The sequence below is a fragment of the Beggiatoa leptomitoformis genome (assembly GCF_001305575.3).
Lineage (GTDB): Bacteria > Pseudomonadota > Gammaproteobacteria > Beggiatoales > Beggiatoaceae > Beggiatoa > Beggiatoa leptomitoformis.
In genome coordinates this window covers 4,037,005-4,094,675 of sequence record NZ_CP012373.2, presented here as the reverse complement: position 1 = coordinate 4,094,675, position 57,671 = coordinate 4,037,005, and the positions used below count along the sequence as shown (strand labels likewise).

Annotated in this window: 40 protein-coding genes (2 of these 40 only partly in view); 18 read left to right on the top strand and 22 right to left on the bottom strand. The window is 40.1% G+C overall.

Annotated elements, in window-relative coordinates; all coding sequences use genetic code 11:
* Positions 1-473 carry the 5' portion of a type I restriction enzyme HsdR N-terminal domain-containing protein gene (locus tag AL038_RS17430; protein WP_062155003.1) on the bottom strand. 388 nt of this gene lie to the left of the window's left edge, so the window shows 473 of its 861 coding nt (coding positions 1-473); its start codon is at positions 471-473; its stop codon lies beyond the left edge, outside the window.
* A 376-nt stretch (positions 474-849) separates the two neighbouring features.
* Between AL038_RS17430 and AL038_RS17425 the strand changes: the two genes are divergently transcribed.
* Complete coding sequence (locus AL038_RS17425) at positions 850-1,317, top strand: DUF4388 domain-containing protein (protein WP_062155001.1); 468 nt, start codon at positions 850-852, stop codon at positions 1,315-1,317.
* Here AL038_RS17425 and AL038_RS17420 read toward each other — a convergent pair whose 3' ends face one another.
* On the bottom strand, positions 1,318-2,172 hold the full coding sequence (locus AL038_RS17420) for a DUF4340 domain-containing protein (RefSeq protein WP_062155000.1): 855 nt from the start codon (positions 2,170-2,172) through the stop codon (positions 1,318-1,320).
* Positions 2,172-3,515: a GldG family protein gene (locus tag AL038_RS17415; protein ID WP_062154999.1), complete on the bottom strand. Its 1,344-nt coding sequence runs from the start codon at positions 3,513-3,515 to the stop codon at positions 2,172-2,174. Before AL038_RS17415 ends, AL038_RS17420 begins: the two co-directional genes overlap by 1 nt.
* 409 nt (positions 3,516-3,924) lie before the next feature.
* On the opposite strand from AL038_RS17415, the gene AL038_RS17410 reads away from it, so the two are divergent.
* Complete coding sequence (locus AL038_RS17410; protein ID WP_062154998.1) at positions 3,925-7,674, top strand: response regulator; 3,750 nt, start codon at positions 3,925-3,927, stop codon at positions 7,672-7,674.
* 12 nt (positions 7,675-7,686) lie between these two features.
* On the opposite strand, the gene AL038_RS17405 is transcribed toward AL038_RS17410, so the two are convergent.
* The 8 genes from AL038_RS17405 to AL038_RS17370 all read right to left on the bottom strand — a co-directional run bounded on the left by AL038_RS17405 (position 7,687) and on the right by AL038_RS17370 (position 14,904).
* Positions 7,687-8,859 carry a deoxyguanosinetriphosphate triphosphohydrolase gene (locus AL038_RS17405; RefSeq protein WP_062154996.1) on the bottom strand — a complete coding sequence of 391 codons (1,173 nt, stop codon included), beginning with the start codon at positions 8,857-8,859 and terminating at the stop codon, positions 7,687-7,689.
* A complete protein-coding gene (gene aroB, locus AL038_RS17400) occupies positions 8,856-9,947 on the bottom strand; it encodes a 3-dehydroquinate synthase (RefSeq protein ID WP_062154994.1) in 1,092 nt (363 codons plus the stop codon). The genes AL038_RS17405 and aroB overlap by 4 nt, the downstream gene beginning before the upstream one ends.
* A complete protein-coding gene (gene aroK / locus AL038_RS17395; RefSeq protein WP_083991576.1) occupies positions 9,944-10,483 on the bottom strand; it encodes a shikimate kinase AroK in 540 nt (179 codons plus the stop codon). Before aroK ends, aroB begins: the two co-directional genes overlap by 4 nt.
* A gap of 215 nt (positions 10,484-10,698) precedes the next feature.
* Positions 10,699-11,703 (bottom strand): EF-P beta-lysylation protein EpmB, encoded by a 1,005-nt coding sequence (gene epmB, locus AL038_RS17390; RefSeq protein WP_083991575.1) that lies wholly within the window; start codon positions 11,701-11,703, stop codon positions 10,699-10,701.
* A gap of 51 nt (positions 11,704-11,754) precedes the next feature.
* The gene (locus AL038_RS17385; protein WP_062154992.1) at positions 11,755-12,738 is read right to left on the bottom strand and encodes an aspartate carbamoyltransferase catalytic subunit; all 984 of its coding nucleotides are present in this window, start codon (positions 12,736-12,738) and stop codon (positions 11,755-11,757) included.
* 6 nt (positions 12,739-12,744) lie between these two features.
* Complete coding sequence (gene ruvX, locus AL038_RS17380; RefSeq protein WP_062154990.1) at positions 12,745-13,188, bottom strand: Holliday junction resolvase RuvX; 444 nt, start codon at positions 13,186-13,188, stop codon at positions 12,745-12,747.
* A 12-nt stretch (positions 13,189-13,200) separates the two neighbouring features.
* Positions 13,201-13,764: a YqgE/AlgH family protein gene (locus tag AL038_RS17375; protein ID WP_062154984.1), complete on the bottom strand. Its 564-nt coding sequence runs from the start codon at positions 13,762-13,764 to the stop codon at positions 13,201-13,203.
* Positions 13,765-13,971: 207 nt separating this feature from the next.
* Complete coding sequence (locus AL038_RS17370; protein WP_062154982.1) at positions 13,972-14,904, bottom strand: energy transducer TonB; 933 nt, start codon at positions 14,902-14,904, stop codon at positions 13,972-13,974.
* 175 nt (positions 14,905-15,079) lie between these two features.
* On the opposite strand from AL038_RS17370, the gene AL038_RS17365 reads away from it, so the two are divergent.
* The 5 genes from AL038_RS17365 to leuS all read left to right on the top strand — a co-directional run bounded on the left by AL038_RS17365 (position 15,080) and on the right by leuS (position 21,584).
* Positions 15,080-15,565, top strand: coding sequence for a DUF2062 domain-containing protein (locus tag AL038_RS17365; RefSeq protein ID WP_062154980.1), 486 nt, complete (start codon positions 15,080-15,082; stop codon positions 15,563-15,565).
* Positions 15,566-15,575: 10 nt separating this feature from the next.
* On the top strand, positions 15,576-17,498 hold the full coding sequence (locus AL038_RS17360; RefSeq protein ID WP_062154978.1) for a transglycosylase SLT domain-containing protein: 1,923 nt from the start codon (positions 15,576-15,578) through the stop codon (positions 17,496-17,498).
* 163 nt (positions 17,499-17,661) lie between these two features.
* On the top strand, positions 17,662-18,603 hold the full coding sequence (locus AL038_RS17355) for an Rpn family recombination-promoting nuclease/putative transposase (RefSeq protein WP_066246161.1): 942 nt from the start codon (positions 17,662-17,664) through the stop codon (positions 18,601-18,603).
* Positions 18,604-18,613: 10 nt separating this feature from the next.
* A complete protein-coding gene (locus AL038_RS17350) occupies positions 18,614-18,862 on the top strand; it encodes a hypothetical protein (RefSeq protein ID WP_062154974.1) in 249 nt (82 codons plus the stop codon).
* A gap of 142 nt (positions 18,863-19,004) precedes the next feature.
* Positions 19,005-21,584 carry a leucine--tRNA ligase gene (gene leuS, locus AL038_RS17345; RefSeq protein WP_062154972.1) on the top strand — a complete coding sequence of 860 codons (2,580 nt, stop codon included), beginning with the start codon at positions 19,005-19,007 and terminating at the stop codon, positions 21,582-21,584.
* 197 nt (positions 21,585-21,781) lie between these two features.
* Here the strand turns inward: leuS and AL038_RS18660 are convergent, their stop codons facing one another.
* Both AL038_RS18660 and AL038_RS18655 read right to left on the bottom strand, forming a co-directional pair.
* A complete protein-coding gene (locus AL038_RS18660) occupies positions 21,782-22,252 on the bottom strand; it encodes an IS630 family transposase (protein ID WP_106405021.1) in 471 nt (156 codons plus the stop codon).
* Positions 22,239-22,604, bottom strand: coding sequence for an IS630 transposase-related protein (locus AL038_RS18655; RefSeq protein ID WP_062154969.1), 366 nt, complete (start codon positions 22,602-22,604; stop codon positions 22,239-22,241). Before AL038_RS18655 ends, AL038_RS18660 begins: the two co-directional genes overlap by 14 nt.
* A 285-nt stretch (positions 22,605-22,889) precedes the next feature.
* On the opposite strand from AL038_RS18655, the gene AL038_RS17330 reads away from it, so the two are divergent.
* Positions 22,890-24,641, top strand: coding sequence for a diflavin oxidoreductase (locus AL038_RS17330; protein ID WP_062154967.1), 1,752 nt, complete (start codon positions 22,890-22,892; stop codon positions 24,639-24,641).
* A 49-nt stretch (positions 24,642-24,690) separates the two neighbouring features.
* Positions 24,691-26,412: an NADPH-dependent assimilatory sulfite reductase hemoprotein subunit gene (locus tag AL038_RS17325; RefSeq protein WP_062154964.1), complete on the top strand. Its 1,722-nt coding sequence runs from the start codon at positions 24,691-24,693 to the stop codon at positions 26,410-26,412.
* Positions 26,413-26,532: 120 nt separating this feature from the next.
* On the opposite strand, the gene AL038_RS17320 is transcribed toward AL038_RS17325, so the two are convergent.
* From AL038_RS17320 to pepN, 6 genes are all read right to left on the bottom strand, one after another.
* Positions 26,533-30,681 (bottom strand): NACHT domain-containing protein, encoded by a 4,149-nt coding sequence (locus tag AL038_RS17320; RefSeq protein ID WP_145917130.1) that lies wholly within the window; start codon positions 30,679-30,681, stop codon positions 26,533-26,535.
* Between the two features lie 740 nt (positions 30,682-31,421).
* On the bottom strand, positions 31,422-33,020 hold the full coding sequence (locus tag AL038_RS17315) for a hybrid sensor histidine kinase/response regulator (RefSeq protein WP_062154960.1): 1,599 nt from the start codon (positions 33,018-33,020) through the stop codon (positions 31,422-31,424).
* A gap of 5 nt (positions 33,021-33,025) precedes the next feature.
* Positions 33,026-33,520, bottom strand: a complete 495-nt coding sequence (locus AL038_RS17310; protein WP_062154958.1) for a Rab family GTPase — start codon at positions 33,518-33,520, stop codon at positions 33,026-33,028.
* Positions 33,521-33,816: 296 nt separating this feature from the next.
* A complete protein-coding gene (locus AL038_RS17305) occupies positions 33,817-36,645 on the bottom strand; it encodes an OmpA family protein (protein WP_145917129.1) in 2,829 nt (942 codons plus the stop codon).
* 99 nt (positions 36,646-36,744) lie between these two features.
* Entirely contained in the window at positions 36,745-37,395 is a 651-nt protein-coding gene (locus tag AL038_RS17300; RefSeq protein WP_062154956.1) for a hypothetical protein, read from the bottom strand.
* 310 nt (positions 37,396-37,705) lie between these two features.
* Positions 37,706-40,333 (bottom strand): aminopeptidase N, encoded by a 2,628-nt coding sequence (pepN, locus tag AL038_RS17295; protein ID WP_062154955.1) that lies wholly within the window; start codon positions 40,331-40,333, stop codon positions 37,706-37,708.
* A 326-nt stretch (positions 40,334-40,659) separates the two neighbouring features.
* Between pepN and AL038_RS17290 the strand changes: the two genes are divergently transcribed.
* Positions 40,660-42,795 (top strand): FAD-dependent oxidoreductase, encoded by a 2,136-nt coding sequence (locus AL038_RS17290; protein ID WP_062154954.1) that lies wholly within the window; start codon positions 40,660-40,662, stop codon positions 42,793-42,795.
* Positions 42,796-42,881: 86 nt separating this feature from the next.
* Here AL038_RS17290 and AL038_RS17285 read toward each other — a convergent pair whose 3' ends face one another.
* Together AL038_RS17285 and AL038_RS17280 are read right to left on the bottom strand one after the other, a co-directional pair.
* Complete coding sequence (locus AL038_RS17285) at positions 42,882-43,649, bottom strand: SHOCT domain-containing protein (protein WP_062154952.1); 768 nt, start codon at positions 43,647-43,649, stop codon at positions 42,882-42,884.
* Positions 43,650-43,731: 82 nt separating this feature from the next.
* Positions 43,732-45,072, bottom strand: a complete 1,341-nt coding sequence (locus AL038_RS17280; protein ID WP_062155606.1) for a Do family serine endopeptidase — start codon at positions 45,070-45,072, stop codon at positions 43,732-43,734.
* Between the two features lie 196 nt (positions 45,073-45,268).
* Between AL038_RS17280 and AL038_RS17275 the strand changes: the two genes are divergently transcribed.
* From AL038_RS17275 to AL038_RS17240, 8 genes are all read left to right on the top strand, one after another.
* The gene (locus tag AL038_RS17275; RefSeq protein ID WP_062154950.1) at positions 45,269-46,831 is read left to right on the top strand and encodes an Rne/Rng family ribonuclease; all 1,563 of its coding nucleotides are present in this window, start codon (positions 45,269-45,271) and stop codon (positions 46,829-46,831) included.
* Between the two features lie 320 nt (positions 46,832-47,151).
* The gene (locus AL038_RS17270; RefSeq protein WP_062154948.1) at positions 47,152-52,545 is read left to right on the top strand and encodes an AAA family ATPase; all 5,394 of its coding nucleotides are present in this window, start codon (positions 47,152-47,154) and stop codon (positions 52,543-52,545) included.
* 280 nt (positions 52,546-52,825) lie between these two features.
* On the top strand, positions 52,826-53,188 hold the full coding sequence (locus tag AL038_RS17265) for a roadblock/LC7 domain-containing protein (RefSeq protein WP_002685436.1): 363 nt from the start codon (positions 52,826-52,828) through the stop codon (positions 53,186-53,188).
* A 42-nt stretch (positions 53,189-53,230) separates the two neighbouring features.
* The gene (locus tag AL038_RS17260) at positions 53,231-53,593 is read left to right on the top strand and encodes a CZB domain-containing protein (RefSeq protein ID WP_062154946.1); all 363 of its coding nucleotides are present in this window, start codon (positions 53,231-53,233) and stop codon (positions 53,591-53,593) included.
* A gap of 347 nt (positions 53,594-53,940) precedes the next feature.
* Positions 53,941-55,122 carry a hypothetical protein gene (locus tag AL038_RS17255; protein ID WP_062154944.1) on the top strand — a complete coding sequence of 394 codons (1,182 nt, stop codon included), beginning with the start codon at positions 53,941-53,943 and terminating at the stop codon, positions 55,120-55,122.
* 13 nt (positions 55,123-55,135) lie between these two features.
* On the top strand, positions 55,136-55,684 hold the full coding sequence (locus tag AL038_RS17250; protein WP_062154942.1) for a GTP-binding protein: 549 nt from the start codon (positions 55,136-55,138) through the stop codon (positions 55,682-55,684).
* A gap of 44 nt (positions 55,685-55,728) precedes the next feature.
* Positions 55,729-56,091: a CZB domain-containing protein gene (locus AL038_RS17245; protein ID WP_062154940.1), complete on the top strand. Its 363-nt coding sequence runs from the start codon at positions 55,729-55,731 to the stop codon at positions 56,089-56,091.
* 23 nt (positions 56,092-56,114) lie between these two features.
* Positions 56,115-56,897, top strand: coding sequence for an ABC transporter ATP-binding protein (locus AL038_RS17240; protein WP_062154938.1), 783 nt, complete (start codon positions 56,115-56,117; stop codon positions 56,895-56,897).
* Between the two features lie 65 nt (positions 56,898-56,962).
* On the opposite strand, the gene AL038_RS17235 is transcribed toward AL038_RS17240, so the two are convergent.
* Positions 56,963-57,671, bottom strand: the end of a protein-coding gene (locus AL038_RS17235) for a M17 family metallopeptidase (protein WP_062154936.1). The gene runs 773 nt beyond the window's last position; 709 of the gene's 1,482 nt are visible here — the last part of the coding sequence; its start codon lies off the right edge, out of view — the gene reads right to left on this strand; its stop codon occupies positions 56,963-56,965.

Sequence of the window (57,671 nt, the reverse complement as noted above, 5' to 3'; positions counted from 1 at the left end):
ACTTGCTTGTCTTTGAGGGCTAAATTGACACGTTTTGCTTCCAATACTAAAACAGGTTTTCCTTGCACAGAAAGCACATAATCCGCTTTTTTGCCTTGAATATCCTTTTCCATCAAAATATCTTTAATCTCATATCCCAAGACATCTTGTAATATACGGTCAATCACCAACTTAGTTGTACTCTCATTCTGATTACTTTGCGCAATACTTTGAATAAGTGATTGTATTGCATTAAACTTTTCGGTAATAATAGCAATGCGTTCTAGCACTTCTTTTTTTAAGACTTGTGCTTTTTGTTTTGCATCACCCTCAACTTTGGTTAATTCTTCGGCTACATTGAGTTGTGGCGGTGGTGGGTCAAATGTTAGCTCTGCCATAAATTCCTTATAACAACGCGGGCATTTAACAGGTTTATTAAACATGGCAAAATCCACTTGAAAAATGAATTTGCATCCAGCGCAAGTTGTCCACATAGCAAACCTCCTTTAGGTGTACGAAAATAATGATTATAAGACGATTCAAACCGAACAATATCATTTTTTGAATCGTTGAATAAAAACAGTATTTACTTCAGAAAATGGGAGTTTTTTCATCTCTCAGTTGCACTGTAAATAGGCGATTATACCTATAATTGCACTTTTTTCGTGCGTCTCATATCAGTTCATAGGGTTATTACCTTGATGTTTTCATTAAAAAAAATTTGTAAAAATAAATAGTTGAGAAAATTACTAGAGTATTGGGTACATTGGCATATTTTGTGCGACGCACCAAAGTCATGGGGCTTACTTGTGCTAACACAATCACCTGATGGATAGGCAAGTAAGCTATTCAGCATGGAGTGAACATATTATGGCTAACACGAAATCACTGTTAAGTTTCCATGAGTTAATGGAACAACTTGTTACCTTGTGTCGTCGTAGAAGCACGGGAACATTGTTTATTGCGTCTGAAGATAATCGAGCTGTGAGTTTTGTTTTAAAAGAAGGCGACATTATCTCTTGTTCATTTGGACATTTTAGAGGAATCAGCGCAGTAGAGCAGATTAAACAACTGGTTGCAGGTAGCTGTTCTTTTTCGGAGAAGATTTTCTTTTCTTTGATGGAAGAAACCAATTTACCCTCAACAATGGATATTCTGGAATTATTGGGGTATCCATGCCCTGATTTAGCAGAGCTTGAATCGTTATCCCATTCTCACAAGGTTGCTTCTGCTGTCTATCGAGGAGCAGTTGTTAAGGTAGAAGCCAATGGTGAATCGTCAACCGTCCCCCCCAAAAAATCACTCCGAATGTATCGCGGACAAGTTGTTGAACAATAGTTATTTTCCCGTTTCTGTTTTCCCTAAAAGGGTTTTCGCCTGAGTTGGGGGCAAATAGTAAAGTATCCCCTTTTCAGGTAGTCCTAAAATGAATTCAGGATATGTTGCCTGTAGTTCGAAATGAAAAGTATGTGTGCTGGTTATCACTTCTATGATTGCGAGTACAGGTTTTTCTTGATAACGTCCAACACTAATCGCTTGTAAATGTTGCCAGTTTTCAACTAATGCCGTTAAGTCATCCGTGCTGATTCCTACTGTATCAGTATGTTGTAATTTCCAGATTCCTTCTTGTTGCTTAAGATGCAATGTTGGCAGACGCAGTTCAATGATGTCTGCACTATCCCCCAGTGGAAATAAACTTACTGCCAGTGCTGCTTCGTCCGTTAAAAATCGATAAATCGTATCTAACAATAGATAAACCTTACCGTTGACTAATGCGTAACGTCGTCCGTCATTAAATGGTGAGACTAAACCCAATTGAATGGGAAAATCATCATAAGTCACTTTAACCAATGGTGGGTCTAGTTTTAATTCCGCAAGGTTAATGTTGTCGCTGGTTAGTAGGGAAAATTGTGTGCTATATAAAAGTGTTAGGATATTTTCAACGCGAAACCGATTGGCGGGTAATTGAAAAGGTTCTTGAACGTACCAAATTCCTTGCGTGTCTTTTGTAAAAACAACCGTTTCTTTGTTTAAGCGTTCTAAACGAATGTGTTGGACTTTTTTAGGGTCTAAAGTGGTGAGATGTTGTTTTTCATGCGTAGGTAGGTCGGTTGTCGTGGTGAAAAAGGTGATTGAACCCAAGCCCATTATGAGCGTGAATAAAGTGAGAATAAATAGCCAACGTTGACGCATTAGATTTTTCTCCGCCGTAACCAGATGAATAAGCTCATACTAAAAAAGCTGATGGGTAGCACTACTAAAAACAATCCCCCTAAAAAAATAGATTCGTATTCGCTTAAGCTTAAGCTTAAATCTTTTCGTATGGTGGTAGGAATGTTGATGAGTTTATCGTCATGACTTAGCCAGTTTATTATTCGCGAGCCTAGTTCTGCATTCCCCCCATTTTGAAGAAATGCATTAGATAAAAAATCGCCATCACCAATTACAATAATACGCTGTTCTTTCAAATTATTATCCACTGATTGTGTTCTACTTAAGGCGACAGCGATGGTGAGCGGGCCGGGAATATCCACGCCTTTATCATATTGAATAGGGGCTTGTAATTTCCCTTGTTCTAGCCATGCGTTTTCAGGGGTGAGCAATAAATCAGTAACTTGCCATTCTGCGGGTGGACTCGCGATTAAACCACAGGCACGTGGAAATAAACTGCGTAAGATAAATCCATCAATAATCGGATGATGACGATAAGGCGTTGCGGTTGTCATGCTTGGTACTTGGCTATTTGGGTCAATAATAATTCCCGGTTGCACAATAATCCCCAGTTTTTCCATTAATTTTTCTAAACCGATGGTTTCTTCGGGTTCTAGTAACCAGAGTAAATTCCCCCCTTTATCAACATAATCGATAATTTGCATCATCTCGTCAGGTAATAATGGAACTTGAGGGCTGGCAATGATTAAAACGGTTGTATCGGCTGGAATAGTATGTGTTTTATCAAACTGTAATGTTTGTATTATGAATCCTGTGTTCTGTAATTGTGTTGCCCAGTGGCTAACATCATGATTTGCATTTGTAAAAGGGCTACGCTCGCCATGCCACGTTAAAAAACGAATAATCCGTTGTGTGGGACGTAATAACGTTTGTAATGCACTACTTACATCTTGTTCAGTTAATTTCGTTGCGTGCTTTTGCACATGGGTTGTCTGTCCTTGATATTCCAGTAAAATTTCTCCATCTAACGTTACTTGCCGTTCTTTCACATCAGCGGGGGCTTTATATGGATCAATAAATTGGATTTGAATTGTAGGGTCATATCGTTGATAACGAAAAATAATATTTTCTATGGGTTCGCGCAAAGTTGGGTCATTACTGACATAAATACGAATATGTATGGGTTCAATAAACTGTGCAAGTAATTGTTGACTAACGCTTGATAAGGTGTAACGGTTATTATTAGTAAAATCAAAGACGGTGCTATAACGGACACTTAATAAGGCGGATAAAACCGCAATGATTAGGAGTAAACTTACGCCCAGTAAATAATGTAAACGGATTTTTAAGTAACGGAATTTCATTCAGTTTAGCTGTTGGTGGACGACAGAAAAGTATGGTTATTATGGGTCATGGCAAATGACTTGCAAAGCATAACAAGGGGATTAATATCTACTAATGCTTTATCATCCTTGAAAAAACGGGGGGAGCTGAACCCATAAGGATTTGTTGTTGGGGATACGATTAAATGAGGTGGTTGATAAAGTGAGATAGAACAATGTATTACTTATCTAATAAAAGAGAAATCTTTTTCATCGTTATAATTCAGACACCGTTGGTTTCTTATTAAAAAATGTTTAATTATTAAATAGTTATAACTACTTTATTAATTTTGCTTTATTAAAGACCATCCGTATGGTTTAAACAATTTTTTCCTTTCCTTAAGTGTTGTGAATCGTATGCACAGCATTATGACAACGTTAGGCATTTCTTATGAATAATATCCGTATTGCAATCAAATTTTTCTTACTCTCATTAACGACTATTAGCGCGCTTATTTTTGTAGGATTATTAGGCATTTATTATATTGATAAAACCTACGCATCATTAGGACGTATCTATAATACGGCGGATATGACCAATCAGATTATAAAAGGAATTGGCGTTCCGATTGAAAAAGTTCGTGAGCTGACTTTACAGATAGTTATGTCTCCAAGGACAGAACAACGAGTCGCTTTACAAGAGAAACATGGAATACTGGTAAATATTATTGAAAGTAAGTTACAAGATCACGAAAAAAATCTTTTAAAATACCGTAATGATGATAATGATATTGTTATATTACGCGAATTGAAAACAGCATGGCAGGACTATCTTCATGCGTCTAATCTCAGCATAGATTATGCTTTGCACAATCAACGAGAAGCTGCATTTATAAGTACAACTCAATTTGAGAATCAAGTATTTATCATGTTGCAAACAAAGCTGAGTAATTGGTTAGATGATCAAATTGAAGATGCAAATGCCTTATATGTTAGAACTTATGAACAATATCAAATAACTTATTGGATATCTTTGATTAGTATTGTATTTGCAGCCGCAATTGTATTCTTTTTTAGCTTTACTGTGGCGCGGAATATCAGTATTCCTTTGTTATCTGTCAAAAAACATTTACAAGCCATTGCACAAGGAAATCCACAAGTAACGCCATTAATCCATCAAGGAAAAGATGAAATCGCCGACATTGTAAATGCAACAGAACAATTGCGACAAACAATGGAATGGACTATTAATCAGGCAAATACTATCGCAGCAGGTAATTATTCGCAGAAAATTAATCCGTTATCCGCAGATGATAAACTCGGAACTGCGATTGCAAATATGAATCAGTCATTACGCAAGGCAACAACGCGAAATGAATTACAAGATTGGCTCAAAACAGGACAAACTGAATTAAACGACCAAATGAGTGGTGAGCAAGAATTAACCGTGTTAGCGCGAAATATCATCACCTTTTTAACCGTTTATTTGAATATGCAGGTTGGTTTATTCTATTTAGTCGTAGAACCGAATAAAAAACAAAAAATATACACACCTTATCTTAATTTATTAGCCAGTTATGCTTATCATAAACGTAAAGAATTAGCGAATAGTTTTGAGTTTGGTGAGGGGATTGTCGGACAGGTTGCCATAGAACGTGAACCACTTATTCTCACAGAAGTTCCTGAAGATTATATGTCTATACAGTCGGGATTGGGGAAATCTGTACCACGTACTATTATTGTTTATCCGCTGATTTATGAAGAAACGTTAAAAGGCGTTTTAGAATTAGGCTCTTTTAGGGCTTTGAGTGATGAACAACTGGAATTTTTAAAACAAGTTGCCCCTGCCGTCGCCATTGCGATTAATACCGCACAATCCCGTTTAGTCATGCAATCATTACTAGATGATAGTCAACGTCAAGCAGATGTTTTACAACAACAAACTGAGGAATTACAAACCCAAGCAGAAGAGTTACAAACCCAACAAGAAGAATTGCGCCAAGCCAATGAGGAGTTAGAAAACCGTACCCATGAGCTTGAATTACAAAAAGAATCTATTCATAAGCAAAATATTAGTTTAGAAAAAAGCCAAGAAGCAATTGAAAATAAAGCGCGTGAAGTAGAACAAGCCAGCCGTTATAAATCCGAATTTCTCGCCAATATGTCACACGAGTTGCGAACTCCTTTGAATAGTATGCTTATTTTGTCGCAATTATTAGCCAGTAATAAAGAAAATAATTTGACAGATAAGCAGGTGGAATATGCCCAAACTATTCGCAGTGCTGGAGCTGATTTATTAACCTTAATCAATGATATTTTGGATTTATCCAAAGTGGAGGCGGGTAAATTAGAAGTTCACGTAGAAAATATTGTCTTGGCGGACTTACTCAACGCAACACGCCTAAAGTTTCAACATGTAGCGGAACAAAAGCAGTTAGTTTTTACGGTTAAAATCGCCGAAAATGTGCCTGACATCGTATGTAGTGATGCACAACGCATTAAACAAATTATCAATAATTTATTATCTAATGCCTTCAAGTTTACTGAAAAAGGTAGCATAACGCTGTTTGTTGAACGCCCACAAATAGACGTGAGTCTTTATCAGCTTAATCCATTAAAATCTTTAGCTATCAGTGTGATTGATACAGGAATAGGGATTGCACCAGAAAAACATACATTGGTTTTTGAAGCCTTTCGCCAAGCAGATGGGACAACCAGCCGTCGTTTTGGCGGAACGGGTTTAGGGTTATCCATTTCGCGTCAATTGTCGCGTTTATTGGGTGGGGAGTTAATTTTAGACGCTACGACAAGCCTTGGTAATGGCAGTTGTTTTACTCTGTATTTACCCGAGCGTTTAGACGCAATACCCCGTGAACAATCAAATTATAATCCCCCCACTCCCGCCGTTATATTGCCTGCTCCTATGCCGTTGGTTGCGAGTAGTGACACATCATCTCCTGCATTTATTGATGCAGTCATGCCAGAAAAACAGGAAGTTACTGATGATCGTGATCACATTCAACCTAACGATAAATTTATTCTGATTATTGAAGATGACCCTACTTTTGCAAAATTATTACAAGAAATTGCTCAAGAAAAAGGATTTAAAGCATTGCTTGCGAGTGATGGCAAAGCGGGACTACAGTTAGCGCAGACATATCAACCACATGCCATTATCTTGGATGTCGGACTTCCGCTGATTGACGGTTGGACAGTGATGGAATGTTTAAAAGATAACGCAAACACACGGCACATTCCCGTACATTTCATGTCGGCAACAGATCAAGATAAGGACGCGCGACAAATGGGGGCAATTGGTTATTTATTAAAGCCCATTAGTATGGAAGAGTTAAGCGATTCGTTTAAACGGATTGAGCAGTTTATTGCCAAAACGCTAAAACATTTGCTCATTGTTGTCGATAATATGCAACATCGTCAGGCAATTAGTGAATATGTGGTGACACGTGATGTAGAAGTGAGTTACGCAGAAACCATGCTTAAAGCATTACAGAGTTTGCAAACACTGGATATTGATTGTGTTATTGTTGATATTGATGTTGCAAATGATGAGGGATTACGCTTGTTAGAGCAGTTAAACCAAGTGGAAAATATGCCTTATCCGCCTGTAATTGTCTATGCTAATCGTGAATTAACATCGAATGAAGAACAGCGTTTAGCACATTGTAGTCAGCATCTGACTATCAAATCTGTTTATTCGCCTGAGCGTTTATTGGATGAAGCCACCCTTTTTTTGCATCAGGTAGCTGCTCATCTTCCCCAAGAAAAGCAAGCTATTTTATGTCAGATTCATGATAAAGCACTTATATTAAAGGGTAAAAAAGTATTAATTGCTGATGATGATATGCGCAATACATTTGCATTAGGAACAGTATTAGAAAAAAATAATATGCTGGTTATTATTGCTAAAAATGGTAAAAAAGCCCTAGAAATTTTGCAAGAGCAACATGATATTGATATTGTATTAATGGATATTATGATGCCAGAAATGGATGGATATGAAGCAATGCGACAAATTCGTGCGCAACCCACTTTTCGCAAATTACCTATTATCGCGCTAACCGCTAAAGCGATGAAGGGCGATAGAGTAAAAGCCATTGAAGCGGGGGCTAATGATTATCTTTCTAAACCTGTTGATGTGGATAAATTAATTTCATTACTGCGTGTTTGGTTATATCGCTAAAAATCGCATATATCAGGGTAATTCTAAGGGATTATATAAGCGTTCATATTCAGCAATAGCATAACGGTCGGTCATACCCGCTATATAATCGGCTGTTGCACGCGCACGCCCTGAGTCGTTGCCTAACAGCTCTTGTAAGCGTTTGACTTCTGTTTGTGTCTCCGTCGGCAGTAAACGTGCGTCATTATTAAACGCCTCAAATAAGCCATTAATGACCCGACGCGCTTTAAATGCCATCCGTTGTACACGGTAATGTTGGTACATTTGTGTTCGTAAAAATTGCTTTAATTCTAGGTGTTTCTCATACATTGCTGCACTTAATGTCAGCATACTTTCTTCTTTGGCGCGAACATCGTCAATACTTTTCGGTTGCAATGTTTCTAACTGGGTGGAGCTGGTTTCAATTAAATTCGCAATTTGTTCGCCTATCATACGACGGATAGTTTCATGAATAATCCGTCGTTGAGGTAATATTGACCATTGCATCATCACATCAGTGTAATGATCATTAAATAGACGTTGTTCGCGTAATTGTTGAATACTGACTAATTTTGCACGTAGCGCATCGTCAATATCATGATTGTTATAAGCAATTTCATCACATAAATTAGCAATTTGTGCTTCTAAACTGGGCTGGGTGCGAGGTTCGTATAAAAAGCGCGAGGCAACGCGCCCTAATAGCTTTGCTTGTTTAGATGAGCAGTGTTTTAAAATACCTTCGCGTACTTCAAAAGTAAGATTTAATCCCCGAAAAGCGGGGTAATGGTCTTCTAATTCGTCAACAATTCGCAAGGCTTGTAGATTGTGTTCAAAACCGCCAAATTCTTTCATACATTGGTGCAATGCGTCTTGTCCTGCATGACCAAACGGGGTATGTCCAATATCATGCGCAAGTGCTATGGCTTCGGTTAAATCTTCATTCAAGCTCAAACTGCGGGCAACAGTACGACTTAGTTGTGCTACTTCTAAAGAATGGGTTAGGCGAGTACGGAATAAATCGCCTTCATGATTCACAAATACTTGGGTTTTATATTCTAAGCGGCGAAAGGCTGCCGAGTGAATAATTCTATCTCTATCTCTTTGATAATCAGTACGATATTGTGAAGGCGACTCCAGATGTTGCCGTCCTAAGGAAAGGCTTTCATGCGCTGCGTAGCGGGCAAGAGAACCCTTGTAAAATATCATGTTGCAATCTCCTGCTGACCTACTTGGAGCGTTTTTTGTAGTAATGCAGGGTCGTATTGGTCGGTAAGCAGTGATAAGCCTAATTTTTGCATAAGTACAAGACGGACTTTGCCATCACGGACTTTTTTATCAACTTGCATACGTTGCCACATATCAGCAGGGGTCATATTGGCAGGTATAGTGGTAGGTAGTTGAAAGCGTTTAATTAAGCGCGCAACCCGTACCACATCTTCGTTACTTAACCAACCCATTGTAGCGGAAAGTCTTGCCGCGAGTACCATTCCTATGGCGATTGCTTCCCCATGTAAATAAGTGCCGTAACCCATGCTGGTTTCAATGGCATGTCCAAATGTATGACCCAAGTTCAACAGGGCGCGCACTCCTGATTCTTTTTCATCTAGGCTTACGATGCGGGCTTTACTTTGACAAGAACGGGCTATTGCATAATTCAGTGCATCAGCATCCCGTTTGAGCAGTAATGTAACGTTATTTTCTAGCCATTGTAAAAAAGCAATATCATCAATTAAGCCGTATTTAATCACTTCAGCAAAGCCTGCACTTAATTCACGGTCTGGCAGGGTATTCAGTGTATCTGTGTCAATCACTACGCATTGTGGTTGATGAAACGCGCCTATCATATTCTTACCAAGCGCGTGATTTACACCTGTTTTTCCGCCAACAGAGGAATCTACTTGTGCAAGTAAGGTGGTTGGTATTTGGATAAAATTAACACCACGTTGATAACAGGCGGCCGCAAACCCCGTCATATCGCCAACAACACCGCCGCCCAATGCAACGAGCGTTGCTTGGCGGTCAAATTTTTCGGAGAGCAAACCATCAAAGACTTGATTAAGCACGTCTAGGGTTTTGTATTGTTCACCATCAGGTAAAATCACTGCTTCGATATTCAGCCCTTGAAAAGCAGGGAGAATTTTCTCTAAATACAGGGGTGATACCGTTTCATTACTGACAATCATCACTTGTTTACCCTGTACATAGGGTTGAATCAGTTCTGGATTGCCTAGTAAATTTTGTCCAATAAAAATAGGATAGCTACGTTCACCCAAGTTAACGGTTACTGTTTTCATAAGTCTTGCGTGGGGTCTATGCGTTTCAGGATGAATTTAACGACTTGTTTTACCGTATGGTGTTCGGTATCAACGACTAAATCGGCAACGGATTTGTAGAAGGGGTGACGTTCGTTAAAAAGCGTTTCTAAGCGTTCACGGGGGTTGGTGTTTTCTAATAGTGGACGGTTACGACTATGAGCGGTGCGTTTCAGCAGTTCTTCAATAGACGCATGGAGATAAACAACTAAGCCGCGATCTTGTAAACAGTTACGATTTTCTGGGTTTAAGACAGCACCGCCCCCTGTCGCAAGCACTATGCCTTTTTGTGCCGTGAGTTCTGCAATCATGGCGGCTTCGCGTTTACGAAAACCCGCTTCTCCTTCCACTTCAAAAATCAGGGAAACAGAGGCACCTGTACGCTCTTCAATTTCTTTATCACTGTCTTTAAAAGGAACTTCTAAAGCGGCAGCCAGTTGTCGTCCAATAGTTGTTTTTCCAACCCCCATTAAACCCACTAAAAAAATATTGTTATGTTGTTTGAATTCAGCAGACACTTTTAAATTACCTTAAATCGATTTTATGTGGTGATAGGAATGTTCTTTAAATGACGTTTTATGTGTGAATAGATGTTGTATATCAATGTATTAAAGTTTAATTAAGCGGTGGTAGATGTCATGCAATTGCGTCTAAACCACTAACAACTTAACGATGATAAGGCAATTAATCAAGATTCACCCATAAATTACGTCCATATTAACCCATTACAAGTTCAGTACACAGGCACTTTATAAGGTGCGCCCGCGACTTCTCGCACCAATTTTGGGACTAAATATCCTGAAAGTTGACAGCGCAGGCTTTCTAATAATCCTTGAGCGGTTTCAAGACTTATTTCAAAATGCGCGGTTCCTTGCGCACGATCCAACACGTTTAAATAATAGGGCATGACCTTAGCGTGAAAGAGTTGTTCACTCAGTTGAACTAAAGTTTCTGCCGTGTCATTGACCCCTTTTAACAAAACGGTTTGATTTAACAGGGTAACGCCTGCACGATTTAAGCGGTGTAATGCGTCAATGACGTGTAAATCAAGTTCGTTAGGGTGATTCGTGTGTACAACTAGCAAGGATTGTAAACGGCTAGTGGTTAATAATGTTAGTAAATCATCCGTTATTCGTTCAGGCAATACAATGGGTAAACGGCTATGTATTCGCAAACGCTGGATGTGTGACACGCTTGCTAAGCGTTGCACGAACTCAGCAAGGCGTTTGTCTGTCAAGGTTAAGGGGTCGCCACCGCTTAAAATAACTTCTTTAATATCGGTATGCGCTTGTAAATATTCCCAAACGGCAGGTTCTCGCAAGGGGTGTGCGTCAGCATAGGCAAAGTGTTGGCGAAAGCAATAACGACAATGCACAGCACACGCGCCTGTGGTGATTAGTAATACACGCCCTTGATATTTATGTAATAATCCCGTAACTTTTTCTGATTGTTGGTCGCCTACAGGGTCTAGCGTAAAGCCTGCAACTTTATCTTGTTCTGTCACAAGGGGTAATACTTGACGTAACAAGGGGTCGTTTGGGTCAGCTTTGCGCATTCTTGCAACATAACCACGCGGGACACGCAGGGCAAAGCGGGCAGGATTATAGACGGTCGTTAATAAGCTCGTGGGTAAATCTAGTTGTTTGAGTAAGGTTGCGGGGTCACGAACAGCGTGTTGAAGCTCTGTTTGCCAAGGAGTTTGTGGTAAGTTTTGCACAAAGGTTAAAGAATTCATCATAAACAACTGTATCACCGAGCCAAACCGTTTGTTAAAGAAAACTCACCATTATTACACGTAAGCATCCGTTATGGTTGTTGACCGATTCATCGCGCCTAAAGTCATCGCCATAATGGCCATTCGCACGGCAATACCGTTGCTTACTTGCTGTAAAATCACTGAACGACTGCCATCTGCGACAGAAGACGCAATTTCTACACCACGATTAATTGGGCCTGGGTGCATAACTATTGCGTCGGGATGTGCAACATCGACATCTTCTTCTGTTAAACCATAGTATTGAAAATATTCGTGTTCATTAGGTAATAACGCGCCTTGCATCCGTTCTTTTTGTAACCGTAACATAATGATAACATCAACATCTTTCAAGCCTTCTCGTAGGTTGTGAAAGATTTGTACGCCGAGGGTTTGAATGTTTTTTGGAATAAGTGTTTTCGGGCCGACAACGCGAATTTCTGCTACCCCTAAGGTATTTAACGCATGGATTTCTGAGCGGGCTACTCGTGAATGCAGAATATCGCCGACAATAGCGATGCGCAACTGGGTAAAATCGCCTTTATGTTTACGGATGGTAAAGACATCTAACATGGCTTGGGTGGGGTGTTCATGTCGTCCATCACCTGCATTGATAATGCTGATGTGGGGGGAAACATGTTGTGCAATAAAATGTGCAGCTCCCGCTTGGTCATGGCGCACGACAAACATATCGCAGTGCATCGCTTCTAAATTATGCAGCATATCAATCAATGTTTCCCCTTTACTGGTGGAGGAGGCACTGATATTGAAGTTTAAAATATCGGCGGATAGGCGTTTTGCGGCTAATTCGAAGGTGGTACGGGTGCGTGTACTGGGTTCAAAAAATAGATTAATAATGGTTTTACCACTGAGTAAGGGAATCTTTTTAACAACTTGTTCACTAAACCCAGAAAAAAATTCGGCATTATCTAATATTTCTAACAGTAATTCACGTTTTAATCCTTCTATGCCTAAGAAATGTTTTAAACGTCCATTTTTATCAAGTTGTATTGCATTCATTCAGGATTATTCCGTGTTAGCGTGTTCTACAAACCATGTTTCTAAAATGACTTGAGCGGCAACGGCATCTATACCGGGTTTGGTTCTACTTTTGCTTTTAGCGGAAAAGCGTTCACTGAGTGCTTGTTCGGCGGCAACGGATGAGAGCGTTTCATCAATCAAATCGACGGGTAGATTATAACGCGCCTGTAGGGCTTCGCTAAAGTGACGTGCTGCAATTGTCGTTTCACTACTCACGCCAACCGTTAGCGGGACACCTACAATCAAGCGTTGTGGTAGCCATTCCTGAATTAGCGCGTGAATTTTTACCCAATCGGGTTCGTTATATTTATCGCAAGGAATGACTACCAATGGACGGGCAGAAGCGGTAAATGTTTGTCCAACAGCAACGCCTATGCGACGTGTGCCATAGTCAAAAGCTAAAAGCGTTAAATAGCGATTTGCACTCATGAATGTAGATAATCAACTATGCCCAGCTTCACTGGAAAGTAGGTTTAAATCAATCCCTAACTTACTTGCGGCGGCTTTCCACCGTTTTTCAGGGGGGGTATTAAAAATAATGTTGTTATCTGCGGGAATGCTTAACCATGCGTTAGATAATAACTCTTTTTCTAACTGCCCTGCCGACCAACCTGCATATCCTAAGGCAATTAATATTTGTTTAGGCCCTTCACCTTTAGCAATTGCGGCAAGAATATCGCGAGAGGTGGTAATGCCTAATTCACCAACGGTGAGCATAGCATCCCATTCACCGATAGGGCTGTGGAGTACAAATCCGCGTTCACGCTGTACAGGGCCGCCTTCAAACACAGGGAGAAACACAGAAGAGTGGTCAGTCACCGTAATACTCATGTGACGTAAAACATCCCCTAAATCAACATCTGAAATTGGACGGTTGATAATAATACCCATCGCGCCTTCCGCATTATGCGTACAAATATACGTGACGGTCTGATGAAAATTGGGGTCTGCTAGGGTAGGCATCGCAATCAAAAAATGATTGTTCAGATAAGTAGTTTCTAGCATTGCGTAGTATCCATTACAGGTAGAAGTCAAATTGACCTATTTAAAAACAAGCACACGTCATAAGCAAGGGAATAGGCGAAAATACTGATACGGTTTATTGTAACTTTTCCGTCCAGAAAACGTGCAGATTTTGGCAGTAGCAGACAAGAAAGAACGAGAACAAGAATTATCTTGCTTATTCAATACTGTCGCAAAAAATAAACATTTCTAATGTGTATTTAACCCGTTATTTAAAAACTCCCAAGTACGGGTAATATAAAGAATATCTGTGTCTTTGCGAATTTCTTCTGACAAGGGGGCAAATGGGGCGGACAAATGGACAATGCGCAAAGCAGAATCGTCTATCAGTGCATTGCCTGATGATTTACGGATATGGACTTCATTAATTGACCCATCTTTATTAATTGCAACTTCCAAAATCAAACTTCCTGAAATACCCAATTGTCTTGCTTCTAAGGGATAATGCAACGTACCAATCCGTTCAACCCGTAATCGCCAACTATCCATATAACTTGCGTATTTATATTCTCGTGTGCTTGCCCCGATGAATGTTTTACGCGGATTTTTCGCATAGTTCTCTATCTTTTTATCTAATTCCGCTTGTAAACTGGCTAAGGATGCGCGGACGTTCATAATCATCGTCGTATTGGGAACATCAGGGGATAATACGGTAGTTTCCAGCGCGTCGCCGTTCAACGTTGATGGTTCTTGTGCAGGATTGAGCCGTTGCGCACTCGCAACCTGAAAGCTAGAGGGGGCGTTAACGGTTAATTGTTCAACTTGTGGGTCAGGTGTTGCACTTGCCGCAATTTGAGGTTCTGGTGGGGTAACAACTAAATTAGCGACTTCATCAGGAAACGGTGCTACAACAGGGGTTGAAGGACGTTCCTGTGCCTTTTCTACGACACCACCCGATTGTTGATTTGCCTGAGCTAGAAACTTAGCATTATCAGGTGCTTTCTCTGTGCTTTTCTGTACTAACACCACATCCATAATATGATTTTTCATATCAGAATTGTTTTTTGGTGCTGTAAAACTCACGGCATATAACATGCACAAATGAAACAGTGTCGCGACAAACGACATGACAATCAAACGTTCTGTTGACGGCTCAATCACAATAGGGGGTAAAGAACTCATAAATATTGCAACATCTTGTTGGAGAAAATTATTGTTAGCTTAACAAATCTAAGGTATGGAAGGTACTTTTTTGAGTATCTGTTTAAGTTTACCGCCTAATTCAATCTTTTTTTTGAACAAGTTATTTTATAATACCCACTTGTCGTTATGACCATCCGTGTAGAGCATTACGTTTATGAACTGGATAAAAAAAACTAGCATGGTCTTTTTTGACCTACTAAAACAAGGGCTTTCTCCCACACAATTAGCACTCTGTATTGCATGGGGCGTACTATTAGGCGTTATGCCCATGTTAGGCGTATCAACACTGTTATGTGTTTTTATTGCTTATTTTTTTGGCTTAAATCAAGTTGCCATTCAACTGGCTAACTATCTGGCTTATCCATTGCAACTTACTGGATTTTATGTTTTTAACTTACTAGGCGCGCAAGTTGTTTTCACGAATAATCATCTTACCTTAGACCTGCTTTATCATTTGCTAGAAAGTAACTTACATTTATTATTAGAAAATTTTGGGGTTTTCATTATACAAGCCTTCATCGGCTGGGTTATTAGCGCGCCTTTCGTTTTTCTTAGTATTTATCTACTGTGTCTTGGGTTATTCACCCGACTCATCACACGTAAACCCCTTAATCCGCCTACTAAACACCCCGAATGCTGAGGGAAAACGCATGAAACAATGGATGAAAAGTTATGGATTTATCCTAATTAGTATGATTAGCCTAAATCAAGCTATTGCGGCTAACCTGACGGAGCAACGACTGCAATTTCAAACAATATACGAAGCAATTCAAGCAAAAGACGATGCTCGTTATCAAACACTGCTAAAAAATTTACAAGACTACCCGATTACACAATATCTCGAATACTTATGGCTGAGCGACCATCTAAATAATCACACCGATATTCAAAACTTCCTAACCCATTATGCAGACAGTCCCATTGCACCACGCCTGCGCCGCGCATGGCTTAACCAATTGATTAAAGAAAACGATTGGCAACGCTTTATTCAGGCTTACACCCCACAAAATAATATTTTACTGCAATGTCAATACTTAAGTGCGGTTTTACGTCAACAAGGAAAACTATCAACAACCCTAATTACCGAAGCACAAAATCTTTGGGTTGTCGGTAAATCACAACCTAGCGTTTGCGACCCCATTTTTAAATATCTCAATGAACAAAAACAACTCTCAACAGCATTACGTTGGCAACGTATCCGTAATGCAGCCGCTGCAGGTAATCTTAAACTCGCTATTAGTGTCGCAAAAACCTTAGATAAAGAAGCACAACGCTGGGTAAACTACTGGGCAAAGATGCACGAAACCCCTAACGATACCCTAGCAAGCGTTGATTATCCAGATACACCCATCGTGCGCGAAATTATTGTGCATGGTATAAAACAACTAGCACGCACAAATGCAGAAGCAGCCTATCAACACTGGCAAACACTGCAAACACAATACCAATTTACCCCAGACGACCGCGATACTGTGATATATACCCTTGCATTACGCGCCAGTTGGCAAGAATCCTCACAAGCCATTAACTACTTATTACAAGTCGATAAATCCTCTATTGACGAGGTTTTACGCCAAGTCGCCTTACAAACCAGCCTTGCTTTACAAGATTGGGCATCACTACTCAAGCTTGCCCCCTTATATGCCACAACAGACGGCAAAGACTGGCAATATTGGCAAGCACGCGCTTTAGAACAACAAGGTGAAACCGCACAAGCAAAAGCGATTTACCAAATACTTGCACAAGAACGTGAATATTACGGGTTCTTATCCGCCGACCGACTACAACAACCCTATCAATTTAATGATGAAGCCCTAAATGTAACCGCTAACGACCTTGCGACCTTACAAAAGAACAATAATATTCTCAACGCACGCGAATTGTACTACGTCGGAATGGAAGAATTTGCCCGTTTAGAATGGCGTATTGCCATCGACAACTTATCCACAGAACAACTTAAAGTAGCCACGGCACTGGCCAACGAATGGAATTGGTACTATGAAACCATCGTAACCGCTGCCAAAGCCAAAGCCTTTAATGCCCTCACTCTACGCTTTCCAACGCCCTATTATGATGTTGTAACACGCTACGCAGCAGAACAAAATTTAAACCCTGCATGGGTTTACGCCATTATTCGCCAAGAAAGCGCATTTAACCAACAAGCACGCTCCTCTGCTAACGCGCTAGGACTAATGCAACTATTACCCGCAACCGCACAAGAACAAGCAAAACGCCTCGGTGTAACCCTCAATAATCAAGCAGACATCTACCAGCCAGAACTAAACGTACAACTAGGAACAGGCTATTTACAACACCTACTCAACAAACTAGATAACAACCTCATTTTAGTTACCGCCTCCTACAATGCAGGATTATCGCGCGCGCGAAAATGGACAGAAAAATATGGTTGTTTACCCCCCGATATTTGGATTGAACTTATTCCCTTTAAAGAAACCCGAAGTTATGTAGAAAATATCATGAGCTACACACCTATCTTCGAATGGCGACTATTAGGGAATGACAAACTCTCCCCCATGCCCCTACAAGCCATTAATAAAATCGGGGGATGCTAAACCACAGCACACAATCCATCTAAAATGCCACCAGAAAACACATCATCTGGTGGCTATCTTGACGTATTTACAGGATGTTGCTGAATAAAATACTCTCTATGACACATACTATATTTATCCTATAAATAGCTTATCAGTCATAAACCTTAAGGAGACTCACATTATGTCCCGTTACTTCAACCCCTACACCGACTTTGGCTTTAAAAAACTCTTTGGTGAAGAAGCCAACAAAGACCTATTAATCGACTTTTTAAATCAGCTATTGCCCGCACACCATCAAATTCAATCATTACAATTTAAAAATACCGAAAAACTACCGCTTTACCCTGATGACCGTAAAGCCTTTTTTGATATTTACTGCACCAGTCCCTCAGGAGAACATTTTATTGTAGAAATGCAACGCGCCCGCATAGACTTTTTTAAAGACCGCTCGCTGTACTACATTACCTTTCCCATTCAAGAACAAGCTAAAAAAGGCGTATGGGATTTCAAATTATCCACCGTATATTTTGTTGCAATATTAGACTGCATTATTGAAGAACCAAATGACCCACTAAAATTTCGCCAATATGTCAGCTTAAAAGACCAAGATGGCGAGCTATTTTGTGACAAACTCCATTTCTGTTTTTTACAAATGCCCTTATTTGATAAGAAAGCCGAAGAGTTAGAAAATCATTTTGAAAAATGGGTATTTTTCTTGAAAAATTTAGCTGATTTTGAAGAAATCCCACGAATTCTTAACGAACCCGTCTTTCAAAAAGCCTTTGAAATTGCTGAATTATCAAACTTAAAGCCCAATCAAGCGCGACAATACCAAAAAAGTTTAATGAACTACTGGTCAAATAAAGCCGTATTAGATACCGCATTTGCTGAAGGAAAAGAAGAAGGTATCATCGAGGGAATCGTATTAGGAAAAGAAGAAGGTATCATCTTAGGAAAAGAAGAAGGCATCATCTTAGGAAAAGAAGAAGGCATCATTGAGGGAATTGTATTAGGCGAACGACAAGCTAAACGAGAAATAGCTAAACAACTAAAAACACAAGGTTTGCCCCTAGAAACCATCATGCAGGTCACAGGACTTTCCAAGCAAGAAATTGAAGATTAAAGAAATTTTTATGTCTCGCCATTCTGCCCATAATCTAGACAAAACACGACAACGCCAAATGCGTTTAATGAACTACTGGTCAAATAAAGCCGCATTAGATACCGCATTTGCTGAAGGAAAAAAAGAAGGTATCATCGAGGGAATCGTATTAGGCGAACGACAAGCTAAACGAGAAATAGCTAAACAACTAAAAATACAAGGATTTACTTTAGAGCTTATCACCCAAATAACAGGGCTTTCTCAAGCAGACATCGACTAAACAGCCAACGCTTAAAACAGACATATCATTAATATTCGTTGTAATTCTGACTATCAACGAATACATCCCCTTTTCACCTTATCCCGCTTGCGTTATTCTTACCCATTTCTTTGTTTTAGCATACGGAATCATTAAATTAACCATGCACGCACAATATAGCCCTGAGAGCATTGAAGCCGACGTTCTACACCATTGGGAAACCGAACAATCTTTTAAAGCTGTTGAAAAACCCAATCAAGAAAAATTTTACTGTCTCTCAATGTTCCCCTACCCCAGTGGACGGCTACACATGGGGCATGTGCGTAATTACACCATCGGCGATGTTATCGCGCGCTATCAACGCATGTTAGGCAAAAATGTTCTGCAACCAATGGGCTGGGATGCATTCGGACTACCCGCAGAAAATGCCGCCATACAAAATAAAGTTGCGCCCGCCAAATGGACATATGAAAACATCGCCTACATGAAAAACCAGTTAAAACGGCTAGGCTTTGCCTACGACTGGGATAGAGAAATAGCCACCTGCAATCCTAACTATTACCGCTGGGAACAATGGTTTTTTATTCAACTCTATAAAAAAGGTCTTGTTTACAAAAAAACATCCCCCGTCAACTGGGACCCCGTTGACCACACCGTTTTAGCCAATGAACAAGTTATTGATGGACGGGGCTGGCGGTCTGGCGCACTGGTTGAACGGCGCGAGATACCCCAATGGTTTTTAAAAATTACCGATTATGCCCAAGAACTACTCGACGGCTTAGACGATTTAGTCGACAAATGGCCCGATGCTGTGCGCACCATGCAACGCAACTGGATAGGACGCTCTGAAGGCGTAGAAATCCACTTTAGCGTCGAACAAGACACCCTTAGCGTTTACACCACCCGCCCTGATACCCTGCTCGGCGTAACCTACGTCGCCATTGCCGCAGAACACCCCCTAGCCCAACAAGCCGCAGAAAATAACCCGACTTTAAAAGCCTTTCTCCACGACTGCTCACAAACCCAAACCGCCGAAGCCGCGTTAGAAACTATGGAAAAATTGGGCATGGACACAGGCTTACGTGCCACCCATCCCATCACAGGACAAACAATACCTATTTGGGTTGCTAACTTCGTCTTAATGGGATACGGCACAGGCGCGGTCATGTCCGTTCCTGCCCATGACCAACGCGATTATGAATTTGCACAAAAATATAACCTACCCATTCTGTCAGTCATTCAACCCTTAAACGGTGGTGCAATACCTGACAACATGGCCATGACAGACAAAGGTATTTTAATCAACTCAGGCGAATTTACAGGCTTAAACTCCGAACAAGCCTTTATTAAAATTGCCGAATGGTTAGAAGCCAAAAATTTGGGACAACGGCGCGTCAACTACCGCCTGCGCGACTGGGGCGTATCTCGTCAACGCTACTGGGGATGTGCTATCCCCATGATTGAATGTCCCCACTGTGGCACAGTCCCCGTGCCAGAAACGGATTTACCCGTATTACTGCCCGAAGATGTTGAAGTCACAGGTGCAGGCTCACCCCTCAAAAAAGACCCCAACTTCTACCAAATCAAATGCCCAACCTGTGGTGCGGACGCACAACGCGAAACAGACACCTTCGACACCTTCATGGAATCCTCATGGTACTACGCCCGTTATGCCTCTTCTGACTGCAAAACCAACATGTTAGATGAACGTACTAACTACTGGCTACCTGTTGACCAATACATCGGTGGCATAGAACACGCCATTCTACACCTGCTTTACGCCCGTTTTTTTCAGCGATTAATGCGTGATTTAGGACTAGTCAAAGATGCCGAACCATTTAGCCGCTTACTCACACAAGGCATGGTTATTGCCGAAACCTTCTACCGTGATGAAGAAGGCGGGAAAAAACAATGGATTAATCCAGCCGATGTTGATTTACAACTCGACGACAAAGGTCGCCCACTCAGCGCGGTTTTAAAAACTGACAGGCTACCCGTGATTATTGGCAACACCGAAAAAATGTCCAAATCCAAAAACAACGGCGTTGACCCACAAGCAATGATAGAACACTACGGCGCGGACACAGTACGCTTATTCATCATGTTTGCCTCTCCGCCCGAACAATCTTTAGAATGGTCGGATGCAGGCGTAGAAGGAGCGCACCGCTTCTTAAAACGCCTCTGGAAACAAGTCAACGACCACGTAGAAAAACAACCCATTCCCGCCCTAGCACTCGCCAGCTTAAACGAAACTGAACGGACATTGCGCCGCCATGTACATGAAACAATCACTAAAGTTAGTGACGATATTGGACGGCGTTACACCTTTAACACCGCCATTGCTGCCTGCATGGAATTGTTAAACCACCTAAGCCGTGCCGAAGACAGCCCCCAAGTCCGTGCAATCACCCAAGAAGGATTAGAAGCCGTCGTCATCATGCTATCGCCCATAGTGCCTTTTATCACCCAAAAACTCTGGGAAGGCTTAGGACATCAAAACCTACTCGTTAATATCCCATGGGTAAAAGTGGACGAAAGCGCGTTAATCCGCACAGAAGTAGAAATGGTAGTACAAGTTAATGGTAAGCTACGGAGTAAACTCACGATTTCCACCAATGCCGACCAAAAAACCGTTGAAAATATGGTGTTAAACGACCCTACAGTGATTCGTTTTATGGAAGGAAAGGCCGTGAAAAAAATAGTATTTGTACCGCATAAATTGGTCAACGTCGTAGTAGGATAGTTCTTTGAAAAAGCCCTGCGCTAAGTAGGGCTTTTATATACAAAACCCGTTTGAAGTCCTCTAAATAATCATTAAACTGACCAAACATATTCTAAGTACCCAAAATCTTTCCAACATTTCAATTCACTCCCTAAAACTCCCGCTTTACTAAAGACGAAAAGACACCCCCAACATATAGCAACAGTACTATAAAAAGATTAAATAGAATTCAGTAAAAAGAGCTCATCAATAGAACAATGTTGTTGTTTACGGAGAGTCTTAGCCTGAGCCCATTTATGCTCAATAGGATTTAAATCCGGCGAATAAGGCGGTAAATATTCCAAGAGATGCCCAGCGTCTAAAATAGCCTGCTGAATGTCACTACGTTTATGAAAAGTGGCGTTATCCATCACAATGACAGAATTCTGAGGGAGTTTAGGAAGTAAGTCTTGGGTTATCCAAGCGAAAAAGACATCGGAATTAATCGCCCCAGAAACTAAAGAGACGGTTAATAAACAAAAATTGAGCAAAGCCCCGATGACATTAGTACGTCCCTTTGCATTCCAATCTTGCGTGCCAGAACAACGTTTGCCGATAGGGGCATAACCAAAACGGCGTGGCATATCATGAGCAAAACCACTTTCATCGATAAAAACAATTTGCCTATCAGATTGTTTATAACGGTTCATTTTGTTTTGAAAGACTTGCCGTGCTTCGGGGTTGGCTTTGGGATGTTTGAGGGTTTTTTTTACGGCTAATCCCTAGACGTTTTAACGCATGGCGAATCCCGCCTTCCGTAATCCCAAAACGGGCTGCGCGTTCATAATGGTAAGCATCGGGGTATAATGCAACATCTTGTTTTAGGGCTTCCATGTCTATTTTAGTTGGTCTGTTACGTGTCCCTTTGGCTTCCAATACTTTGCTCCACCTGACGACGCTTGCGATGGCTATTTGAAAGCGTTTCGCTACCGCTGCTAGGGTGAGATTTTCTTCTTGTTTCACTTTTAATACTTTTCTACGGAAATCTATTGAATAGGTCATTTCTTATCCTCTTTTTAAAATATGGTTACTATAGTTCTTGCTACAAAAATTAATCTGTATTGTCCAACTATTTTCATCGTTTTTAACCTTAAACCCGAACCTGTGGCATACAAAAATTTTTGATAAAAGCATCTAAATACAAGCAATTATTTTAAAAATTAATCACTAATTCAACAATGGTATATTTATATTTTTTAAGGGTATAAAAACATCGTCTAATGCACGACGATTAACTCTGTTAGTCTTTAGCGGGATTATTTACCCTCCGTTTAAAGAACCGCATATATGCTGACAGAAATTACCCAAAAAACCTTTAATGAATTACTCAAAACTGCTCAACGAGATGAACTAATTTGGATGAGTGGTTTTCTCAGTGGTTTGGTCGCACGCGATTCGCTCGCATTCACCACACCCAATTTACCAACAACAAACGCGACAACAACCACACTCGCGCCCACCCTAGCCTTAAGCCAATGCACCCTCGTTTTTGGTACAGAAACAGGCAACGCCAAACGGGTAGCGACAGAACTCAGTACCCAACTGAAAAAACACGGTACACAAACCAAACTCAAAGGCTTAGACCAATATCGCTTAAGCGATTTAGCAAAAGAAACGCACTTAATCGTTGTCATCAGCACACAAGGCGAAGGCGAACCGCCCGCCGCTGCCCGTAAATTCTACGATTACTTATATCAAACAGCCGATTTAAACCTAAGCAAATTACACTTTGCCGTTATTGGATTAGGTGATTCCGCTTACCCCTTATTCTGCAAAGCCAGCGAAGATGTCGACGCACAATTAGCCGCGCTTGGCGCACAACGGTTATTCCCGCTACGACAATGTGATACCGATTTTGAACCCGAAGTTCAAAACTGGTTAACCGAATTTACCCAAACCGTCATCTACAGCAACAGCGCACCTACAGCCTTACCCGCTGGGCAAACCACCGCTCGTATAGGAAAAAAGAACTATACAGGCACGATTTTAACCAACCTCAATTTAAACGACCGAGACTCTAATAAAGAGACTTATCATATTGAAATTGAATCAGAAGATGAAATAATTTACCAAGCAGGCGATTCCTTAGGCTTAGTACCCCATAATTCCGCTGAAACAGTAGAAGCGTTACTAACCAAACTCAGCTTAAACCCCAATGATTCAATAGAATACAAAGGGACAACTTACGGCGCGAAACAATTATTCACAGAAAAACTAAACGTGCAATATTTGCCCGAGCGTGTGATTCAAGCCTATGCCCGTCTTACCGCGCAAACGATACCAGCGGAACGAATGGATTTACTAGCACTACTAACCCGCTATCCAACGGATTTTACGAACAAACGTTCTGAAATCATCGCCAGTTTAGAAGCAACACCGCCGCGTTTATATTCTATTTCTTCTTCCCCGCTTGCCCATGGCAATAACGAAATACACATAACCGTCAGTCGTCATCAATTCAAAACCCCTGCGGAAAATGGGGCATTAATTGAAAAATATGGTTTTTGTTCCAACTACCTAGCACAACTGCCAGAAGGTACAAATTTTAGCTTTTATATCCAAGCTAATCATGAATTTAAATTACCAACACCCGAAACAGACATTATCATGATAGGGCCGGGTACTGGCATCGCGCCCTTCCGTTCCTTCCTCTTTGAACGGGAAGCCCGTGGAGATTCAGGGCGTAATTGGTTATTCTTCGGAGAACAACACTTTAGCAGTGATTTTCTTTATCAAACCGAATTACAAACCCTACTAGAAACAGGCGTTTTAACCCGCTTAAATACCGCTTTTTCGCGTGACCAAGCACAAAAAATTTATGTACAACATAAGTTACTACAACAAGCAGAAGACGTTTTTAACTGGCTAGAAGCAGGCGCAGTTTTATACCTTTGCGGGGCTAAAGACCCAATGAGTGTTGACGTAGAAAATGCGTTAATTCAAATCATTGCCGAACGCTCTCAGCGTTCACCAGAACAAGCACGGGCTTATTTAGATAACCTGCACGAACAAGGGCGTTATCACAAAGACGTATATTAAGCCTAGAAATGCTATTTTTGCTATTTACCTACTGAATTAAATACGTATTATGTCAAAGACTCCTCAAGAATCCGCTGTTGAAAAAATTAAAAAAGCCAGTCGTGGCTTGCGTGGTACGATTGTCGAAAGCCTTGCTGATGAGCATACAGGCGCAATTCGCGAAGACGACCAAAACCTGATTAAATTTCATGGAATGTATATCCAAGACGACCGTGACCGCCGTGAAGAACGCGCCACGAAAAAACTGGAACGTTTATATTCCTTTATGATACGTTTGCGGTTAGCAGGTGGATTTTTAACCGCCGAACAATGGGAAGGTTTGCACCACATTGCGGGCGACTATTCCACAGGGATTATTAAAATCACCACACGGCAAACCGTGCAACTGCATGGCATTGTAAAATCAAATATTAAACCGACTTTACAAGCGTTTAACCGTTACCAACTTGATTCGATTTGCACCTGTGGCGATGTCAATCGTAACGTTACTGCAACCGCGCATCCGCAAGTATCGCCTGTACATGGCGAAGTTTTTCAGTTAGCTAATGATATTAGTACCTTATTACTACCTAAAACCCGTGCCTATTACGAAATTTGGTTAGATGAAGCCCCACTAACCACGCCAGAACCCGAACCCGACCCTTTATATGAAAATCGCTATTTACCGCGTAAATTCAAAATAGGGATTGCTATTCCACCTTCTAACGATATTGATGTCTATACCAATGATATTGCACTGGTTGCGATTGTGGAAAAAGGCAAAATTAAAGGATTCAATCTTGCCATTGGTGGCGGTATGGGAACGACACACGGTAGCACAGAAACTTATCCGCGTTTAGCGACAACCATTGGTTTTATACCGTATAAAGCCTTAAAAAATCCGCTAAAAGAGACAGAAATATCAACAGTTTTAGAAACTAATCCTTTGTTAAAAGCGGTTTACGAAGTCCTAACGGTACAACGCGATTTTGGGAATCGGGTTGACCGCAAATTGTCGCGCTTGAAATACACCGTGGATAAATTAGGCGTAGAAGGGTTTAAAGCAGAATTAGAAAAACGAATAGGTTTTAAGTTAGAACCTGCAAAACCAGTGAATTTCACACATCGCACAGATGACTATGGCTGGCATCAAAACCATGAAGGCAATTGGTTTTATACCGTTTTTGTAGAAAACGGGCGCGTATTAGATGATGAAAATGTACAATTCAAAACGGCATGTTTAACCATCGCACAAGCACGCAAAGCAAATTTCCGTTTTAGTTGCAACCAAAACTTGATTCTGAGCGATATTAAAACCGAAGATAAAGCATGGATTGAATCCGTTTTAGCAAAACATGGCATTAGTCAACACACAGATAATGCTTCTGTCGTGCGTAAATCCGCAATTGCTTGTGTATCGTTTAATACCTGTCCTTTGGCTTTAGCGGAAGGACAACGTTATTTACCTGACTTGATTACGAAAATTGAACCTGTACTAGCAAAACATAAATTGCAAAAAGAGGATATTTCTATTCGTATGACAGGTTGTCCGAATGGTTGCGCACGTCCTTATGCGGCAGAAATTGGCTTTGTTGGCACGCATTATGGGCGTTATAACTTGATGTTAGGCGCGAAACCTGACGGCACGCGCTTAAACCGTTTGTATAAAGAAAGTTTGAACGAGACAGAGATTTTAGGCGAGTTAGATAATTTATTCGCACAATACGTGAAACAGCGGAAATCTAAAGAAAGTTTCGGCGATTTTGTACAGCGGACGGTGTTTGAAGGGTAGGTATAAATTAGGGTGCGTTAAGGTGCGAAAAGACGCACTTAACGCACGCTATGATTGTTGATTCCAAAGTTCAGATTGAACTTAATCTATTTTAAATAGTATAGGATTTACTCGCGCGGATTAAGAGGACTCAATAGATTTTAATAATTCTCTGGTTGTTCCGATATTATGTTGAAAAAATTTATCCCACATATCTAAACATTCGCTAGCAGTTTCATCATCATACTCACCTTGAGCTTGCTCATATAAGCGAAGCAATATAGAAGAAAGCTCCGCTGTATAATGCCTAGCCATTTCACTATAATCCCTAGCCATTTCACTTTTTTGGTTATTTTCCAGACTAAGCGTTAATAATTGTTCACAGGCTTCCAAAAGTGGCTTTTTGAAGAATAAAAGAGAGCCTTTCATTTCTTTTATCCTATGAATGAACGATTCAAAATTTTCTTTAAAAGCAACTGATTGTATGTACTCTGCAATAAATGGATGATGTTTAACATCATTAAACAATTCAGAGCAAAGTACGCCCAAGCCAACTTTTCTACGAACATCTTTATCTTCATCATTAAAATACAATTGTAATAGAGCTTTACAAGATTCTGTGTATTTTTGTTCTGTTACAAAACTTTCAGCGATTGTTGCAACGCCTTTACGATGTGCGACCGAGCCTTGTTTACAACGCTCTAATTCCTCCGCAAAAAAACCATAAAAAAGCCAATAACCCGTTATATATTCACTACCTTTCTCAACAACATTCTCTAAAGATGAATCTAACATTTGTCGAATCAATGGGGATATTTCTGAGAAAAAATCTTTTATTGTGTGTTTTACAAAATATATTGCATAGTGAGATGCCATGATACGGACATCACTTTGACAGGCTACACAAAAATATTTTACTGCTAATGATTTGTTGTGATTAGCGTATGGTAATAAAACTTTTATACTTGCCATTCTAATAACAGGGTGCGCATCTTGAACTAATTGCTCAATACAGGGTGTAAATTTATCTAAATATTCATTGTGATGCCAAAATAATTGCGCAATGGCATGGATTGCTGAACCACGCACATAATTTTCAGAAGCATTAGACCATGTTACATTAAGCTCTCCGAGAATAGGGTCTATGTAATTTTGCGCATAATCAATTAATTGGTTAATAGAAGCATCAGACCAATGTTCTTTACATCTTTCCGCCACAAGCCGACAAAAACTCATTGCCGTTTCTCTATCATCGTCTGTTTGTTGTCGATATTTATTTAAAACGGCTTCTACAGTTGCAATTGATGCAGGTTGCCATGTTTCGTGTTCTTCAGTAGGTGTATTGTTATCGGGTTTAGTCAGTTGGACAGCCCTTAAAATGGCAGAAATATAATTAGGGGCAACCGTATCAGGAAACTGTAACGCTAGTTGTCCGAAACGTTCAGGAAACCGTGAGGCGATTCGTTCCAAACTATGTGAGAACTTATTAAAGTTTCCCGTTTTAGGTATTTTTTCTTCTGATTGTTCAATAATTTTTAACCACTTATTATTACTAAATTTATTTAAGTTGGGCGATAACTTAGAACCGCCCGACTCATTAAAAATTGTAACCTGATGGCAAAAACTTGAATCTGAATATAAATCAGATGAGAATTTTTCGTGCAATACAACAATTAACTCGTTTGTTTGACGTGTACGGCGTTTAGGGGATAAGGCAGGCAATAAAAAATATTGTGTTCTTCCCCAATAATCACCAAACCAGCCTTCTTTTGAACTATTCAATCTATTTTTTACACGATTTTTATCTTCTGCTGGAAAATAATAAATAGTCTTTTCCAATGTATTAAACAATTCATCACTGCAATAAGGTGAAAGGTTCTTTATTAACACAATAGCAGGTTGCCATTTCACCTCATAATGGCCGTCTCCTAATTGAAATCTTTTTAAATCAGCTAATAACCATAATATTCCTTCATCTGCATGAGATGGAGGTAATTTTGCGTAAGCTTCAATTAAAAGGCGTTGTGTAATATATGAATTAGAAGTTACAAATGCTTGGCTATTTTGAATAAATTCTGTGGGGTTTTGTGTTGCAAATGTTTTTCCTGCCGAGATAACTAATGTTACGATTCCATACTTGATAGATGGAAAATCAGGATTTTTCCACCATTTAGAATACCAAAAACTATCATATTCTGATTCTGTAGAAGCCGTTAATCTCTCTATCTGAGGCATCAATTTAACCCATGTTTCTTTAGGGTATTGTCTGACTGCTTGGTTTAACAAGTCATTCGCACTTTTGTTCCACATGTGCAACTTTTCTTGCTGAGATACATTATTATTCTCATTTGGTTGCCAAGTTGACATAATGGCTTCTAATAATTCAATAATTCTTAAAGGACAATGACTAGCTACTTCTTTCCAATTGATAAAATATTTATAGATATTTAGGTGTATAAGACGTAAACGCAATAAAAACATCTTGTCTGAGTCCTTTTCCTCACTCCAACACAACACACGGAATATTTTTTGATACCAACTCTCGCCCTTATCAATATAGGGTTCTATCACATCCGTGACTGCATCAGGTATTTTTTCTGCAACAGACCTTAGCAACCATAAAGCCTCATTAACATATTGTTCATTTTCTGAATCTAACCAATCAGTAATAACTTTGTTATCAATCAAAAATTGAACATATTGAGAATGTGCTAAACAAACAGTTTCTACAATTTGTTTATGCCATTTTTCATCGTTTAAAAACGTTAAACAAAAAGCACCTAATTTAGAAAAAACATTTTCTTGTTGTCCAATCAGCATTAAAACTAAATATTTTAAGTGAAAACGGACAGAATCGGAGGTTAATAATTTTTGACTGATTGTAAGCCATTCTTGAGGAGTTTCATCGGCTAATAAACTTAATACTTGGCGCAACTGTTCACGACGAAAAAGTGATTGTTTTTCTTGCCCACCTAACCAGCTTAATACGTCATTTTCCCCACTCTCAATTTGCTCAATTAAGTTTGATGCAATTTGATAATCTAAATAATTTTGATGACAAAAAGTTATTTCACCATTGGTAAGTTGTAAAATGCCATACGATTGTAACGCTTTAAAACTATTTGGTTCTTTACTCACTAATCTTTCAGGGGCAGATAACTTTTGCTTAGACTCCATATACTGAATTAAAGGCTTTAAAACCTTCTTTACTTGTTCTGAACTTAAATTAACCTTTTTTTCTAGTAATTCATAACGATCTTCCCAAAACTTACGCATTAAATCGGTTGCTGATTTAAAATTAGGTTGTTTTCCTGAAGCATGAATAATTTGCCACATAGTTAAATGTTGAATATTACTTAAAATTTCTTTTTGCGTTTTATTTAACTGTGTAAATATGTTATTTCCTACAGTCTGCTGCACGATTTCTGTACTTAAACGCTCAACAGCTATTTTTTCAAATGGCTTATTTTCTTTACCATTAGATAGCCAATGTTTAATTTCAGGGTCGTTATCTAAATCAAAGCTTCTACAGCAAATAACAACGCTTATTTTTTTCCCTTCTGTTTGTAATGATTGAATTTCTTGCACTAAATGTTTACACACATCCAGTGCATTTTTTGAATGGGATGCCGTCCAGCGTAAGGTATCTAACTGGTCTAATATCAATACACAAGCTTGATTATCAGGCGTTATGCCACTTAAACACCGAGCAGGCGAATCAGGTAAACCCATTTGCTTTCCAAATTCAGCCGTTGTGTGTTGCGGTTCACGTCGGTCTAAACGAATGGGTAAATAAAGGATATTTAGATAATTTGTGAATGCATCATACAAAACACAACTTTTTCCATAGCCTGCCTTACCATGCAAAATAATATTTTTATGAGTAGAGAGTGCATTGATTAAGGTTTGTGTTTCTTGACGGGGTATTATTTGTGTTTTTTGACGGTGTATTAATGGATTAATTTGTAATCCACTTTCTATGGAATCGGCAAATTCTTTTTGTAATCCACTTTCTATGGAATCGGCAAATTCTTGCTGAAGTTTTGTTATGGCAGGTAAAATTCGCGAATCGTGCGCTAAGTTTTTTTGACTAACTCCCTTACTATTTAAGTATTTAATCAGTGTTATAGCATCAATTGGTTTACGATATTGATAGTTTTCATCAGCATAATTGCGTAATAGCGCAATGTTAGTATCCGCATCTCCTGTCAGAAGCCTTTCAGACAACAGTTTTAAATCATTTTGTGTATTTGCATCGTCAGGATAAATGTTGATATAGATGCGTTTCAAATAATTGAAAGCTCTAGCACGGTCTGTTTTTTGCTGTTCATCAAGCGATATTGCCTCGCAAAATTGCGTAAAAATGTCGCGCCGCTCTTTGCCTACTTTTTGTATTTGATATTCATAGAAATCTTCAGGATTATTATTCGAATTACGCGCACTTTCACAAATATCATGTAAACCAGTGTTACCAACATGAGAAATAAACCAATAGGTATAAGTTGGATCACGGTCTAATTGATATTTAGCTTTTTTTAAAACGTCTTTACTTTTTAAATCACTGATAGACCATTCAGGCTTGCTTGCATTGCGTGCTTTACATTGATGTGCTTGCCGTTCTCTGTCAGCAGTTTCAACCCACAGGTCAACCCCTACCTCATCATCTCCAATACCCTCTATCAGAACGGATTTATTTTTTTCATCGAATAACAATAATAGCTGTTTTACAACCCAACGACCTTCATAACGATTGCCTAATTTATCAGATAGTCCACCCAGTTCTAATGCCATGTTTAGTCCTCTAAGTTTTAAATTTATTCATCCTAAGTACAGCGTAGAGTGTATTAGGTGCATCTTTTCGCACCGTAACGCACCAATTTTAAAGCAAAGTTGCATTAGCGAGCAAATTTAGCCCTTATTTGGATTTCTTCTTTTTAATGGTAATGGTGCGCTAACGCACCCTACACTTGCGGATCTAAACGAATCTGAAAGGGAACTTTTTTATTCCGTGTTCTTTTGTAAATACGTACTTATTTGCTATGACAAACTTGAGATGCTTTGCTATTTTCAATAACTTGCAGGATTGTGTTTAATAAACGTTGATTATCAACGGGTTTTGTAAGATAGGCGTTGCAACCCAGTTGCATGGCATAATTGCGGTCTTCTTCAAAATTAGAGGCGGATAAGGCGATAATCGGTGTATTAAATCCTTCTGAGCGTAATTGTTTGGTTGCGTCATAGCCATTCATGATAGGCATTTGTAAATCCATTAGAACTATGTCGGGGTTCTCAAGCAGTGCTAACCGTACAGCATCTTCCCCATTTTCTGCCATAACTAGCTCATAGTGTTCATTTAAAATTAGTTTGAATAACAGACGTAATACTTCAGTGTCTTCTGCTAGTAATAATTTACGTTTTTTATTCGTCGCGACAGTTTTTAGGGGTTGTGTCGGCATTTGTTCTAAGTCCCGTTTTATGGTTAGTAACTCTGCTTGCCAAACACGGGGGGCGTGTACGATAACATTAAAGGTTGAGCCTTTACCTTCTATGCTATCAACGGTAATGCTACCTTCCATTAAACGCACTATTTTTTGGCTTATGGATAAACCCAGTCCCGTACCGGGCTGATTTTCTGTGGTTTTATCTCGGTAAAAAGCGGTAAATAGTTTTTGTAAGCCTTCGGCAGAAATACCTACGCCTGAATCTTGAATGGAAAAATATAAGCGGTCTTCTCGCCATTCAATCGTTACATTAACAAAGCCTTTCGCTGTAAATTTTAAAGCGTTATTGATGAGGTTAATAAAAACTTGACGCAACCGAATTTCATCAATTAAAACAGATGGTAATATGCTATTGTTTTTAGTGATGATGGTAAATATTAGTTGCTTTTCTTGGGCAACGGGTAAAAAAAGTTGGCGTAAATTTTTTATTAAATCCATTAGATGGCAAGCAGTTGGTTTTAGCTGAATGTTGCCAATGTCTAATTTTGCTTGGTCTAAAATATCGTCAACCAGTTTGATGAGGTGATTGGCGTTACTTTCAACGGCGTTTAAATAGTCATTTTCTGTTTTATCAGATGCTTGTGCGTCATTAAGTAGTTTTGTATAGCCCATGATGGACGCTAGTGGCGCGCGTAATTCATGGGATAGGGAGGCAATAAACCGCGTTTTTTGTTCATTTGCCTGTTGTAGTTGCAATTTTTCTTGTTCTAGGTTGCGACGAATATTTTCTAGTTCTTGTAATAAACGACTTTGACGATACGTTAAGATGCTTAATTCGTTAGCTTGTTGTTGTAAGCGTTGTTGACGATTGTGTTCTTCTGTCGCATCTAGCATTAATATCCATGTGCCTTTTTGAAACGGTAATAGGTGGATATGCGCTACTCGTCCATTTCCCATTTCAACAAACTCTACAATTTGAGTGTGATTAATGGGAAATAAGCCTTCTAATACATAAACTTGTTCGGCAGCTAATTCGCCTGTTCGTAGTTCACCTAAACCATAATGACGTGGATATCCGCCCCAGTTGACAAGTATGCCTTGCTCGTCCACGTGTAAGTAGGTAAGTACTAATTCCGACATCCAAAGGGTATGTGCATATTTTGCAATACTAAGGGGGATTGTCATCATAATCATTATCCTACCAATTGTTGCGCAAGTTGGAGAAAGGCATTTTCTACGTTAAGTCCTTCTTTTGCACTGGTTTCTAAAAAATGCCAACCTTGTTCCCGTTGAGGGGCTAGTCGTGTTTCATTAACTTCCCATTGGTTTTGTAAATCACATTTGTTTAATAGAACTAAAAAGGGTTTATTACCTATTTGTTGTGTGACGGCTTGTTGTAGGTTAATCGCACTTTCCCATGTAGGGAGGCGTGTTCCATCAACGACTAGTAAATATCCTGCTGCCCCTCGCAAATAGGTCATTGAGGCGGTTGTTAATTTATCCGCGCCTGCAATATCCCACAAAATAAACTTCATATCACCTGTTGGTAAGGTGACCAGTTTCGTGTCAATTTTTACCCCAACGGTCGTGAGGTATTTGTCGGAAAAGGCTTGATGTACGTAACGTGCAACAAGACTGGTCTTTCCGACGGAAAAATCTCCAATCATGCAGATTTTTTTTTGAAGCATGGACACGGAATAATCCCCTTTTTATTCAAAGCATTGTTAGCGTACTTAAATCCCACTGCTTAAGTCGCTTTATAGATTAACTAAACGTCAGTCCTAACTTTTAATAGGGTCAGAAAGAACTTAACGGACAGATGGAGGGTAAAATTTAAGCTTATATTCTCCAGTCAATACGGGGAAATTCTTTTGTCTGAAAACGCTGGAAATGTTAGGAATTTTGGTGCAGACAAAGAAGATAATCCGTATAACATGCGAAATTTCACCATTATTCTTGTCATTTTAGCATTATCAACAAGTAGTTACATTTTTACTTTAATCAACACGCGGCGTTCTAAGTAGTTGGGAGTAACATCGCCAAAAGGAACAGTAGGCGGTGGAACAACCAGTAGGTACTTAATATCTATTCCCCGATTGCGTAAGTCGTGGTAAACCCGCTCTGCACGTTGTTGACTAAGGGTATAGTTATGTAATTGTGTGCCTAAACCATCGGTATAACCACTAATTTGGAAAACAAGGGGTTTTTGGTGACGGTCTGCAAGCGTAATCATTTGTTGAACAAGAGAATATAATTGTGTTAAGGCTGGGTCTTGTCCTTCACTAAAGTTATAATCTTCACCGAAATAAACGGTTATCGTTTCTATCTGTTGGCTTAGTGTTTTTAATACCTCGGTAATATTGCGTAAGCCTGTTGTGTCAATCTGTGCGTAACCTGTTAGATGTGCAATTTGTGTTTGTATGCGTGCATATTCGTTTTCATCAACATCGCCCGCTAGGGTTAATACTGCGTTTGAAACAGATAATTGCGTTAGTGTGCTAGGAGGCTGTACTTTTTCTTGTGCTTGTCGCAGTAAAAAAACATCAGTTTCTTCTAGGTTTGTTGTTTCAATATCGGTCACGCCAACGACATGCAAAGCCTCTTGTTTGGCTGTTTTTATCCATTCAGGTTGTGCGTAACCACTGATTTGTAGGTGTGATACGTCTTGTAATTGTAATTGAACCGTTGCTGGCGGTTTTAAGCGTTGCCGAGCGCGTTGTACGATAAAATCACTCGTTAAATCATAATGAGGCGAACTATGTAGGACAATTCTATCAGCAACTTGCATTCGCTGTGCAATCTCATTGGGGTCGGCGGCGAGTGGGTCGCGCAACAGTCGTATTTGTAATTTACCATCAAGGGGGGCTGTTTCTATAACAACCAGTCCAGCGGTGTTTTTTAACTGGACAATATAATTACTTAAGGTTTGTTGCCATTGCCAATAACGGTAACTGCCATAAAAAATCCCTATTAATAATAGGCATAATACAAATAATAACGGTAAGGAAAAAAAGCGTTTTTCTCGTCGCGTGACTTCGTCTTTTTTCTGTGATTGTAAGGCATTTTGTAACAGGGGCTGGGAGGATTCAAAAACACTGTTATCCCCTTCAAAATATTCTAGTTGTCGACCATAGCGTGCGTGTAATTTTTCTAAGACTGAACGCATTAAATTTCTAAATTCATACGGCGGTACGCCACGAATAACACAGGCTAAGACTGCGTGTGGGGCGCGTTCTAACCACACGGTATAATCGCCCAATTCAATGCGGTCTAGTTCTTCGGTTTTGTCTTTAGAAAAAGAATCACGGGTAAAATCTTGAATCGCGGTTAACATGCCTGAAATGGCATCACTATCGCCTAGCGTTGAATCTTCTTGATGTAAATGTTGTAACAGTATTCCTGTTTGTCGGTGAATTAAAAAAACTTCTTCAACCCGATATACCAATGTGTTATGTAATACGACTTCTGCAAAACTCCGCCCCGAGCGCATCGCTTCAATACGCCAGCTAATACCACGTGGTGATAACACGCTATGTTCTAAACGGACGTTTAAATCTTGTACTAAGCCTTTTAGCGATTCATTAATGGATTTTCGAATAGCAGGGCCCATCACGGGAAATAGCGCGTCGGCTAAGGATTGTGTATCTTCACTGACTGATTGTTTTAAGCAGTTTTTAACAGGTTCTTTTAATGATTCGGTTAGTTCCGCTTCACTGGCAATTCCATTTTGCATCTGTTGGGCAGAGGCTTGGCGAATGGCGTGCGGTAAAATATGGGCTAAATCACTGATACGAGATTCGGTATCCGTTAAGCGTCCTTCAATTGCCTTAATTTCTTCCCAGCGTACTTCAATATCGGCTAACCGTTGCACCAATTCCGCAGGATGGTCGCGTTCTAAAATCTGTAATCGCGTGGTTTGTTCGGCTAACTGTGTTTGAAACGCCTCAGATTGTCCCAATAAACGGGCTTTATCTTGCGCAAGCAGGGCTAGTTGTTGTGCATGTTCTGCCATGACATGCGCTAGCTGTGCTACTTGAGGCGCGGGGTTTTCTTGTTCTACGTGAGACAAACGCCTTGCATATTCGGCGAGCTGCGCTTGTAACGATTCTATTTCAGCCAGTCGCTGATTAATGGAACTCTCACCTACACTGATTTTTTTGGTTGCGAGGGCTAAGGCCTCCGCTTGCGTTGTAAGGCGGGCTTGATTGGCGAGCAACTCCTGATGTAATTGTTGTCGCTGTTGTTCCCCATCAGCAATGCGCTTTACCAGCTCGGCAGGGTGGTGTTTTTCTAGGGCATTCAAGCGAGAAATTTGTTGTTCTAACTGTACTTGAATATAGGTTTCAATCGTTGCTAATGAACGAGTTTTTTCTTCTAGTTCAGCGGATTGCTCTTGTAGGTGGATTTCATGCGCGGCAATATTTTTTTGTAAGGTTTGCCAACGTTGTTCAAATTCGGCAAGTCGTTTAACAACGTCGGCAGGATGGTATTTTTCTAAGGTGGTAAGGCGTTGATGTTGTGCTTCAACAGTCGTTTGTAACGCAGTTTCTAGCGTTTTTAACTGTTGTTTTTGTTCAATAAACTGTGTTGCGTGTGCTTTAAGGGTGGTTTGATAATGCGTTGTTTCGTTTTGTAACGTTGACCATTGGTAGTGCAGTTCTTCTACTTGAGCGTGTTCTTCTTCAAGTAAGACATTGACACCATTTGAAAAATCGCGTAAATCCCTTAAGAGTTGATAAACGATTTTCTTTAGGCTTTCTTCCTCTTGAGATAATAACTGACGGAGCTGTTTGTACTCATCCATAGTGGTCATTTGCTAATTCAAAGTAGAAGTTGGCCAATACAAAAGCCTCAAGAGAAGGAATGTCAGTGCGGATACGCGCCGCACCCGACAACACAGACAACAATGTAATTATTTTTCTTCTATGATTCTGGAAACACTATTTTGTTCCAAACGCAGGGCAAATTCGCTAAAGAACGCGGCTAAATCGCTACGGCTAACTTTCTCTTCTTGTAACTGAGAAATTTCTTGGCTGACTAAGCCTGTTAAATTGTCATTCTGCAAGCGCAGTTGTGCCACAATTTCTTGTGTTTTGCTATGCAGTTGCTGACGTAACAGCTTTAATTCTTTGCTAAATTGTTCTTCTAATTGCGCGCTGCGATTGTTGACTTCATTTTTTAACGCATTCAACTCGTGTTGTAAATCTTGTACGTTTAAAATGCGCTCTTGACGTTCTGCCTTATTTTTCTCACTCAAGGCATCAACTTCACTGTTTAAGAGTTCTTCTAATGCGTGCATCCGATTGGACATATCATCACGCATTTGTTGACTTTCTTGAATCAAACGCTCTTCTAAGCGTTTAAACCGTTTGTCGTAATCCCGAATTTGATTACCAAACAGAATATCCCGAATTTTCTCAACACTGCCAATACCCGTGTTTAAATTCGCTTCTACTAATTTGTTTAGCTTCATGTCGTCGCTTTTATCTTCTTCTATCGCGGTTTCGGCAACACGAATTTGTCGTTCAAACGTATTAAAGTAACTGGGTTTATCGCTACTCATGGGGATTCCTTTTTATGGACAGAACAGGTTATGACTAGACCGAATAAATGCAAGATTTGTACTAATTTAAATAAATGATGCAAACACAAAATTTATACGCTAACCATGCAGAATAGAAACATAAAACTAACAATATACGAGTAGTATAGCAGTTTGCTCTGTATAAGGGTAAATACTTATAGGGGGTTTTTATTACGGTGCTATTACATACCTAACATTATGCTTAATAGGAAAATATGGCAGAGGAAAAAATAAATAATGGATAACACCGTTTGAGTGGGTGTTATCCATGATGGTATGCGGCTAAAAACTAATTTTGTGCATTAAGGCTTTTACTTACCACTTCGTAAACATCTTTAGATAAATCTGGATGTTGTATAATGCGGGTTAGTTGTGTCTGCATTAGGGCTTGACGGGCCGGGTCAAAACGTCGCCAATGGTTAAATACAGACACAAAGCGCGAGGCAATTTGCGGATTTAGCGTATTTAATTGTAAAACAATATCCGCCTGTAATTGATAAGCAAGACCGTCTGCACGGTGGAATTGCGCTTGATTTTGGCTAAAAACCGCTAGTAAAGAGCGGGCGCGGTTTGGATTTTTTAAATTAAAATCGCTATGTTGTAATAAAGCTTGCACATTTTCAAAAGTATCAGGTAAGTAGCTCATTGCTTGCACACTAAACCATTTATCTAGCACTAAAGGATTTTCTTTCCATTGTGTATAAAAGCGAGTCAATGCAATGGTTTTTGCTGTACCCGTTGTGTTGACTAAACATGATAACGCGCTTTGTTGGTCGGTCATATTGTCGCTTTGCGTAAACTGTTGTTCTGCCAATGCGGTTGTTTCTGCTGTGTCTAAACGGCATAAGTAGTGTAATGCAACATTTTTTAGGCGACGGCAAGCAATCGCCGATGCCTCATTAGAATAGGGTGTGTGATGATTGGCTTTATATATCGTAAGCCATTGCGTGTAATGGTCTTGTGCCAATTGTTGCAAGACAAACTGACGCACGGTAAATAACCCTTCAACAGCAACTTCGGCTTGTTGCTGACCTAAAAAGCCCTCTGTTGGTAAGGTCAACATTAAGGCTTTAATAGAACCTTCTAATTGCGTATCTTGCAGAATTTTTAAGACAGCGTTGCTAAATAAGGGGTCTAATTGTAAGGGTTTATCGGCTTGCCAATCGGCTAACAAGTCAAAAATGACCTGTTGGGCTAATTGTTGCCCTGCTTCCCAACGGTTAAACGGGTCGCTATCGTGCGCCATTAAAAAGGCTAATTCTTCACGTTGGCGGCTAAAATTGAGCTTAATGGGCGCGGAAAAATGGCGCAATAATGAGGGAATGGGTGCTTCAGGAATATTAACAAACGTAACAGTTTGTTCTACCTCTCGTAATTCAATAATGCAAGTGCGATTGCTGTTTGTCTCTGTTGCTAATTGTAAGGGCAAATCTTGCCCATTTTTTCCCAACAACCCTACAGCAATAGGAATATGCCACGCTTGCAAATTAGCAGGAATTTGTTGGCGTAGGGTTAGGGAATAGGTTTTTTCCAGCGCGTTATATGTGCCGAGTACGTCAACAACAGGCGTGCCTGCTTGGTCATACCACCGCTCGAATTGGCTTAAATCCATCTTATTCGCATCAGCCATTGCGGCACGAAAATCGTCACACGTCACGGCTTGCCCATCGTGGCGTTGAAAATATAAATCCATCCCACGTCTAAAACCATCTTTTCCTAATAATGTTTGATACAAACGGATAACTTCCGCCCCTTTGTTATACACCGTCACCGTATAGAAATTATTCATTTCAATATAAGACTCTGGGCGAATTGGGTGTGCCATAGGGCTTTGGTCTTCAGCAAACTGCGAGGTACGCAAAATGCGCACATCCTGAATGCGTTTTACAGCGGCAGAAGTCATTTCTTCTGTAAATGACTGGTCACGGAAAACCGTTAAACCTTCTTTTAAGGTTAATTGAAACCAATCGCGACAAGTCACGCGATTCCCTGTCCAATTATGGAAATATTCATGTGCAATAACGGCTTCTATGTTTTCATAATCGTCATCTGTTGCGGTATCAGGACGACATAAGACAAATTTGGCATTAAAAACGTTTAAGCCCTTATTTTCCATCGCGCCCATATTAAAATCGCTGACAGCAACTATCATGTAAATATCTAAATCATATTCCAGCCCGAAGCGTTCTTCGTCCCAACGCATGGCTTTTGCTAACGATTGCAAGGCATGTTCACACTGGTCATGGTTTTGTGGCTCAACCCAAATTTCTAAACGCACTTCTCGTCCTGAACGGGTCACAAATTTTCCGCCATGACAATGCAAATTACCTGCAACTAACGCAAATAAATAACTTGGTTTAGGAAACGGGTCAGCCCATTTAACCCAATGTCGCCCATCGGTTAATTCACCATATTCCACGCGATTTCCATTGGATAACAACACAGGATAACGGTTTTTATCGGCAACAATCGTGGTTGTATAGCGTGCCATCACATCGGGACGGTCTAAAAAATAGGTAATTCGCCGAAAACCTTCTGCCTCGCACTGCGTGCAATAATTTCCACTGGATTTATACAGCCCTGTTAATGCTGTGTTTTCTTGCGGTTTTATTTCAACAATGGTTTCTAGCGTAAAAGATTGCGTAGGTACAGTCGGAATTGTTAAATGGATTTTATCAACCTGATAATCATGGGTATTTAAGACTTGTCCATTGAGTTTAAGATTTTTTAAAACCAGTGATTCCCCTTGTAAAACCAGCGGAACGGTTTGATTTGTTGTGCGGGGTCTAATGACCATCTGACTATGCACAAGCGTGACATCTTCATCGAGCGAAAAATGCAAATCAATGCTTTCAATAAAAAAATCGGGTTGGTGGTAATCTTTACGGTAAATAGCTTGCGGATTTTCAGGATGCATAGGTTTTATCTTTATTTGAGGAGGAAAAAATACAAAAACAGGTTTGATTATTGACTAATAGATTTAAAATGTCATGGTTATAAAATGGAATTTCAAGGTTTAATAAAATCTACAGGAAGTTAGGATAGATTTATCCATCTGAATCAGGATTATCAGGATTGACGGCGTTATCAATGCAGTTATTTTTTAACCCGCTCAAGTTTAAAAAAACTGATTTGGGCAATTATTACGTTTATCCTTTAAATAACTATCCATTTTAGCTGCGATAATACTTGTTTTCAGTGATATTCTACTGATAACCCCTTATAACGCCTTGTGAGAAAGCAATGAAAAAATTATTGCTGTTTGCAACGATTCTGTTATTTATCATCAGTTTTTTTCTTTTTGATATAGATGACTACTTCAGTTTGACGTACTTTAAAACGCAACAATTACAAATTGATGCTTATACCGCGCAATATCCATTACAAACGGCGTTATTATTTTCCCTGCTTTATATCGCTATTACCGCATTATCTTTACCGGGAGCAGCATTATTAACCCTTGTAGGCGGCGCAATGTTTGGTGTGGTTTGGGGAACATTGATTATTTCTTTTGCCTCCACCATTGGTGCAACCCTTGCCTTCCTGACGGCTCGATTTTTGTTACAAAACTTTGTGCAAACCCGATTTCGGGGTTATTTAAAAACGATTAATACAGGCATTGAAAAAGAAGGACATTTTTATTTATTTACCCTGCGTTTAGTGCCACTATTTCCCTTTTTTATTGTTAATTTAGTTATGGGTGTGACGACCATAAAAGTTTGGACCTATTATTGGGTAAGTCAAGTTGGAATGTTTTTAGGAACAATTATTTATGTTAATGCGGGAACACAGATTGCGCAAATAGATTCACTCGTTGGTATCTTATCGCCAACCTTGCTCCTTTCTTTTACCTTATTGGGCATTTTTCCTCTTTTTGCAAAGAAACTGTTATTTTTCTTTAAACAGCGTCAATACTACGCCAATTATCCTAAGCCTAAGCGGGTTGACCGCGACATTATTGTGATTGGTGGGGGCGCGGCGGGCTTGGTTTCTGCCTATATCGCGGCAACAGTTAATGCCAAAATAACTTTGATTGAAAAGCATAAACTGGGGGGTGATTGTTTAAATACGGGTTGTGTTCCTTCTAAAGCCTTAATTTGTTCCACCCGTTTTATTCATCAAATCACACAGGCGAAACAATATGGTTGCCAAGCCGCGACAGTACAATTTACCTTTGCTGAAGTGATGGAACGTGTCCAACGGGTGATTAAAACCATAGAACCACATGATTCTATAGAACGTTATACTGGATTAGGGGTGGAATGTTTACAAGGTGAGGCGCAGATTCTAAGCCCCTATACCGTTAAAATTAATGACCAAGTTTTAAGCACTCGTACCATTATTATTGCAACAGGTGCGCGCCCCACTATTCCAGACATACAAGGCATTGATAAAATAAATTATTATACGTCTGATAGCATTTGGACATTGCGTAAACAACCCCGTCGTTTATTGGTATTGGGCGGTGGGGCAATCGGTTGTGAATTAGGACAATGTTTTGCTTATTTAGGGAGTCACGTCACCCTTGTACATACGCATGAACGCTTGTTAATGCAGGAAGATGCGGATATTGCTGATTATGTAATGACCCGTTTTCAACAAGAGAATATCCGACTTTGCCTGAATCATCAGCCCCTTCGTTTTGAACAATGGGAACATAGCAAAGTGTTGTGGTGTGAACAGGCAGGGCAAGCCATTGCGATTGAATTTGATGTGTTATTAATTGCGATTGGACGCACCGCTAATACACAAGGATTTGGGCTAGAAAACTTAGATATTCCCTTAAATCCTACAAAAACCATAGAACACAATGCTTTTTTGCAAACAACGCATTATCCAAATATTTTTGTGTGTGGCGATGTGGCAGGGCCGTATCAATATACCAATGTTTGCGCGCATCAAGCGTGGTTTGCCAGCGTTAATGCGTTATTTGGTATTTTTAAAAAATTTCGGGTGGATTATCGAGTCATTCCTCACGCAACATTTACCAGCCCTGAAATTGCACGGGTAGGACTTAACGAGCAAGAAGCCCGTGCCGCACAAATTCCCTATGAAGTGACTTATTACCATTTAGAAGAGTTAGACCGCGCGATTACGGATGAAGTGGCACACGGCGTGGTTAAAGTGCTCACTGTACCCAAAAAGGATAAAATTTTAGGCGTTGCTATTGTTGGGGAACAAGCGGGAGAAGTTATTGCGGAGTTTGTACTGGCGATGAAACATAATATCGGACTGACTCAAATTTTAACGACAACGCACATTTACCCAACCTTTGCCGAAGCAAATAAATACGCCGCAGGACGCTGGAAACAAGCGCGTAAACCCGAAAAAATTCTCGGTTGGTTACGGTATTTTCATGCGTGGCGACGAGGGGAATAGCTGTAAATGATAAGACTTGGAATATAGAAAGGTTTTTTACATAACAGCCTAAGTTAGAAACATTACGCTAACTTAGGCAAGTTTATTTACAACCGACTTAACAACTCTGCTTTTTTCGAAGCAAATTCGTCTTCGGAAATAATATTTTTAGCTCTTAAATCCGCTAGCTTGTGAATTTTATCAAAAATATCCACTTCCAACGGTGTTTGCGGCATATTCGACTGCGATTGCATATTGTTATTTGTATTATTCACAGGTATTGGTTGAGGAACATTTTGATTTTGATTTTGATTAAACAAAGTCCCCAATGTTCCCTTGCCTGACAGTAAAGGCAGGTTTAATACGTCAACCGTGCCATATTGACTGCTAAACAATAAAGAACTCCCGCTGCCTTGCTGTTGCGAAAAACCACCGATTTGATGATTTAAAGTATCATAAACAGATACTTGTCCGTTGACTTCTACCGCCAAACGGCGCGTATTCGCAAAATAGGCGTAACGCAACCCATTTTGTGAACCGCTCGCTGTTGCCATGCCTAAATCAGCAGGATACCAATTGCCTTGATACGGTGTATTGCTGATAACAAACGGTTGCGTATAAAGTAACTGGTTTAAATCATTACATAAGTTATTAACGATGGCTTTCAAGTTATGATTAAACATGTCACCCAGCATTAACATGCCACCTTGCATCCATTGTCCTGAACCGCCTAATTCAGGATGACTGAATTGTGCCATTGAACCATTGCCGTTCACTAAGGCTTGTAATAGCGTTGTCACCGCGTCCACACTAACCCCATAACGTTGTGATAACTGTTGGACTTGTTGCTGTGCGGCGGGCGTTAAAGCTTGCATATTTTGATTCCAGAGAGTAAAGAGCGTACTTACCAAGATGGTGGATTTATTGCAAATTACAAGGTGTTCAGTTAAAAATCTTTTAGCGAATCAAAATATTAAAAATGTCATTCTGACGATTAATTTGTACACTAAAACTGTCAATATTACTGGTTAATAAAGATTGTAAATCCGCAATATTTTTAACGGCACGTCGACTAACCCCAATGATGACATCATTTTTCCGAAAACCCAATTGCCAAGCACTACTACGGCGCGCTACCTCATTCACAACAATGCCTTGAGGACTATCTTTTAAGCGCATTCCTTCCAGATAGACATTAATTGTTTCCGCATTAACCGTTGCTGAACCATCAATTTTTGCATTGATTGTTAAAGGCTTACCATTGCGAATGACCGTCACAGTTAATGGCTCTTGAATCCGTAATAATCCTAAACGGTTACGTAATTCTGCGGAATTACTTACGGCTTTATTATTAAGACTTACAACCACATCGCCCATTTGAATGCCTGATTTTTCTGCGGCTGAACCTTTATCCACCCCCACAATAGCAGCTCCCTTATTTTCTTTTAAGCCAAAGGCTTGGGCTAAATCTGGTGTAATATCTTGAATTCTAATGCCTAATGTACCACGCTGTACCTCACCATATTCAATCAAATGTTGCACAATCTGATTTATCATATTGGTTGGAATCGCAAACCCAATGCCGACATTGCCCCCATTCCCGCCCGGTGCAAGAATTGCTGTATTAATACCGATTAACTCCCCGCGTAAATTAACCAACGCACCGCCTGAATTGCCCGGATTAATAGAGGCATCGGTTTGAATAAAATCCTCATAATCCTCAATTCCAATACTGCGCCCTAACGCACTAACAATGCCCGATGTAACGGTTTGTCCCAGCCCAAAAGGATTACCAATGGCCACCACAAAATCCCCCACACGCACACTGTCCGAATTTGCAAAAGGGATAGCAACCAAATTTTCAGGTAAGATTTTTAATAAAGCCAAATCCGTTTGTGGGTCAGTGCCTAATAATTGCGCGGTCAGTTGTCGCCCATCCCGCAGCGTAACTGATATTTCTTCGGCTTTATCAATAACATGATTATTTGTAACCACATAACCTTTGTGTGCATTAATCACGACACCCGAGCCTAAACTTTGATTACGCTTTTCGCGGGGTTGTTCGGGCATTTCAAAAAAGTGCCGAAAAAATGGGTCATTAAATAAAGGATTTTCTTGAATACGTTCACGCCCTTGTGTGGAAATATTGACTACGGCAGGGGTGATTTGTTCCAACATCGGCGCAAGGCTTGGCACGGGCTGCCCATCAACACTCGCGGGTAAATACGCAAAACTAGTCGATGTTGTACAAAATAAAAAAACCAGACTAATAACATATTGTATTTTATGGGTTGACATAAACCCTCCCTCAATTGCAGTAGTAAAATTACAACGGAGAATAAGGGGCAATTCGCCCGTTTTAAAGAGAGCCATCCGCGCGAATTCAACCGTATCCCCATGCACCTACACGGCCTAATCTTTAAGGTGTTAGAATACCTAATAGAATCCAAAAAAATCAGTTTAATTTTTATAACTTATAAAGGAAACAAATCACTTGAGCGAGGAAATCCTAATTAATGTCACACCGCGAGAAACCCGAGTTGCAATGGTAGAAAACGGGATGTTACAAGAGGTTGTGATTGAACGAACACGTAAACGCGGTATTGTGAGCAATATTTATAAAGGGCGCGTTTGTCGCGTATTACCCGGTATGCAAGCCGCATTTGTCGATATAGGCTTAGAACGCGCCGCGTTTTTACATGCCTCAGATATTTTACATCCCCCCATTGCAGGGGATTCTAAAGAAGAGCGAAAAATTGGTGAGCTAATTTATGAAGGACAAACGCTACTCGTACAAGTAATTAAAGACCCTTTAGGCACAAAAGGGGCGCGACTGACAACACAAATTTCCATTCCTTCACGTTATGTGGTGTTAATTCCCCATTCTGCCAATACCATCGGCGTTTCAACCCGTATAGAAAAAGAAGATGAACGAAAACGCTTGAAAGAACTCGTTTTACGTTATATGGGGATGGTTGAACAAGGTGTGATAGACAACCAAAATGACCGTGAAACCTTTGCAACACGCCCCGCTGAAAATACAACGGGTAGTAATGTGAACCCTTGTTTAAACTATGGTTTTATTATCCGCACAGCCGCAGAGGGGGTTTCGGAAGAAATGTTATGTGCGGACATGGATTTTTTATGTCGACTATGGCAAGAGATTTTAGAAAAAAGCAGTGCCTCTAAGCCATGTTCACGGGTTTATGAAGATTTTTCGCTGGTTATTCGCACAATTCGGGATTTGATGGGCAGTAGTATAGAAAAAGTCCGCATTGATTCACGGGAAACCTATCGTGAGGTGGTGAGTTTTGCAGAAAAATTTATTCCAAACATCGTTCCGCATACAGAACATTATCCCGGTGAACGCCCTATTTTTGACTTGTACAATATTGAAGATGAAATTAATCGCGCACTTGCGCGTAAGGTTTTATTAAAATCAGGGGGCTATTTAGTCATAGACCAAACAGAAGCGATGACGACCATCGATGTGAATACAGGCGCATTTGTTGGGACACGGAATTTAGAAGAAACTATTTTTAAAACCAATTTAGAAGCCGCGCAAGCCATTGCCCGCCAACTACGTTTGCGCAACTTGGGGGGGATTATTATCCTAGATTTTATCGATATGATTGATGCTGAACATAAGCGTCAAGTATTGAAAACCCTAGAAAAATGTTTAGAGAAAGACCACACAAAAAGCCATATTATCGCCAGCGAAGTTTCCTCGCTAGGGCTAGTACAAATGACACGCAAGCGCACGCGCGAGAGTTTAGAACATGTGTTATGTGAAACCTGCCCAACGTGTCAAGGACGTAGCTCAGTCAAAACCTCAGAAACGGTGTGTTATGAAATCTTTCGTGAAATTTTGCGCGAATCTCGGCAATTTGAAAATCAAGAGTTTTTAGTGATTGCCTCACAAGATGTGGTCGATATGATGATAGATGAAGAATCTAACAGTGTTGCTGAATTAGAATCGTTTATTCAACGCTCGATTCGTTTTCAAGTAGAAACCTCTTATACACAAGAACAATTTGACATCGTATTGCTGCGATAGAAACAAACTATCCTACTGATTTTTAGTATAAAATTAAATATTCTTGCCATTGATACTATATTAAAAATCAGTAAATCATTTAATCCTGAAAAGTCTGATGCAGATTATGTTGTATCAGAAAAATAACTTATCCCCGCTTTTTTAGCACTACCTCATGTAGAGGTTATCCAGCGTTCATCATTTCCTATTATCCCGCTCAAAACAGGTGCATGGGTGCAATGCTCACTGCAACCGCTATTTTGTTTTATACTCGCACTATAACTTTTTATAAAACACACAAAAATGATAATTCTTTTAGTTTGGGCGGGAGGAGAGATTTCATGATCGAATTAGCGGATTATGCAATCACAGAAAAAATCTATGATGGGGCAAAAACCGTTGTTTATCGCGGCTATAGAAAAAAAGATCAGCAGGCTGTTATTATTAAAGGCTTGCAAAATCAATACCCTGAGCCACGACGCATTGCACAGTTTCATCATGAATATCAAATTACACAAGGCTTAAACCTAAGTGGCATCGTTAAACCCTATGGCTTGCACAAGTGCAAAAGTGCGTGGGTACTGATTTTTGAAGATGACCATGGTGAGTCGTTGCGTACCCTATTGGATAAACAAGCACCGCTTGATTTACCGCTATTTTTAGAATTGGCCATTCAACTGGCGCATGGAATTGGTGAGTTACATATTCATAATATTATTCATAAGGATATTAAACCTGCGAATATTATTGTCAATCTGGAAAAAAAACAGGTCAAAATTACCGATTTTAGCATTTCATCCAAATTTAACGTAGAAAACCAAAGCCTTTGTAATCCTGATTTGCTTGAGGGAACATTGGTTTATATGTCGCCCGAGCAAACAGGCAGAATGAATCGGACGGTAGATTATCGAACAGATTTATATTCTCTGGGCGTGGTTTTTTATGAAATGTTGGTTGGACATCCGCCGTTTCAATCAGAAGACGCATTAGAGTTGGTACATTGCCATATTGCCAAACGTCCAACAGCCGTGTATTTGCTCAACAGTGACGTACCGCATACAATTTCACATATTATAATGAAATTATTGGCAAAAACCGCAGAATCACGCTATCAAAGTGCCTTTGGGTTAAAAGCTGATTTACTCGCTTGTTTAGCACAATATCAACAACATGGTAGTATCCAAGCGTTTGAATTTGGAAATAAAGACCGTTGGGACCATTTTCATATTCCGCAAAAATTATACGGACGTGAACAAGAACTTGACGTATTACTCAACAGTTTTAAACGGGTGAATGCAGGACATACGGAAATGATGCTGGTAGCAGGCTATTCTGGTATCGGTAAATCCATGTTAGTTCAAGAAATTTATAAGCCAATTACCCAGCAACGTGGATATTTTTCGGCGGGTAAGTTTGACCAGTTTCAACGTAATATTCCCTACAGTGCTGTTGTTAAAGCCTTTGCTAATTTAGTGAGACAATTACTGACTGAAAACGTGGAGCGCGTTACACAGTGGCGAGAACGTCTATTGAGAGCATTAGGGCGTAACGGACAAGTTGTTATTGAAGTGCTACCCGAAATAGAATTAATTATTGGGAAACAACCCCCTGTTGAAGTCCTGCCACCAACTGCAGCACAAAATCGCTTTAATCATGTTTTTCGGAGTTTTTTACGGGTATTTGCACAACCAGAACATCCATTAGTTTTGTTTTTAGACGATTTACAATGGGCAGATTCTGCAACGCTCACCTTATTGGAACTCATCCTAACGGACGAACAAACCCATTATCTATTTTTGATTGGTGCTTATCGAGATAATGAAGTTGATGTAAGCCATCCCTTAATGCTGACCTTAGATACGCTGCATCGCGCGCAAGTCACGATTAGCCAAATTACCTTATCCGCTTTGCAACTGGTGCATGTAACACATTTACTAATAGACACCTTGCACAGTGATATGGAAACAGTCAAACCACTGGCAGAATTAATCGTACAAAAAACACAAGGTAATCCGTTTTTTAGCACACAGTTTTTAAAAACCTTACATCAAGAACGCTTATTTACCTTCGATTTTGAACAAGCGCGCTGGCAATGGGATATAAAGCAAATTCAAGCACATGATATTACAGATAATGTGGTTGAATTAATGATAGTAAAATTACGTAAATTACCCCCTGCGACTCAACAAGTATTACGACTAGCCGCCTGTGTAGGCAATCAGTTTTCATTACAAACACTGGCGATTATTTATCAACACAGCCCCAAAGAAACGTTTTATGCATTATTACCCACGATTCAAGAAGGGCTTATCTTGCCTATGTCAGGGCTAGAAGTTGACCAATACGATGAATCGGTTTTATTAATCACCTATTACCGTTTTTTACATGACCGCGTACAACAAGCCGCGTATGCGTTAATTGATGCAGACCAAAAACAAAGCGTACATTTAAATATTGGCTGGCTATTAGCCCACAATACCCCCACAGAAGAAAAAGCCGATAAACTCTTTGAAATTGTTGACCATTTAAATCTAGGACAACCATTAATTACAGATGCTGACGAATTAGTCAGTTTAGCGCGTTTAAATCTGGAAGCAGGACAAAAAGCAAAGTTAGCAACGGCTTATAACGCCTCATGGACATATTTAAGCAATAGTCGCCAATTATTGGTTTCGCTAGCAGGTGCTACCGTTTGGACATACTACTATGAACTTTGTTACACCTTACACAAAGAGCTAATAGAAGTTGCTTATTTAAAAGGCTTTTTTTCCGAGTCTGAACAATTAATCCGTGAAACCATTGCTCAAGCACAAACGGTGTTAGAAAAAGCAGATATTTATAACACCTTGATTATTCAATATACAATGCAAGCACAATATGTGTTAGCGACCGAAGCAGGGCGACAAGCCTTGCGCCTATTAGGGATTGATTTACCAACAGATAATTTACGCGCCGTGCTATTAAAAGAAATGGCGCAAGTCACGGAAAATTTAGGACAACGTTCTATTGCAGTGTTACTCAACGCGCCTGATATGCAATTACCCGAAAAACAAATTGCTATCCGTTTAATCAATAACTTAATCGGTGCAACCTATTTTTCTAATCCACCGTTATTACATGTCGTTATTACAAAATCTGTAAATTTATCCTTATGTTATGGAAACTCGGTTGAAACCGCAATGGGATATTCCTGTTATGGCATCGTGTTAGGGGCGGTATTAGGCGATTATCAAACCGCTTATGCGTTTGGCATTGTTGGGATGAAACTTGCCGACTATTACAATGGGTTAGCACAAAAATGCAAGGCATGGGAATTATTTGCGAATATGTCCCTCATTTGGGTACGCCATTTGCGTGAGGCAGATGCTATCAGTGAAGAGGCGTTTAAATCGGGTGTGGACGGCGGAGAATTACAATTTGCAGGTTATACCCTTGTCCATTTATTGACCCATGCGTTTTATGAAGGTAAAACTTTAGATTCTGTTTTAACAGAATATTTGCCAAAGTATATGAATTTCGCTGAAAAAACTAAAAATCAATTAGCGATTGATTCAATGACAGGCTATCAACTGATTATTTGGAATTTAACAGGGCGCACGATTGATAAACAGGGCTTTAATACTGACCAACTGAGCGAAGCAGACTATTTAACCATTTGTCATAAAAATAAGAATATTGCCCCTGTTTGCCGTTATTACATTGCCAAGTGCCAAGTTTTGTATCTGTATGGCGAATATCATAAAGCCCTAGAAATTGCCTTAGATACCGACGATGTAATTCAAGCACTCATTAACTTAGCCCCGATTGCCGAGCATAACTTTTATACCTCTTTAATCATTATTGCCTGTTATCCCGATTTTTCCCCAACGGAACAGGCGCAGTATTGGCAACGCTTAGAAGCTAACCAACAACAAATGAAACGCTGGGCGGACAGTTGCGAACCCAATTTTTTACACAAATATCTACTGATTGCTGCGGAAATGGCGCGCTTACAAAATGCAGCACTCGCCGCAATGGATAACTACGATCAAGCCATTGCCTCTGCAAATCAGTATGAATATACGCAAAATGAAGCCATTGCGAATGAACTAGCGGCTAAATTTTGGTTAGCGCGTGGTAAAACGGATATTGCCCAGATTTATATGAAAAAAGCGCAATACGGCTATTACCTATGGGGAGCAACACGCAAGGTTGCCAGTTTAGAAGCGGCTTACCCACAATTATTAAGTAATTTGCATGAAAATCGTGTATATCCTGTTGAAACCCAAAATACAGCAACCGTTACCGCATACGGCACAAATTCCTTTGTAACCTTTGGTGCAAAAAGTCAACTCGATTTAGCCAGTGTTATCAAAGCCTCGCAAGCGATTTCTGGCGAATTTGTGTTTGACCAATTACTCAGTCGTTTAATGCGCATTGCGATAGAAAATGCAGGTGCAGAAGAAGGCTGGTTAATCTTAAAAAAACAGGGACAATTAGTATTAGAAGCTTATGGCTCGGTTAGCTTAGAAAACATAACGTTATTGGAAAATATGCCTTTAGAAAAAGTGCATTGCCAAGAACCTGCCTTATGTTTATCGACGGCTGTCGTAACCTATGTATCACGTACACAAATGCCTGTTGTTTTAGCAGATGCGTGTCAAGATGATATTTTTGCAAGCGACCCTTACACACTACAAAAACAACCCAAATCGGTATTGTGTGTACCACTGGTTTATCATCAAAACCTGATTGGCGTGTTGTATTTAGAAAATAATTTAACCACCGGCACATTTACACCTGAACGTTTAACCGTGATTAAATTATTATGCTCACAAATTGCCATTTCATTAGAAAATGCGCGCTTTATTGCCGAATTAGAACAAACACGCCTTGCCATTCGCAATCATGCGGATGAACTAGAAACCCTTGTTACACAACGCACAGTACAACTAGCCCATGCAAATGCCGCAATTACTGCTTTAAACCAGAAACTTAGCGCGGAAAACAGTCGGATGGGTGCAGAACTAGAAGTCACACAACGATTACAGCAAATGCTGCTACCAAAAACAGCAGAATTAGATGAAATTCAAGCCTTAGAAATTGTCGGTTTTATGCAACCTGCGGAAGAAGTAGGTGGCGATTATTATGATGTTTTACAACAAAATGGGCGGGTTGTTTGTGGAATTGGTGATGTGACAGGGCATGGCTTAGAAAGCGGTGTGTTAATGCTGATGGTACAAATGGCAGTACGCACCTTATTAGAAAATCAAGTAGATAGCTTAGAATCATTTTTAGCCGTTATTAACCGCGCTATTTACGCCAATGTACAACGGATGCAATCAGATAAAAATCTTTCTTTATCCCTATTAGATTATCAAGCGGGGGTCTTACGTTTATGTGGACAACATGAGGAAGTATTATTGGTTCATCGTGATGGTTCGTTAGAACGCATTGACACGTTTAACTTAGGCTTTCCCGTCGGCTTAGAAAATGATATTCACGATTATTTACAACATATTGAATTACCCCTTGCACAAGGAGAAGGCATCGTACTTTATACCGATGGCATCACAGAAGCCCGCAGTTCAACTAAACAGCTTTATGGCATTCCGCGTTTATGTGCAGTGGTTAAAAATACATGGTCTTTAGGGGCAGAGGCAGTTAAACAAGCCGTTATTAACGATGTACATCGACATTTAGACCAAGAACCTATTTTAGATGACATCACATTGCTGGTAATAAAACGGCGTTAGGAAAGACAAGATATGTTTAACATATCATCTTTGTTCAGAAGCACTTTTTAAACATGGTAAACTGCGTTAGTATTTTAGCAAATACTAACGCACGCAAACTCTGCACAATTCTAGCAAATACCGTACTATAATGAGCCTGAAAAGCGATATTCACCCTGTTTTTTGTTTATCTGTCATATTGATAACAGTGGCTATATTGCATTAACACTACAGGCAACTCTGTCATTCAGTTTGATTGGTTGGTAGATTAGGAAATCTCATATATTTTAAGGAGTATGCAATGCGTGAAGAAATGCTTCGTTCTATTTTAAGTGAACTAAATGGCACATCGGCTGATATAGAAGCGTCGGCGGTCATTTCTACGGATGGATTAATAATGTCTGCAATGCTCCCCAGTACAATGGATGAAGATCGGGTTGGTGCAATGGCGGCAGCAATGTTGTCATTAGGTGATCGAACGGCGCATGAATTGGGGCGGGGAGAATTAGAGCAAGTCTTAATCAAAGGAGATAAAGGCTATGTATTATTAACTCATGCAGGTCCTGATACGGTTGTCTCTGTGGTTGCAAAACCAACGGCAAAGTTAGGATTAATTTTCTTAGATGTTAAACGTGCTGCCGCATCGATTAGTAAAATCATGTAATTTATGGTTTATTACAACTGATGTAACAATGGAGTTCTGCTGATGGCTAATAAGGCATTTTTTATGCTCAGGCTAAACGACCATATACAATACTTACGGAAAATGGATGCTGCCTTAAAAAGTGAAAGCGATTTTCTGGGCTCAACGCACCAGGACTGTAAGTTGGGCAAGTGGATTTATGGTGAAGCACTGGACGAAATCGCCGCATTACAAGATTACGCTAAGGCGAAAGCAATATATGACAGTATGTTAGGGCCACATGAACAATTTCATGCGGCAGGACATAAAGCACTAGAATGTAAAAAAGTAGGCAATGAAGCGGGTGCGCAAGCGGCAATGACCGAAATGCACATTCTGTCTAATACACTCACAACAAAACTACTAGAATTAGATAAACTGAGTTAGACCGACTTAATATCTAAATATCGGTGGGTTCGCCCCTGAATCCACCGCTAGTAAATATCAAAAAAGCCTCTCTGCACTTCCCTTAAAGAATAGACTTCTTGCAAAAGTATATTGTCTAAACCAACATTCACTGGATTACCAGAATTTTCGGCATTTAAAAACAGCATTTTTTAACTTTTGGGCTTTTAAATTCTGTTAATTCTGTTAATTTTGAAAATCTTAACTTAGCCAACTAATGGCTGGCATGTTTTTGGCTCTTCAAAATAACAAATATCATTCATCTTCTTATATCGCAGGGATGAAATGATAAAGACTTTTTCTACCACCAACGAGTGTATGGACAATCTATGGACGTGTTACTGCACGCCTCCCCCTCTCCTAAAATGTACCAAAGAACCCAAAACCCCTTACAAATTGCCGTGCTAGGGGTAGATAAACAGGCACGCCACCTATTAGAACTGGTATTTAAAGGACCGGGACATGGCAATTTTATGTTAGTCGATAATATAAACCTTGCAGAAGCGGGCATTTTTGACAGAGATAGCATCAATGCCGAAACGGTCTGGAAGGAATATCGCCATCAAAACCCCCATTTACCCACCATCGTATTAGCACTACAAGCCCCAGCAGACCTAGACAAAGCCAGCAGTTTTGTTAAAAAACCCATTGAAATTGACAAATTATTGACAGCATTAACGCAATTGAAACAACAAGCTTTTTCCTCAACAACGATACCGCCCGTTGTCGCCCCCCTGATTGCCGAACCTGAACATGATGTGCGTCTTGCCAGTACACTCGCCCTAGAACAAGAAGAAGAACATCTGCACATCCTCTGCGGACATACAGAAGACATAAACCCAACAATTCCCGATACCTACCAACGGGTGTATTACAACCCTCAAAACTACTTACAAGGTTTTTTTGAAAAAGCTTTCGCACAAGCGCGACAACTACAAGCCCCCGCACTCCTACTACAAGGATTTGCCGAACCCGTTATTATCCTGCCCGACGAAGAAGTGATTTTATTCAGTAAAAACTTTACCGACAGTAAACTGCGCACCATGACACTCATGCCCTTAAGCAACACCACCCGCTTAAGAACCGCACCACTTGCCCAAAAAGAACTAGAACAACTCTTAAATAAAGAACAGTTTAACCGCCAAGCCCTAGAAAGTTTTTTATGGAAAATTACCCTCTGGACAGCACGCGGGCGCATACCTGAAGGCACGGATATTAACAAAGCCGTTACACTGACACATTGGCCCAATTTTACCCGCTTAGAACTAACACCCCATGCGATGGAAATTACGGCGATTTGGGTAACACAATCCTGTACCCTGATAGAAACGGCTAACCTGCTAAACATACGTCAACGCTATGTTTTCGCGCTTTACAGTGCCGCAACTGCCATAAAACTGACAAACCAAGAAAAACGCACAGAACAAATTCCGTCTGACGCGCCCGCGACCCCACCTGCGACACGCGGATTATTACAACGGGTTCTATCCCATTTACGCGGCAAACTCTAAGCGATAAAACACCATGAGCAACTACAAACTAATTTTTACAGGTCCATCAGGTGCGGGAAAATCAACCGCTATTGCAGCACTCAGCGATATTCCCGTCGTTACTACCGAAGCTAAAGCCCGCGAGCGCAACGAAGGACACCGCTATAAAGAAACTATCACCGTTGCCCTAGATTATGGCGTGATTCGTTTACCCAATCAGGATAAAATTCACCTCTACGGCACACCGGGACAAGAACGCTTTAACTTTATGTGGGATATACTAACCGAGGGCGGATTAGGGCTAATCATTCTCATCGACAACGCCCGCGCCAATCCACTAGATGATTTAGCTTTTTTTGTGGAAAAATTTGCCGATTTTATTCAAAAAACACGGGTAGCTATAGGCATTACACGAATGGATGTACACACAAAACCACGCATTGCAGACTACCATGAACGGCTAAAAAAATTTAATATAAAACCACCGCTATTTGATGTGGATGCACGCTCAAAACGCGATGTTTCTTTACTGATACAAGCATTAATGTTTTCCTTAGACCCCTGTTTACGAATCCAAGAATAACTTCTTAACGATAAAAACCGCCTTGATAAAGGACATGATAAATTATGGCAAGCAAAGCATTTTTCCTTATGCGCTTAAATGACCATGTGCAATACCTTAAAAAAATTGACGCAACCTTAAACGACAAAGGCGAGTTTCAAGGCACAGACTGCCACGACTGCAAATTGGGCAAATGGTTATATGGCGAAGGTCAAACCGAAGTGGATAATTTAAAAAATACCATTGCCAACAATATTTTTACCAGCCTATTTGAACCACATGAACGGTTTCACCAAATCAGCAAACAAGCCCTAGAACTAAAAAAAGCAGGGGATATGGAAGCCGTGCATAAAATTGTCACTGAAATGCACATTCTTTCTAATGTTATCTCCAGAAAATTACTCGACCTAGATGAATTAGACCGCTAGCCCCACATTCAGAGCAAATTACCATGACCGAACCGCCTGAACCCCCAGCCCTTGTTATAGACAACCTACACAAACAATTTGGCTCACTAGAAGTGCTTAAAGGCGTTTCACTCACCGCCCAAAAAGGCGATGTTATCTCCATGATAGGCTCATCAGGCTCAGGGAAAAGCACCTTTTTACGCTGTATTAATCTACTAGAAATTCCCAATCAAGGGACAATCAGCGTTAATGGCGAAACGTTAGCCATGACCCAACAACGCGACGGCTCATTAAAACCCAGTAGCCCAAAACAAGTAGAACGCATTCGTTCCCGCCTTAGCATGGTTTTTCAAAGTTTTAACCTCTGGTCGCACCTGACCGTTTTAGAAAATATTATTGAAGCCCCTATTCATGTCCTGCGTATTCCCCGCAAAGAAGCCATCGAACGTGCAGAATATTTACTAAAAAAAGTCGGTATTTATGAGCGTAAACACTACTATCCAATCAACATGTCTGGCGGACAACAACAACGTGCAGCCATTGCGCGCGCCCTAGCCATGAATCCTGATGTTATGCTCTTTGATGAACCGACATCAGCATTAGACCCTGAATTAGTAGGCGATGTTTTAAAAGTGATGACCGACTTAGCCACTGAAGGACGCACGATGATAGTCGTGACCCACGAAATGGGATTTGCGCGAGAAGTTTCTTCAAAAGTATTATTTCTACATCAAGGTGTTATTGAAGAACAAGGAACACCTCAAGCCGTTTTTTACGCCCCCACCTCTGAACGCTGTCGCCAATTTTTAGCCAGTCGCATTACATAAAGACTATCTGAATCAAAATTTTATGTTAAATCCTGAAAACCCAATAAATTCTGATTCAGACTATTTTAAACCAGCGATAACAAACCCTGTTGTCGTAACAAATGCACCGTATAACGCACACCAAACCCCGTTACCGCCGTTGGAATATGTGCCAATCCATCCTCATGATAATGGCTAGATAAATCAATATGTATCCACGCAATTGCAGGGTCAACAAAACGGCTTAAAAAACGGGTTGCATAAATATGGTCAGCTTCACTGTCTTCATTATCCGTTGGACATTGTTTTATATCCGCTATCTCACTTTGCAACCGCGCATCATAATCCGCATCCCACGGAAACCCCCATACCCGTTCCCCTGATAAACGCCCTGTTTCCACCAACAACGCCAACAAATTTTCACGATTACAAAATAAACCACTATAAGCCGTTCCTAACGCAATCACACAACCATAAGTCAAGGTTGCATAATCAATCATCACATCAGGTTTTTCCTCGCTCGCCAACACCAACGCATCCGCAAGCAATAAACGCCCTTCCGCATCACTATCTGTAATTTCAATCGTTAATCCATTACTAGCCTGCACAACATCATTTGATTTATACGCCAACGCACTAATATGATTTTCAGCCAACGCCAACCAACAATCAACTGCAAAATCAACCTTTAACAAACTTAACGCCAACAACGTACCCAACGCAACCGCACTGCCCTGCATATCCATGTGCATATTCGCCATTGCAACACGGGTTTTTAAATGCACGCCCCCCGTA

Coding starts and splice junctions, on each gene's coding strand:
- AL038_RS17425 (WP_062155001.1), top strand. CDS start 850: ATGGCTAACACGAAATCACTGTTAAGTTTCCATGAGTTAATGGAACAA.
- AL038_RS17420 (WP_062155000.1), bottom strand. CDS start 2,172: ATGCGTCAACGTTGGCTATTTATTCTCACTTTATTCACGCTCATAATG.
- AL038_RS17415 (WP_062154999.1), bottom strand. CDS start 3,515: ATGAAATTCCGTTACTTAAAAATCCGTTTACATTATTTACTGGGCGTA.
- AL038_RS17410 (WP_062154998.1), top strand. CDS start 3,925: ATGAATAATATCCGTATTGCAATCAAATTTTTCTTACTCTCATTAACG.
- AL038_RS17405 (WP_062154996.1), bottom strand. CDS start 8,859: ATGATATTTTACAAGGGTTCTCTTGCCCGCTACGCAGCGCATGAAAGC.
- aroB (WP_062154994.1), bottom strand. CDS start 9,947: ATGAAAACAGTAACCGTTAACTTGGGTGAACGTAGCTATCCTATTTTT.
- epmB (WP_083991575.1), bottom strand. CDS start 11,703: ATGATGAATTCTTTAACCTTTGTGCAAAACTTACCACAAACTCCTTGG.
- AL038_RS17385 (WP_062154992.1), bottom strand. CDS start 12,738: ATGAATGCAATACAACTTGATAAAAATGGACGTTTAAAACATTTCTTA.
- ruvX (WP_062154990.1), bottom strand. CDS start 13,188: ATGAGTGCAAATCGCTATTTAACGCTTTTAGCTTTTGACTATGGCACA.
- AL038_RS17375 (WP_062154984.1), bottom strand. CDS start 13,764: ATGCTAGAAACTACTTATCTGAACAATCATTTTTTGATTGCGATGCCT.
- AL038_RS17370 (WP_062154982.1), bottom strand. CDS start 14,904: ATGAGTTCTTTACCCCCTATTGTGATTGAGCCGTCAACAGAACGTTTG.
- AL038_RS17365 (WP_062154980.1), top strand. CDS start 15,080: ATGAACTGGATAAAAAAAACTAGCATGGTCTTTTTTGACCTACTAAAA.
- AL038_RS17360 (WP_062154978.1), top strand. CDS start 15,576: ATGAAACAATGGATGAAAAGTTATGGATTTATCCTAATTAGTATGATT.
- AL038_RS17355 (WP_066246161.1), top strand. CDS start 17,662: ATGTCCCGTTACTTCAACCCCTACACCGACTTTGGCTTTAAAAAACTC.
- AL038_RS17350 (WP_062154974.1), top strand. CDS start 18,614: ATGTCTCGCCATTCTGCCCATAATCTAGACAAAACACGACAACGCCAA.
- leuS (WP_062154972.1), top strand. CDS start 19,005: ATGCACGCACAATATAGCCCTGAGAGCATTGAAGCCGACGTTCTACAC.
- AL038_RS18660 (WP_106405021.1), bottom strand. CDS start 22,252: ATGAACCGTTATAAACAATCTGATAGGCAAATTGTTTTTATCGATGAA.
- AL038_RS18655 (WP_062154969.1), bottom strand. CDS start 22,604: ATGACCTATTCAATAGATTTCCGTAGAAAAGTATTAAAAGTGAAACAA.
- AL038_RS17330 (WP_062154967.1), top strand. CDS start 22,890: ATGCTGACAGAAATTACCCAAAAAACCTTTAATGAATTACTCAAAACT.
- AL038_RS17325 (WP_062154964.1), top strand. CDS start 24,691: ATGTCAAAGACTCCTCAAGAATCCGCTGTTGAAAAAATTAAAAAAGCC.
- AL038_RS17315 (WP_062154960.1), bottom strand. CDS start 33,020: ATGATGACAATCCCCCTTAGTATTGCAAAATATGCACATACCCTTTGG.
- AL038_RS17310 (WP_062154958.1), bottom strand. CDS start 33,520: ATGCTTCAAAAAAAAATCTGCATGATTGGAGATTTTTCCGTCGGAAAG.
- AL038_RS17305 (WP_145917129.1), bottom strand. CDS start 36,645: ATGACCACTATGGATGAGTACAAACAGCTCCGTCAGTTATTATCTCAA.
- AL038_RS17300 (WP_062154956.1), bottom strand. CDS start 37,395: ATGAGTAGCGATAAACCCAGTTACTTTAATACGTTTGAACGACAAATT.
- pepN (WP_062154955.1), bottom strand. CDS start 40,333: ATGCATCCTGAAAATCCGCAAGCTATTTACCGTAAAGATTACCACCAA.
- AL038_RS17290 (WP_062154954.1), top strand. CDS start 40,660: ATGAAAAAATTATTGCTGTTTGCAACGATTCTGTTATTTATCATCAGT.
- AL038_RS17285 (WP_062154952.1), bottom strand. CDS start 43,649: ATGCAAGCTTTAACGCCCGCCGCACAGCAACAAGTCCAACAGTTATCA.
- AL038_RS17280 (WP_062155606.1), bottom strand. CDS start 45,072: ATGTCAACCCATAAAATACAATATGTTATTAGTCTGGTTTTTTTATTT.
- AL038_RS17270 (WP_062154948.1), top strand. CDS start 47,152: ATGATCGAATTAGCGGATTATGCAATCACAGAAAAAATCTATGATGGG.
- AL038_RS17265 (WP_002685436.1), top strand. CDS start 52,826: ATGCGTGAAGAAATGCTTCGTTCTATTTTAAGTGAACTAAATGGCACA.
- AL038_RS17260 (WP_062154946.1), top strand. CDS start 53,231: ATGGCTAATAAGGCATTTTTTATGCTCAGGCTAAACGACCATATACAA.
- AL038_RS17255 (WP_062154944.1), top strand. CDS start 53,941: ATGGACGTGTTACTGCACGCCTCCCCCTCTCCTAAAATGTACCAAAGA.
- AL038_RS17250 (WP_062154942.1), top strand. CDS start 55,136: ATGAGCAACTACAAACTAATTTTTACAGGTCCATCAGGTGCGGGAAAA.
- AL038_RS17245 (WP_062154940.1), top strand. CDS start 55,729: ATGGCAAGCAAAGCATTTTTCCTTATGCGCTTAAATGACCATGTGCAA.
- AL038_RS17240 (WP_062154938.1), top strand. CDS start 56,115: ATGACCGAACCGCCTGAACCCCCAGCCCTTGTTATAGACAACCTACAC.